Annotated in this window: 55 protein-coding genes, 1 tRNA gene and 2 pseudogenes (2 of these 58 only partly in view); 32 read left to right on the plus strand and 26 right to left on the minus strand. The window is 64.9% G+C overall.

All coding sequences use genetic code 11. The features are described from left to right. Positions 1-336: the 3' portion of a hypothetical protein gene (locus tag ACTTAI_RS19685; RefSeq protein WP_444453270.1), read on the plus strand. 159 nt of this gene lie to the left of the window's left edge; the window shows 336 of its 495 coding nt (coding positions 160-495); its start codon lies beyond the left edge, outside the window; its stop codon occupies positions 334-336. Between the two features lie 36 nt (positions 337-372). Here ACTTAI_RS19685 and ACTTAI_RS19690 read toward each other — a convergent pair whose 3' ends face one another. Continuing rightward, entirely contained in the window at positions 373-813 is a 441-nt protein-coding gene (locus ACTTAI_RS19690; RefSeq protein WP_444453272.1) for an ion channel, read from the minus strand. A 104-nt stretch (positions 814-917) separates the two neighbouring features. Here ACTTAI_RS19690 and smpB point away from each other — a divergent pair, with 104 nt between their 5' ends. From smpB to ACTTAI_RS19720, 6 genes are all read left to right on the plus strand, one after another. Continuing rightward, the gene (gene smpB, locus ACTTAI_RS19695) at positions 918-1,391 is read left to right on the plus strand and encodes an SsrA-binding protein SmpB (protein ID WP_444453274.1); all 474 of its coding nucleotides are present in this window, start codon (positions 918-920) and stop codon (positions 1,389-1,391) included. Between the two features lie 65 nt (positions 1,392-1,456). Continuing rightward, on the plus strand, positions 1,457-2,314 hold the full coding sequence (sseA, locus tag ACTTAI_RS19700) for a 3-mercaptopyruvate sulfurtransferase (protein ID WP_444453275.1): 858 nt from the start codon (positions 1,457-1,459) through the stop codon (positions 2,312-2,314). After that, on the plus strand, positions 2,314-3,495 hold the full coding sequence (locus ACTTAI_RS19705) for an amino acid aminotransferase (RefSeq protein WP_444453277.1): 1,182 nt from the start codon (positions 2,314-2,316) through the stop codon (positions 3,493-3,495). Before sseA ends, ACTTAI_RS19705 begins: the two co-directional genes overlap by 1 nt. Positions 3,496-3,610: 115 nt before the next feature. Next, positions 3,611-4,063, plus strand: coding sequence for a MarR family winged helix-turn-helix transcriptional regulator (locus ACTTAI_RS19710; RefSeq protein WP_444453278.1), 453 nt, complete (start codon positions 3,611-3,613; stop codon positions 4,061-4,063). Further along, positions 4,060-5,142, plus strand: coding sequence for an HlyD family secretion protein (locus ACTTAI_RS19715; RefSeq protein WP_444453279.1), 1,083 nt, complete (start codon positions 4,060-4,062; stop codon positions 5,140-5,142). Before ACTTAI_RS19710 ends, ACTTAI_RS19715 begins: the two co-directional genes overlap by 4 nt. A 3-nt stretch (positions 5,143-5,145) precedes the next feature. Next, on the plus strand, positions 5,146-6,705 hold the full coding sequence (locus ACTTAI_RS19720; RefSeq protein ID WP_444453280.1) for a DHA2 family efflux MFS transporter permease subunit: 1,560 nt from the start codon (positions 5,146-5,148) through the stop codon (positions 6,703-6,705). Between the two features lie 55 nt (positions 6,706-6,760). Here the strand turns inward: ACTTAI_RS19720 and ACTTAI_RS19725 are convergent, their stop codons facing one another. Together ACTTAI_RS19725 and ACTTAI_RS19730 are read right to left on the minus strand one after the other, a co-directional pair. Further along, positions 6,761-8,122, minus strand: coding sequence for an ammonium transporter (locus ACTTAI_RS19725; RefSeq protein ID WP_444453282.1), 1,362 nt, complete (start codon positions 8,120-8,122; stop codon positions 6,761-6,763). 23 nt (positions 8,123-8,145) lie between these two features. Beyond that, positions 8,146-8,484: a P-II family nitrogen regulator gene (locus tag ACTTAI_RS19730; RefSeq protein ID WP_110804686.1), complete on the minus strand. Its 339-nt coding sequence runs from the start codon at positions 8,482-8,484 to the stop codon at positions 8,146-8,148. Between the two features lie 258 nt (positions 8,485-8,742). On the opposite strand from ACTTAI_RS19730, the gene ACTTAI_RS19735 reads away from it, so the two are divergent. Continuing rightward, positions 8,743-11,055 carry a transglycosylase domain-containing protein gene (locus ACTTAI_RS19735; protein ID WP_444453284.1) on the plus strand — a complete coding sequence of 771 codons (2,313 nt, stop codon included), beginning with the start codon at positions 8,743-8,745 and terminating at the stop codon, positions 11,053-11,055. A gap of 65 nt (positions 11,056-11,120) precedes the next feature. Here ACTTAI_RS19735 and ACTTAI_RS19740 read toward each other — a convergent pair whose 3' ends face one another. Together ACTTAI_RS19740 and ACTTAI_RS19745 are read right to left on the minus strand one after the other, a co-directional pair. After that, positions 11,121-11,726 carry an MlaC/ttg2D family ABC transporter substrate-binding protein gene (locus tag ACTTAI_RS19740; protein ID WP_444453286.1) on the minus strand — a complete coding sequence of 202 codons (606 nt, stop codon included), beginning with the start codon at positions 11,724-11,726 and terminating at the stop codon, positions 11,121-11,123. Beyond that, positions 11,716-12,462 carry an MlaA family lipoprotein gene (locus ACTTAI_RS19745; RefSeq protein WP_444453287.1) on the minus strand — a complete coding sequence of 249 codons (747 nt, stop codon included), beginning with the start codon at positions 12,460-12,462 and terminating at the stop codon, positions 11,716-11,718. The genes ACTTAI_RS19740 and ACTTAI_RS19745 overlap by 11 nt, the downstream gene beginning before the upstream one ends. A 224-nt stretch (positions 12,463-12,686) precedes the next feature. On the opposite strand from ACTTAI_RS19745, the gene ACTTAI_RS19750 reads away from it, so the two are divergent. Then, a complete protein-coding gene (locus tag ACTTAI_RS19750) occupies positions 12,687-14,423 on the plus strand; it encodes a type I secretion system permease/ATPase (protein ID WP_444453289.1) in 1,737 nt (578 codons plus the stop codon). Then, a complete protein-coding gene (locus ACTTAI_RS19755; protein WP_444453290.1) occupies positions 14,420-15,901 on the plus strand; it encodes an HlyD family type I secretion periplasmic adaptor subunit in 1,482 nt (493 codons plus the stop codon). Before ACTTAI_RS19750 ends, ACTTAI_RS19755 begins: the two co-directional genes overlap by 4 nt. On the opposite strand, the gene ACTTAI_RS19760 is transcribed toward ACTTAI_RS19755, so the two are convergent. Continuing rightward, on the minus strand, positions 15,902-17,068 hold the full coding sequence (locus ACTTAI_RS19760; protein ID WP_444453291.1) for a lytic murein transglycosylase: 1,167 nt from the start codon (positions 17,066-17,068) through the stop codon (positions 15,902-15,904). It lies immediately after the preceding gene. Positions 17,069-17,245: 177 nt separating this feature from the next. On the opposite strand from ACTTAI_RS19760, the gene ACTTAI_RS19765 reads away from it, so the two are divergent. Beyond that, the gene (locus tag ACTTAI_RS19765) at positions 17,246-17,593 is read left to right on the plus strand and encodes a hypothetical protein (RefSeq protein WP_444453293.1); all 348 of its coding nucleotides are present in this window, start codon (positions 17,246-17,248) and stop codon (positions 17,591-17,593) included. A 3-nt stretch (positions 17,594-17,596) separates the two neighbouring features. On the opposite strand, the gene fmt is transcribed toward ACTTAI_RS19765, so the two are convergent. From fmt to def (ACTTAI_RS19780), 3 genes are read right to left on the minus strand one after another with little or no spacing between them, the layout of a single operon-like run. Beyond that, positions 17,597-18,490: a methionyl-tRNA formyltransferase gene (fmt, locus tag ACTTAI_RS19770; protein WP_444453295.1), complete on the minus strand. Its 894-nt coding sequence runs from the start codon at positions 18,488-18,490 to the stop codon at positions 17,597-17,599. Further along, a complete protein-coding gene (def, locus tag ACTTAI_RS19775) occupies positions 18,490-18,999 on the minus strand; it encodes a peptide deformylase (protein WP_444453297.1) in 510 nt (169 codons plus the stop codon). The genes fmt and def (ACTTAI_RS19775) overlap by 1 nt, the downstream gene beginning before the upstream one ends. Beyond that, positions 19,000-19,530 (minus strand): peptide deformylase, encoded by a 531-nt coding sequence (gene def / locus ACTTAI_RS19780; RefSeq protein WP_444453299.1) that lies wholly within the window; start codon positions 19,528-19,530, stop codon positions 19,000-19,002. Between the two features lie 185 nt (positions 19,531-19,715). Between def (ACTTAI_RS19780) and ACTTAI_RS19785 the strand changes: the two genes are divergently transcribed. From ACTTAI_RS19785 to ACTTAI_RS19810, 6 genes are all read left to right on the plus strand, one after another. Continuing rightward, positions 19,716-20,894 carry a MalY/PatB family protein gene (locus tag ACTTAI_RS19785; RefSeq protein ID WP_444453301.1) on the plus strand — a complete coding sequence of 393 codons (1,179 nt, stop codon included), beginning with the start codon at positions 19,716-19,718 and terminating at the stop codon, positions 20,892-20,894. Between the two features lie 89 nt (positions 20,895-20,983). Next, entirely contained in the window at positions 20,984-21,220 is a 237-nt protein-coding gene (locus ACTTAI_RS19790; RefSeq protein WP_444453302.1) for a GlsB/YeaQ/YmgE family stress response membrane protein, read from the plus strand. Then, entirely contained in the window at positions 21,221-21,376 is a 156-nt protein-coding gene (locus ACTTAI_RS19795; protein WP_444453303.1) for a hypothetical protein, read from the plus strand. A gap of 60 nt (positions 21,377-21,436) precedes the next feature. After that, positions 21,437-22,321 (plus strand): SPFH domain-containing protein, encoded by an 885-nt coding sequence (locus tag ACTTAI_RS19800; RefSeq protein WP_444453304.1) that lies wholly within the window; start codon positions 21,437-21,439, stop codon positions 22,319-22,321. Positions 22,322-22,323: 2 nt separating this feature from the next. Next, on the plus strand, positions 22,324-22,596 hold the full coding sequence (locus ACTTAI_RS19805; RefSeq protein WP_444453305.1) for an NfeD family protein: 273 nt from the start codon (positions 22,324-22,326) through the stop codon (positions 22,594-22,596). 96 nt (positions 22,597-22,692) lie between these two features. Next, complete coding sequence (locus ACTTAI_RS19810) at positions 22,693-22,848, plus strand: hypothetical protein (protein ID WP_160320033.1); 156 nt, start codon at positions 22,693-22,695, stop codon at positions 22,846-22,848. Between the two features lie 70 nt (positions 22,849-22,918). Here the strand turns inward: ACTTAI_RS19810 and pyrF are convergent, their stop codons facing one another. Together pyrF and ACTTAI_RS19820 are read right to left on the minus strand one after the other, a co-directional pair. After that, complete coding sequence (gene pyrF / locus ACTTAI_RS19815; RefSeq protein ID WP_444453306.1) at positions 22,919-23,629, minus strand: orotidine-5'-phosphate decarboxylase; 711 nt, start codon at positions 23,627-23,629, stop codon at positions 22,919-22,921. Between the two features lie 68 nt (positions 23,630-23,697). After that, on the minus strand, positions 23,698-23,901 hold the full coding sequence (locus ACTTAI_RS19820) for a hypothetical protein (protein WP_444453308.1): 204 nt from the start codon (positions 23,899-23,901) through the stop codon (positions 23,698-23,700). Positions 23,902-24,103: 202 nt separating this feature from the next. On the opposite strand from ACTTAI_RS19820, the gene clpB reads away from it, so the two are divergent. Together clpB and ACTTAI_RS19830 are read left to right on the plus strand one after the other, a co-directional pair. Further along, positions 24,104-26,719 (plus strand): ATP-dependent chaperone ClpB, encoded by a 2,616-nt coding sequence (gene clpB, locus ACTTAI_RS19825; RefSeq protein ID WP_444453309.1) that lies wholly within the window; start codon positions 24,104-24,106, stop codon positions 26,717-26,719. 175 nt (positions 26,720-26,894) lie between these two features. After that, entirely contained in the window at positions 26,895-28,157 is a 1,263-nt protein-coding gene (locus tag ACTTAI_RS19830; protein WP_444453311.1) for a DNA polymerase IV, read from the plus strand. On the opposite strand, the gene ACTTAI_RS19835 is transcribed toward ACTTAI_RS19830, so the two are convergent. Continuing rightward, on the minus strand, positions 28,158-29,021 hold the full coding sequence (locus ACTTAI_RS19835; protein WP_444453313.1) for an N-formylglutamate amidohydrolase: 864 nt from the start codon (positions 29,019-29,021) through the stop codon (positions 28,158-28,160). 157 nt (positions 29,022-29,178) lie between these two features. Between ACTTAI_RS19835 and ACTTAI_RS19840 the strand changes: the two genes are divergently transcribed. Both ACTTAI_RS19840 and ykgO read left to right on the plus strand, forming a co-directional pair. Further along, a tRNA-Val gene (locus ACTTAI_RS19840) sits at positions 29,179-29,253 on the plus strand. A gap of 63 nt (positions 29,254-29,316) precedes the next feature. Continuing rightward, entirely contained in the window at positions 29,317-29,442 is a 126-nt protein-coding gene (gene ykgO, locus ACTTAI_RS19845) for a type B 50S ribosomal protein L36 (protein ID WP_013069105.1), read from the plus strand. A 92-nt stretch (positions 29,443-29,534) separates the two neighbouring features. Here the strand turns inward: ykgO and ACTTAI_RS19850 are convergent, their stop codons facing one another. The 3 genes from ACTTAI_RS19850 to ACTTAI_RS19860 are packed head-to-tail and all read right to left on the minus strand — an operon-like array spanning position 29,535 to position 31,941. After that, positions 29,535-30,185 carry an HAD family hydrolase gene (locus ACTTAI_RS19850; protein WP_444453315.1) on the minus strand — a complete coding sequence of 217 codons (651 nt, stop codon included), beginning with the start codon at positions 30,183-30,185 and terminating at the stop codon, positions 29,535-29,537. Continuing rightward, a complete protein-coding gene (rsmD, locus tag ACTTAI_RS19855; protein ID WP_444453317.1) occupies positions 30,182-30,745 on the minus strand; it encodes a 16S rRNA (guanine(966)-N(2))-methyltransferase RsmD in 564 nt (187 codons plus the stop codon). The genes ACTTAI_RS19850 and rsmD overlap by 4 nt, the downstream gene beginning before the upstream one ends. Next, a complete protein-coding gene (locus ACTTAI_RS19860; RefSeq protein ID WP_444453319.1) occupies positions 30,742-31,941 on the minus strand; it encodes an NAD(P)/FAD-dependent oxidoreductase in 1,200 nt (399 codons plus the stop codon). The genes rsmD and ACTTAI_RS19860 overlap by 4 nt, the downstream gene beginning before the upstream one ends. Positions 31,942-32,015: 74 nt before the next feature. Between ACTTAI_RS19860 and ACTTAI_RS19865 the strand changes: the two genes are divergently transcribed. Beyond that, entirely contained in the window at positions 32,016-32,504 is a 489-nt protein-coding gene (locus ACTTAI_RS19865; protein WP_444453321.1) for a peroxiredoxin, read from the plus strand. Positions 32,505-32,572: 68 nt separating this feature from the next. On the opposite strand, the gene ACTTAI_RS19870 is transcribed toward ACTTAI_RS19865, so the two are convergent. The 5 genes from ACTTAI_RS19870 to smc are packed head-to-tail and all read right to left on the minus strand — an operon-like array spanning position 32,573 to position 38,982. Continuing rightward, entirely contained in the window at positions 32,573-33,730 is a 1,158-nt protein-coding gene (locus tag ACTTAI_RS19870; protein WP_444453323.1) for a GNAT family N-acetyltransferase, read from the minus strand. A gap of 51 nt (positions 33,731-33,781) precedes the next feature. Further along, entirely contained in the window at positions 33,782-34,540 is a 759-nt protein-coding gene (locus ACTTAI_RS19875) for a glycerophosphodiester phosphodiesterase family protein (protein WP_444453325.1), read from the minus strand. Further along, positions 34,537-34,998 (minus strand): RidA family protein, encoded by a 462-nt coding sequence (locus tag ACTTAI_RS19880; protein ID WP_110804662.1) that lies wholly within the window; start codon positions 34,996-34,998, stop codon positions 34,537-34,539. The genes ACTTAI_RS19875 and ACTTAI_RS19880 overlap by 4 nt, the downstream gene beginning before the upstream one ends. Positions 34,999-35,010: 12 nt before the next feature. Beyond that, complete coding sequence (locus ACTTAI_RS19885; RefSeq protein ID WP_444453326.1) at positions 35,011-35,469, minus strand: YbjN domain-containing protein; 459 nt, start codon at positions 35,467-35,469, stop codon at positions 35,011-35,013. A 54-nt stretch (positions 35,470-35,523) separates the two neighbouring features. Next, on the minus strand, positions 35,524-38,982 hold the full coding sequence (smc, locus tag ACTTAI_RS19890; protein ID WP_444453327.1) for a chromosome segregation protein SMC: 3,459 nt from the start codon (positions 38,980-38,982) through the stop codon (positions 35,524-35,526). 187 nt (positions 38,983-39,169) lie between these two features. Here smc and ACTTAI_RS19895 point away from each other — a divergent pair, with 187 nt between their 5' ends. Both ACTTAI_RS19895 and ACTTAI_RS19900 read left to right on the plus strand, forming a co-directional pair. Next, positions 39,170-39,526, plus strand: a complete 357-nt coding sequence (locus tag ACTTAI_RS19895) for a CidA/LrgA family protein (protein ID WP_444453329.1) — start codon at positions 39,170-39,172, stop codon at positions 39,524-39,526. After that, positions 39,519-40,231 (plus strand): annotated as a pseudogene (locus tag ACTTAI_RS19900) (LrgB family protein); the annotation flags it as partial. The gene ACTTAI_RS19895 and the pseudogene ACTTAI_RS19900, both read left to right, overlap by 8 nt. 238 nt (positions 40,232-40,469) lie before the next feature. On the opposite strand, the gene rnhA reads toward ACTTAI_RS19900, so the two are convergent. From rnhA to ACTTAI_RS19925, 5 genes and pseudogenes are all read right to left on the minus strand, one after another. Beyond that, positions 40,470-40,931, minus strand: a complete 462-nt coding sequence (gene rnhA / locus ACTTAI_RS19905; protein ID WP_444455813.1) for a ribonuclease HI — start codon at positions 40,929-40,931, stop codon at positions 40,470-40,472. Beyond that, positions 40,931-41,533, minus strand: a complete 603-nt coding sequence (locus tag ACTTAI_RS19910; protein ID WP_444453330.1) for a LysE family translocator — start codon at positions 41,531-41,533, stop codon at positions 40,931-40,933. Before ACTTAI_RS19910 ends, rnhA begins: the two co-directional genes overlap by 1 nt. A gap of 6 nt (positions 41,534-41,539) precedes the next feature. Continuing rightward, the gene (ispH, locus tag ACTTAI_RS19915; protein ID WP_444453332.1) at positions 41,540-42,487 is read right to left on the minus strand and encodes a 4-hydroxy-3-methylbut-2-enyl diphosphate reductase; all 948 of its coding nucleotides are present in this window, start codon (positions 42,485-42,487) and stop codon (positions 41,540-41,542) included. 65 nt (positions 42,488-42,552) lie between these two features. Next, entirely contained in the window at positions 42,553-43,266 is a 714-nt protein-coding gene (locus ACTTAI_RS19920; protein ID WP_444453333.1) for a response regulator transcription factor, read from the minus strand. Beyond that, positions 43,266-45,169: pseudogene (locus ACTTAI_RS19925) on the minus strand (PAS-domain containing protein). The gene ACTTAI_RS19920 and the pseudogene ACTTAI_RS19925 overlap by 1 nt, the downstream one beginning before the upstream one ends. A gap of 186 nt (positions 45,170-45,355) precedes the next feature. On the opposite strand from ACTTAI_RS19925, the gene ACTTAI_RS19930 reads away from it, so the two are divergent. The 8 genes from ACTTAI_RS19930 (at position 45,356) to ACTTAI_RS19965 (ending at position 54,311) form a co-directional block, all read left to right on the plus strand. Beyond that, positions 45,356-47,518, plus strand: a complete 2,163-nt coding sequence (locus ACTTAI_RS19930; protein WP_444453335.1) for an AMP-binding protein — start codon at positions 45,356-45,358, stop codon at positions 47,516-47,518. After that, entirely contained in the window at positions 47,515-48,333 is an 819-nt protein-coding gene (locus tag ACTTAI_RS19935; RefSeq protein ID WP_444453337.1) for an ABC transporter ATP-binding protein, read from the plus strand. The genes ACTTAI_RS19930 and ACTTAI_RS19935 overlap by 4 nt, the downstream gene beginning before the upstream one ends. After that, positions 48,326-49,312 (plus strand): branched-chain amino acid ABC transporter permease, encoded by a 987-nt coding sequence (locus ACTTAI_RS19940; RefSeq protein WP_444453339.1) that lies wholly within the window; start codon positions 48,326-48,328, stop codon positions 49,310-49,312. The genes ACTTAI_RS19935 and ACTTAI_RS19940 overlap by 8 nt, the downstream gene beginning before the upstream one ends. A gap of 157 nt (positions 49,313-49,469) precedes the next feature. After that, positions 49,470-49,661 carry a hypothetical protein gene (locus ACTTAI_RS19945; protein ID WP_444453341.1) on the plus strand — a complete coding sequence of 64 codons (192 nt, stop codon included), beginning with the start codon at positions 49,470-49,472 and terminating at the stop codon, positions 49,659-49,661. A gap of 49 nt (positions 49,662-49,710) precedes the next feature. After that, complete coding sequence (locus ACTTAI_RS19950) at positions 49,711-50,787, plus strand: branched-chain amino acid ABC transporter permease (RefSeq protein ID WP_444453343.1); 1,077 nt, start codon at positions 49,711-49,713, stop codon at positions 50,785-50,787. Between the two features lie 64 nt (positions 50,788-50,851). After that, complete coding sequence (locus tag ACTTAI_RS19955) at positions 50,852-52,138, plus strand: ABC transporter substrate-binding protein (protein ID WP_444453345.1); 1,287 nt, start codon at positions 50,852-50,854, stop codon at positions 52,136-52,138. Positions 52,139-52,188: 50 nt separating this feature from the next. Then, the gene (locus tag ACTTAI_RS19960; RefSeq protein ID WP_444453347.1) at positions 52,189-53,010 is read left to right on the plus strand and encodes an ABC transporter ATP-binding protein; all 822 of its coding nucleotides are present in this window, start codon (positions 52,189-52,191) and stop codon (positions 53,008-53,010) included. A gap of 80 nt (positions 53,011-53,090) precedes the next feature. Continuing rightward, on the plus strand, positions 53,091-54,311 hold the full coding sequence (locus ACTTAI_RS19965; protein WP_444453349.1) for a phenylacetate--CoA ligase family protein: 1,221 nt from the start codon (positions 53,091-53,093) through the stop codon (positions 54,309-54,311). Between the two features lie 23 nt (positions 54,312-54,334). On the opposite strand, the gene map is transcribed toward ACTTAI_RS19965, so the two are convergent. Next, positions 54,335-54,735, minus strand: partial view of a type I methionyl aminopeptidase gene (map, locus tag ACTTAI_RS19970; RefSeq protein WP_444453351.1) — the 3' portion only. 409 nt of this gene lie beyond the right edge of the window; only the last 401 of its 810 coding nucleotides appear in the window; its start codon lies beyond the right edge, outside the window; it ends in the stop codon at positions 54,335-54,337.

Consider the following 54,735-nt stretch of genomic DNA (forward strand, 5'->3'; position numbering starts at 1 on the left):
GAGGATGGCTCGGATGTACGCATCGGCTTCGATCCGGAGAAGGGCAACGGCTATCTGATGGCGATGAACGCCGCCTGGGGCGATATCGAGGATGACAAGACCTATCCGATCAGCTTCGATGTCGATGGCCAGACCTACAATGGCGACGCCAAGGGCGTGCATCTGGATGGCGTGCCGGGCGTCGACATCGCTTTCGACAGCTCCGACTTCCTGATGGATATCGCGCAGAAGCAGACGCTGAGCCTGTCGAACGACAGCGGAGAGGTGATGTCGATCGATCTGACCGACAGCTATGCCGCGCTGGAAGCGGCCGTGGCCTGTCAGCAGAATCAGTAAACAGCCGTGGGGCGGCAGCCTGAGCCGCCCCCGCCTTCAGTGGTGGCGATGCGCCTGCAACTGTCCCAAGCGGACATGGCGCAGCGCCTCGACCAGCATCGCGGTCATCAGGCCGAAGTTGAGAAAACCGCCCGCCCCGGTCATGCCGCCCAGGATCCGCCACTCGTTGGGCAGGATCACATCGCCATAGCCAAGGGTCGTGTAGGAGACGAGCGAGAAGTAGACCGCCGTTTCAAGGGTGGGGAAGACGCCCAGCTCGTAATAGAAGCCCGCCCAGATCCAGACCCCCATCGTCACCATCGTCAGCGCCCAGAGCGCCACCACCACGACGACCAGAAGCAGCTTCGGCCGATGCGGTTCGCGCAAAAGCCAGAAGTGCACTTTCGAGAAGGACCACTCCATCACCCAGGCGGCCAGACCCGCCAGCGTCACGGTGACCAACATGAGCACGGAACCGATGAAAATCTGCAAGAACATGGCAGGCCTCCCCGTGTTTCGCGCTACGCCTGCCCCCGGGACCGGTCAAGCGCCGTAGCGCCGCACTGGACAGCCCGCCGCCCCTCGCCTATCTGAAAGCGATCATGGCGCAGAAATCCGACCCCAATTCCAAGCTCATTGCCGAGAACCGGCAGGCCCGGTTCCATTATGCCATCGAGAGCGATCTCGAGGCCGGGATCATGCTGCTGGGTTCCGAAGTGAAATCGCTGCGTACCGGGCAGTCGAACATCGCGGAAAGCTATGCCAGCGTCGAGAATGGCGAGCTGTGGCTGATCAACTCCTATATCGCCGCCTACAAGCAGGCGGGCGTCTTCGGCCATGAAGAGCGGCGGCACCGCAAGCTTCTGGTGTCGAAAAAGGAGCTGTCGCGGCTTTGGCAGGCGGTCGGGCGCGAGGGCATGACGATCGTGCCACTGGCGATGTATTTCAATGATCGCGGCAAGGTGAAGGTGAAGCTGGGCGTCGCCAAGGGCAAGAAACTGGCCGACAAGCGCGAAACCGAGGCCAAGCGCGACTGGAATCGGCAGAAGCAGCGCCTTTTGAAGCAGAACGGATAAGGCCTCTGCCCTTGCCCCCATGGCGTCGTGAAGCTAAGCACAAAGCGACGACGGGAGGGTAAGAGATGGCTTTGGACGATCCGAAAACACTTGTTTCCACCGACTGGCTCGAGGCGCATCTGCGCGACCCCGATCTGCGGGTGCTCGATGCCTCGTGGTTCCTGCCCTCGATGGGGCGGGATGCGAAGGCGGGCTATGCAGCCGCACACATTCCGGGAGCGCGGTTCTTCGACATCGACGAGATTTCCGACACGCGGTCGGACCTGCCGCATATGGCGCCGCCGGTCGAGAAATTCATGTCGCGGATGCGGGCGATGGGCGTGGGCGATGGCCATCAGGTCGTGATCTATGACCAAATGGGCATCTTTTCCGCGCCGCGCGTGTGGTGGCTGTTCCGGCTGATGGGCAAATCCGACGTCGCCGTGCTGGATGGCGGTCTGCCGAAATGGCTGGCCGAGGGCCGCGAGACCGAGGACATGGCGCCGATCCCGCGCGACCGTCACATGACGGTGCAGCGGCAGGCTGCGCTGATCAAGGACGTGACGCAGGTCGCCCATGCGTCGAAACTCGGCGATCACGAGATCATCGACGCCCGTCCGCGTGGCCGTTTTCTGGGCACCGATCCCGAACCGCGGCCCGGCCTTCGCTCGGGCCATATTCCCGGCTCGAAGAACGTGCCGTGGAATACGGTGCTGACCGAGGCAAACACGATGAAATCGCCCGAAGATCTGCGCGCGGTCTTCACGGCGGCAGGGGTGGACCTTGCGAAACCGGCCATCGCCACCTGCGGCTCGGGGATTTCCGCGGCCGTGCTGGTGCTAGCGCTGGAACGGATCGGCCACCGCAATCACGCCCTTTACGATGGCTCCTGGGCCGAATGGGGCATGTTCAACGACCTGCGCGTCGCAACCGGAGAAGCATGATGTTCAATTCCCTCAAAGCTCAGGCGCCTGACAAGATCTTGGCGCTGATGGGTCAGTTCCGCGCCGATCCGCGCGCGGACAAGATCGACCTTGGCGTCGGTGTCTACAAGGACGCCGAAGGCCGGACCCCGGTGATGCGGGCGATCAAATCGGCCGAAAAGCAGCTTTGGGAAACAGAAACCACCAAGACCTACACGGCGCTCGCGGGCGAGCCTGCCTTCCACGCGGCGATGGCCGAAATGGTGCTGGGCGCGGGCTATCCGGCGGACCGTCTGTCCTGCCTTGCCACGGTCGGCGGCACCGGCGCCTGCCGTCAGGCGTTTGAACTCGCCCGTCTGGCGAACCCGGGCTGCACCGTCTGGGTGTCGGACCCGACCTGGCCGAACCACCTGTCGATCCTTGCTTTCATTAAGCAGGACTACAAGCTCTATCGCTATTTCGACAATGACGCCCGCGCGGTGGCTTTCGATGCGATGATGGAAGATCTGCAGGCGATCAAGGCGGGCGATGTCGTGCTGCTGCACGGCTGCTGCCACAACCCGACCGGCGCCAACCTGACGCTGGAGCAATGGGCCGCTGTCGCCGATCTGCTCGAAGCCAAGGGCGCCGTGCCGATGATCGACCTTGCCTATCAGGGCTTCGGTGACGGTCTGGAAGAAGACGCCGCGGGCACCCGTCTGATCGCCTCGCGTCTGCCCGAAGTGATGATCGCCGCGTCCTGCTCGAAGAACTTCGGCATCTACCGCGAACGCACCGGCTGCCTGATGGTCCTGTCCGACGCCGCCTCGAAAGAGGTGACGCAGGGCACCCTCGCTTACCTCAACCGTCAGAACTACTCGTTCTCGCCCGATCACGGCGCGCGGCTGGTGACGATGGTGCTGACCGACCCGACCCTGCGGGCCGAGTGGATGACCGAGCTTGAGGAAGTCCGCAAAGGCATGCTGGGCCTGCGCGAGCAGCTGGCGGCGGAACTGCGTCAGCTGTCGAACTCGGATCGCTTCGACTTCGTTGCGCGCCATCGCGGCATGTTCTCGCGTCTGGGCGCTTCGCCCGAAGCGGTCGAAAAGATGCGCGTCGACAATGCGATCTACATGGTCGGCGATTCGCGTCTGAACATCGCGGGGCTGAACGCCAAGACCGTGCCGATCCTCGCCCGCGCGATCATCGCCGCCGGCGTGTGATTTCGCACAGAGACCTGTGCAAGGGCGGCCCCTCGGGGTCGCCCTTTTGCATGTCTTGTCACTTGATATTGTAAGCACGCTTATAATATATCTGCTCATCTCCGATGGAGGGATGATGAGCGACTGTGAAATTCCCCACGAAAGCCTTGGCTTTCTGATGCATGACGCGGCGCGGCTTCTGCGCAAGCGCTTCGAGGTGCAGGCAGCAGAGCTTGGCCTGACCTCGGCGCAATGGCGGCTTCTGGTCAATCTGTTCAAGCGCGGGCCGCTGCCGCAGGCGCGACTGGCGGAGCTGCTGGAAATCGAGCCGATTTCGCTTTCGCGGCTGGTCGATCGGATGGCCGAAGCGGGCTGGGTGGAACGCCGCGCCGATCCGACCGACCGGCGCATCCGCATCGTCCACGCCACCGACAAGACCCTTTCGACGATCAGCGCCGCGCGCCACATCGCCGACAGCATTTATGCCGAGGCGCTCGCGGGCCTGCCCCCCGGCGCCACTGAAACGATGACGGCGATGCTGCGCCAGATCATCTGCAACCTTTCGCAAACGACCGAGACCGAGAAATGACCGCTGAAACGCAAGCTCCGAAGAAATCGCCGAAGAAACTCTTGATGGCGGCGCTGCCCGTGGCGCTGATCGCGGTGGGCGGCTGGGTCTGGCTTGACTCGGGCCGTTACGAATCGACCGAAAACGCCGCCGTACAACAGGCGCGGATCTCTGTCGCTTCTGATATTTCCGGCCGGGTGACCGAGGTCTTCGTCAAGGACAACGATGTGGTGAAGGCGGGGCAACCGCTGTTCCGTGTCGATCCCGCGCCCTATCAGATCGCGCTCGCGCAGGCCGATGCGGCGCTGGCGCAGGCGCGGCTGCAGGTCGATCAGCTGCGCGCCGCCTATAATCTGGCGCTGGCGCAGGAAAAGGTGGCGCAGGATACGGCCGACTACCTTGCCTCGGAACTGAAGCGCCAACAAGCGATCACCGGCCGCGGCGCGGGCACGGAATCGGCGCTGGATGCGGCGCGGCATGATGCCAGCTCGGCCGAGGAAAGCCTTGCGGCGGCGAAGCAAAGCGTGGCCGCAGCGCTGGCGGCGCTGGGGGGCGATCCGAAGGTCGAAACCGATGCGCATCCGACCGTGCAGGCCGCGCTGACCGCGCGCGACAAGGCCGCCTACAATCTGGGCCTGACCGAGGTGAAAGCCCCCGCCGATGGCGTGATCTACAAGGCCGACAGCTTCAAGCCGGGCCAGTTCGTCGCTGCGGGCGCGTCGCTGTTCTCGCTTGTCGAAACCGGCGACACTTGGATCGAGGCGAACTTCAAGGAAACCCAGATCGGCAAGATGGCTCCCGGCCAGAAAGCGACGATCGAATTCGACACTTTCCCCGGTGAAGAATTCGAGGCGACCGTCGCCGCCGTCGGCGCGGGCACCGGGGCCGAGTTTTCGCTGCTTCCGGCGCAGAACGCCACCGGCAACTGGGTCAAGGTCACGCAACGCGTCCCCGTGATGCTGCGGCTCGCGCCCGGCTCCGAGGCCCCTGCCCTGCGCACCGGGCTTTCGGCCGCTGTCACCGTCGACACCAAGGCCGCCACCAACCTCGATGCGCTTGTCAGCAACGTCGAGGGCAAGCCCGCGACTGCCGGGAACTGAGCCATGCAAGGACCGATCGAGGTCAAGCACCACGGGCTGATCACCGCCTCGCTGATGCTGGCCACCATCATGCAGGTGCTCGACACCACCATCGCCAACGTGGCTTTGCCCTCGATGCGTGCCGACCTTGGCGCGTCCTCGGACACGATCAACTGGGTGCTGACCTCCTATATCGTCGCCTCGGCCATCGTCACGCCGCTGTCGGGCTGGATGTCCGAGCGCTTCGGCCGCAAAGAGGTCTTCATCGCCTCGGTCGCGGGGTTCGTCTTCACCTCGATGCTCTGCGGGATCGCCTGGAGCCTTGAATCGATGGTGCTCTTCCGCATGGCGCAGGGCGTCTTTGGCGCCGCGATCGTGCCCTTGTCGCAAACCTTCCTGCTCGACATCAACCCGCGCGAAAAGCACGGGCAGGCGATGGCAATCTGGGGCGCGGGGATCATGGTCGGGCCGATCATCGGGCCGACCTTGGGCGGTTACCTGACCGAGACGCTGAACTGGCGCTGGGTGTTTTACATCAACGTGCCGCTGGGCGTGATCGCTCTGGCAGGCCTTGCCGCCTACCTGCCGCACATGCCGCGCCGAACCCGACGCTTCGACTTCATCGGCTTTGCCGCACTTGGCATCGGCGTCGGCTGCCTGCAGCTGATGCTTGATCGCGGCGGCGAGGTGGACTGGTTCAACTCGGTCGAAATCTGGATCGAACTTGCCATTTCGATGTGCGGCTTCTGGGTCTTTGTGATCTGGATCATGGGGGTCGAGCATCCGTTCCTTGACCCGCACATGTTCGCCGACCGCAACTTCGCCACCGGGTTGATCCTGATCTTCATCGTCGGCATCGTGCTTCTGGCCTCGTTGGCGCTTTTGCCCCCGATGCTCTCGAGCCTCTTCGGTTATCCCGTCATCACGACGGGCATGGTGATGGCGCCGCGGGGCGTGGGTACGATGATCATGATGATCGCGGCGGGCAAACTGCTCCGCGTCATCGATGCCCGCAAGCTGGTGATGACCGGCCTGATCTTCACCTCGGCTTCGCTTTACATCATGACCGGCTTTGGCCCGCAGATGAACGCAACGCCGATCATCGTCTCGGGTTTCGTGCAGGGGATCGGCCTTGGCCTTGTCTTCGTGCCGCTTTCGACCGTGGCCTTTGCCACCATCGCCCCGCAGTTCCGTGGCGATGCGACGGCCCTGTTCAGCCTCGTGCGCAACATCGGCTCGTCGATCGGGATCTCGATCGTCACACTTCTACTGACCCGCAACACCCAGATCAGCCATACCGAGCTTGTCTCGAACATCTCGGTCTTCGATCCGAATTTCTCGGGCATGATGAGCGGCCAGTGGGGCGGCATCATGCAGGCGATGACTGCACAATATGGCGAAGGCGCGTTCTGGAGCGTGATCAACCAGATTGTCACCGCACAGGCGGCGATGGTGGCCTATGTCGACGATTTCGAGGCATTGATGTGGATCACCCTTGCGGCTTTGCCGCTTGCCTTCCTGCTGCGTCGCCCGAGCCCTCCGCCGCCCGGCGCCGCGGCACCGCCCCCCGCCCACGCGGAGTGAGACATGAAAAGGCCCGGGGAAATCCCCGGGCCTTTCGTTTTCGAAGCGCGATCACTTACGAATGGTAGGCGCTTTCGCCATGGGTGCTGAGGTCAAGACCCTGACGCTCGTCATCCGTCGCAACACGCAGGCCGGTAACCGCCTTGACGATGAAAAGCAGGATCAGCGAACCGACACCCGCCCAGACGATGGTCACGACGACCGCCTTGATCTGGATGATGACCTGCGACACGATCGAGAAATCTTCCGCACCGGTGCCACCGAAGGCCGGAGCCATCAGAACGCCGGTCATCACCGCGCCGACCATCCCGCCGATGCCGTGCACGCCGAAGACATCAAGGCTGTCGTCGTATTTGAACATCGACTTCACCTTGGTGACGAAGAAGTAGCAGATCGGCGACACCAGCAGACCAAGGATGATCGAGCCGACGGGGCCCGAGGTGCCACAGGCCGGGGTGATCGCCACAAGACCGGCAACCATGCCCGAGGCGGCGCCGAGACCCGAGGCCTTGCCCCGGAACAGCGCTTCGGTGGCGGACCAGCTGACGACAGCGGCAGCGGTGGCAACGAAGGTGTTGATCATCGCAAGCGCGGCACCCGAGGTCGCTTCAAGGTTGGACCCGGCGTTGAAGCCGAACCAGCCCACCCACAGCATCATCGCGCCCACCATGGTCAGCGTCATCGAGTGCGGCGCCATGTTCTCGCGGCCAAAGCCGATGCGCGGACCCAGAACGATCGCGGCCATCAGACCGGTCACACCGGCGTTGATGTGCACGACGGTCCCGCCGGCGAAGTCGATCGCGCCCCAGCCGAAGATCATGCCGTTCGCATCCCAGACCATGTGGGCGATCGGGAAATAGACCACGGTAACCCACAGGATGGTGAACAGGATCACCGCCGAGAACTTCATCCGCTCGGCGAAGGCGCCGACATAAAGCGCGGGCGTGATCGCGGCGAAGGTCATCTGGAAGGCGATGAAGACATATTCGGGCAGCGCCACACCGGAGGTGAAGGTCGCGGCGGTCGTGTCTTTGGTCACGCCGGACAGGAACAGCTTGCCCAGGCCCCCCCAGAACGGGCTCGTGCCGCCGCCGAAGGCGAAGGAATAGCCCCAAAGCACCCAGACGATCATCACCACGGCGGTGATCATCGTGGTCTGCATCAGCACCGACAGCATGTTCTTGGTGCGCACGAGGCCGCCGTAGAACAGCGCAAGACCCGGCACGATCATGAACAGAACGAGCAGCGTGGAGGTCATCATCCACGCCACATCGCCCTTGTCGACGATCGGCGCGGCGGCTTCGGTCGCGGCAGCAGCGGCATCAGCCACCGGGGCGGCTGCTTCCTGCGCGAAGGCAGGCAGGGCCGCTACGGCAAGCGCCGTCGCAAGACCCGCATATTTCGTAAGGTTGTTCATTGTCCCTGTTTCCCCTGTGGTTCTTAGAGCGCGTCGTCGCCCGCTTCGCCGGTGCGCACGCGCACGGCCTGATTGACGTCGAGCACGAAGATCTTGCCGTCACCGATCTTGTCGGTCTTGGCCGCTTTCAGGATCGTCTCGACCACTTCGTCGGCAAGATTGTCCGCAACGACGATTTCAAGCTTCACCTTCGGCACGAAATTCACCGCATACTCGGCACCACGATAAATTTCCGTGTGGCCCGACTGAGCGCCGAAGCCCTTGATTTCCGTCACCATCATCCCGCGCACGCCGATCGCGGTCAGCGCCTCGCGGACCTCCTCCAGCTTGAACGGTTTGATCGCTGCAATGATGAGTTTCACGTGATGTCCCTTCCTATTGTCAGCCGCTCCGATGCCAGGGCACCGTTGTGAGCGTATCAAGGCGCTGACGGGCCGGTTCGCACAAGGAAAGCTGCTTAAACTGGCAGCACGAAAAAACCGATTCCGGCCAGAAAACGCACAAATTGTGCGCAGCGCCTTATTTTTATGCTTTCGAAAAACCGAATCGTGACGCGAGGCGTCTCCACATCCCCTTTCCCGCGGTGTAAGTTGCGCAAAAGAACAGGCACCGGGACGGAAATGGCAGGAACAGGCGGGCGGCGCGGGCCGCTGGTGGCGGACAGGCGCTACGCATCACGGCAGGCGACCACGACCAGCGCGAAAACACCGCCGCCGGACAAGCCAAAGACACCACGCAAGTCCCGCGGCCCACGGCGGCCGCGCGGCGGCGGCACGGTCTCGGGTTTCGTGATGGGTCTGTTCCGCTTCATGCTGCGGGTGATCTGGGGCGCGGTCTGGCGCAGTGCGGCGGTGATCGGGCTCATCCTTGGCCTTGCCACCTTCTATTTCTACAGCCAGCTGCCCGATTACACCGCGCTTCTGGATGGCCGCAACCGGGGCTCGGTCACGCTTCTCGACAATGCCGGGCAGGTCTTCGCCTGGCGTGGCGAGACTTTCGGCGGCCAGACTACGGCCGACAACGTCTCGCCCTATCTGAAGAACGCCATCGTCGCGACCGAGGACAAGCGCTTCTATCACCATTTCGGCGTCAGCCCGCGCGGCATCATCTCGGCGATCAGCATCAACCTCTCCGAGGGCCGCGGCCCACTGGAAGGCAACGGCGGCTCGACGATCACCCAGCAGGTAGCGAAGCTTCTGTGCCTTGGCACCGCCTATGACCCGAAACGCTGGAAGACCGAAGCCGATTACGAAAGCGACTGCCGTTCCGGCGGGGTGAAGCGCAAGATCAAGGAAATTCCCTATGCGCTGGCGATGGAGTTCAAATACTCCAAGGCCGAGATCCTGACGATCTACTTCAACCGCGCCTATCTGGGCGCGGGCGCGCGCGGCTTCGAAGCGGCGGCGCAGCGCTATTTCGGGATTTCCGCCACCAACGTGAACCCGCAACAGGCGGCGATGCTGGCCGGGCTGCTCAAGGCGCCCTCGACCTATGCGCCGACGACGAACCTGAAACGCTCGCAGGAGCGGGCGGGCATGGTGCTCGCGCTGATGCATGATCAGGGTTATCTGACCGACGAAGAATGGCAGAACGCCCGGGCGCATCCGGCAACGCTGTCCGAAGCCGCGCAGGCCCGCGCGGGCGGCTATTTCGCCGATTGGGTGATGGACAGCCTGCCCGATTTCCTCGCCAAGGACACGACCGAGGATGTGGTGATCCGCACCACCCTTGATCAGCGCATCCAGACCGCGGCCGAAGAGGCGCTGAAGTCGATCTTCGACACCAAGGTCAAGGATGGCTCGACCGCCGAGGCGGCGATCGTCGTGATGTCAGCCGACGGGGCCGTGCGGGCGATGGTGGGCGGGCGGCAATCAAAAGTCTCGGGCGCCTTCAACCGCGCGACGCAGGCGAAGCGGCAGACCGGCTCGACTTTCAAGCCCTTCGTCTATGCGGCGGCGCTTGATCTGGGCTGGACGCCGGATTCGATCGTCGAGGATGCGCCGTTGACGATCTATGTGCGCGGCTCCGGCCCGTGGTCACCGAAGAACTACGAAAAAGAATATCTGGGCGCGATCCCGATCTGGCGGGCGCTGGCAAAATCGATCAACACCGCGACAGTGCGGGTCAGCCAGTCCGTCGGGCTGGATGCGGTGCGCAAGGTCGCCTCGGATTTCGGCTTTGCCTCGGATCTGGCCGAGGGCCCGGCGGTGGCGCTTGGGGTGTCGGAATCGACCCTGCTGGAAATGACAGGCGCCTATGCGGGCATCCTGAACGGCGGCTCGTCGGTGCGGCCCTACGGGCTGACCGATCTGCGGCTGAAAGGCGAGGACGAGCCACTGTTCGGCGCCGAAACCGGTATCGGCGAGCGGGTGATTTCCGAAAAGGCCGCGCGCGAGCTGATCTGGATGATGCATCAGGGTGTCGAACAGGGCACCGGGATGCGGGCGCGGCTCGATGGCCGCGAGGTGGCGGGCAAGACCGGCACAACACAGGCGGCACGGGACGCGTGGTTCATCGGATTCACCGCCGATTATGTGGCGGGCGTCTGGATGGGCTATGACGACAACCGGCCATTGTCGGGCGTGACCGGCGGTGGGCTTCCCGCGCAGATCTGGCACGAGGTGATGGCCCGGGTCGAAGACGGTCAGCCGGTGACGCCGCTGCCGATGGCCAGCCCAGAGGAATGGCGCGGTCAGGCCGACCCGAACAATGGCTATCCGGGGCAGGCCTGGTCCTCGGGCGATCCGATCCCCGAGGGCGGCGTTCCGGTGGTGGACGGGCAGCTCGTGACCTCGGGCACGCCGGTACCGCCGCCAATGCGGGCGACCACGCCCACCGCCGAGGACGCGCAGCCGATGCAACCACAACCGCAGCAGCGCGGACCGCAATCCTTCGGGGACAAGATCGATTCGATGCTGCGCCAGCTCTACTGACGAGATCACCTGAAACGAAAACGCGGCCCCGAGGGGCCGCGTTTCCATTTCCGTTTCCGCTTCGATCACTCGGCCTTTTTCAGATCCGCGATCAGCGCATCAAGATCGCCGTGCCGCGCATCGATCATCGCGCCGATCTCGGTGCGCTCGGCCGCAAGCATGTTCACGCCTTCGATGACCATGTTGAAGAACAGGCTTTTGCCGGACTTGTCCGAGACATGCCACAGCACCTCGAAGGGGGCCTCTCCCGGCATGTAGGCGATCGACTTCACCTCGATGAAGCTTTTCACCTTGCGCGCGCTCACGACTTCGAAGCGGGTGGCGCTGAATTCGCGGAAGCGCTTGCCGTATTTGCGCGAGACATAGCCACGGAAGGCGAGGGTGAAGGCCTGCATCTGCGCCGGGCTGGCCGTGCGCGACGCCGTGCCCAGCACCGAACGCGCGATCGTCGGTACGTCGGCATATTGCATGTAGAGGTCTTCGAACATCGCATAAAGCGCCGGGCCGGTCTTGCCCGAGGCGATGGCGGCGTTCACATCGTTGACCGCCTTGCCGATCAGCGCCTTTGCCTGATCTTCGGTCAGCGCCAGCGCCATGCCCGGGCGCAGCACCGTCGCCGCGAACAGCGCGGCGGCCCCGCCCAGCAGGACGCGACGGCGATCACTGCGCATTGGGGTCTTCATAGGGGTCCCAGGCCTGTGCATCGTCATTCTCCTTGCCTGCAAGCTGGTGGCGGCGCATCTGCAGATAGAGCAGCCGCGATTGCGCGTAGCTGTCCGCGCTATCGTAAAGCACCGATTCGATCATGCCGCCGAAGCGTTTGCGGTCGGCGACATGGCCCGCGACACCCGTCGCGGAAGCGGCGGTCGCATCGGAGCCCTCAAGCACCTGCCCCACCGGGTTCATCGCGATATCGACGACCCGCCCGACAGCATCACGCCCGGTCGAGGGGCCGTAGAACGGCAGTTCCACATAGGCGCCCTCGCCCATGCCCCAGACCGCCAGCGTCTCGCCGAAATCGGTGTCCTGCTTGGGCAGGCCAAAATCCTTGCCCGCCGGGTCGAAGAGACCGGCCAGACCGATGGTCGAGTTGATCACGAAGCGGAAGGTATTCTTGACCGCCGGTTCCGGGCGGCCCTGCAGCAGCGAGTTGACCACCTTGCCGGGCAGCGAAAGGTTCGAGCCCGCATTCGACACCGCCCGGGTGAACCCATTGTCGATCGTGCGCGGATGCCCTGGCCGGGCCTTGAACAGGGCGCGGTCGACGCCCTTGTTGAAGCCGTGCACGTGGCGATTGAGTCCCTCGTAGGGGTCATTGATTCCGTCGGGTCCAGTCGCGGTTTGCCCACCGGCGCAACCGGCAAGCGCAAGACCTGCGACCAGGACGAGGCCAAATCTCTTTTCCATCAACCCCTCGTGTCATCTCGGGCGCGATCGACTCTCGTCTTCGGCGCGCAGCGTCAAGACAGGTGACAACCGTCTCGATTTCGGTAAAACCCCAAGAAGCAATAAGGAGACCGGGGCGCGGAAACAAGGCGCCGCACGCGATTTTGTAAGAGCGATGCGTTAACGTTTTCGCGTTTCAGACTATTTTTGGGCAGTATAACCGGTCGTGCGACAAAGAGGGCAACATGAAACGAGATGAACTTGCCCCCGGCAAGGCCGAATTGCGGGCAGCCCGGTCAGCCAGCACCCGGCTGTTTCTGAGCGTCGGGCTGTTTTCCGCTTTCGTGAACCTGCTGATGCTGACAGGCCCTCTGTTCATGCTGCAGGTCTATGACCGGGTGCTTGGCGCCAGATCGGTCGAAACGCTGACGGCGTTGTTTCTGCTCGTCGTCTTCCTTTTTACCGCGATGGGGCTTCTGGATCTTGCCCGGGCACGGCTGATGGCCCGGATCGGCGCGCGGTTTCAGGCCGATCTTGAGGCGCGCGTCTTCGATGCTGCGTTGCGCCGCAACGGGATGGTGCCGAATGACCCGGTGGCGATGGCCGGTCTGCGCGATCTCGATTCGGTCAACAAGCTGATGGCCTCGCCGGTTTTCCTGGCGCTGTTCGACATTCCCTGGGTGCCGCTTTTCCTCAGCGCGATCTTCTTCTTTCACCCCTATCTCGGGTTCCTATCGATCGGCGGCGGGGCTTTGCTGATCGGGGTGACGCTGCTCAACCAATCGGTGACCGCAAAGCCGCTGCAGACGGCGACCGGCGCGCAGATCGCCTCGGATCGCCTGGCCGATCAGCTCCGCGACGAGGCGGAACTGGTTCAGGCGCTCGGCATGCGCGGCGCCTCGTTCCTGCGCTGGCGCAAGGCACGCGAACGCGCGGTCGATGCGATGCTGCGTGCTACCGATCTGGGCGGCGGTTTTTCCACCTTCACCAAGACCTTCCGCGCCTTCCTGCAATCGGCGATCCTCGCCATGGGGGCCTTCGTCGTTCTGAAGGGCGAGATGACCGCCGGGGCGATGGTCGCGGGCTCGATCCTGATGGGGCGGGCGCTCTCGCCGGTCGAACAGGCGGTGGGTGGCTGGGCTCTGGTCGCCCGCGCCCGAGAGGGTTGGGGGCGGCTGTCGATCCTGCTGACCACGATCCCGCGCGAAATGCCCCGCACGCCGCTGCCGCGGCCGCGTGCCGTTCTGGAAGCGCAGGCACTGACCGTTGTTCCCCCGGGCACTCAGACCGCAACGCTGCGGGCGGTGTCGTTCCGGGTCGAGCCCGGGCAGGCGATGGGGATTATCGGCCCCTCGGGCGCCGGGAAATCCACCCTTGCTCGCGCGATCTGCGGCGTCTGGCGGACGGCAAACGGTTCGATCCGGCTCGATGGTGCGGCGCTCGACCAATATGATCCGGATGTTCTGGGCGGGCTGATCGGCTATCTGCCGCAACGTGTCACGCTTTTCGATGGCACGATCGCCGAGAACATCGCCCGGCTCTCGCCCAACCCCGACCCGCAGATGATCGTCGATGCCGCAAAACGGGCGGCGGCGCATCAGTTGATCCTAGATTTGCCCGAGGGCTACGACACCAAGGTGTCGCAGGCAGGCGGACGACTTTCGGGCGGACAGATCCAGCGCATCGGCCTGGCCCGGGCGCTTTACGGCAATCCGGTGCTTCTGGTGCTCGATGAACCGAATGCGAACCTCGACAACGAAGGCTCGATCGCGCTCAACACCGCCGTGCGCGGCATGAAGGCCGCAGGCGGCGCCGTGTTGATCATGGCGCACCGTCCGGCGGCGATTGCCGAATGCGATACGCTGCTGGTGCTGGAATCGGGGATGCGCCGGGCCTTCGGGCCGCGCGAAGACGTATTGAAAGCGATGGTGCAGAATGCGGCCGACCTGACCCGCAGCGCCGGACCGGGAGGAGTGGCATGACCCGCAAGCCGACATCCGGAACCGAGGGCGAAAGCGACAGCCCGGACGCCGCCGCTTTGATGCGCAAGGCGATTCCGCAGCGCACGGGTGCCGTGGCGCCCCCCGAGCCCACCGGACTGCAGGCCGCGGTGAACAGCTTCCCGAAACCGGCCGTCCCGGTCGGGCAGATCGGCGGGGCCCGGTCCGATGGCCGGATCTCGCCCCGCACGGCGCTGCTTCTGGGCTATATCACGCTCGCGGTGCTGCTTGGCGGCTTCGGCGTCTGGTCCGTCGTCTCCTCGATTGCCGGGGCGGTTGTCGCCTCGGGCCAGATCGAGGTCGATCAACACCGGCAGGTGGTGCAGCACCCCGATGGCGGGGTCGTGGCCGAAATCAATGTGCACGAGGGGGACAAGGTCGAGGCCGGACAGGTGCTGATCCGTCTTGACGGCGATCTCGACCGGTCGGAACGGTCGATCGTCGAAGGGCAGTTCTTCGAGCTTCTGGCGCGGCGCGGGCGGCTTGAAGCCGAGCGAGTCGATGCGCCGCAAATTCACTTTCACAACGAGCTGGTCGAGGCGGCGAAGACCCGGCCCGATGTCGCGGAACTCGTCGACGGGCAACAACGGCTCTTCGAGGCGCGGGCGCAGACCCTGCGCAAGTCGCTCGATCAGGTGGCCAAGCGCCGCGATCAGACTCAGTCCCAGATCGAAGGGATCGAAGCGCAGCGCGTCGCGATCCAGCGTCAGCAACAGCTGATCGAACAGGAATTGACTGACCAGCGCGGGCTGCTGGCAAAGGGTCTGGCTCAAGCCAGCCGGGTTCTGGCGCTGGAGCGCGAGGCCGCCAATCTGGCCGGTCAGGTCGGGGAGCTGCTGGCCCAGAAGGCGCAAGCCGAAGGCAAGGTGACCGAACTCGATCTGGAAGCGCTGCGGTTGACCTCGCAGCGGCGCGAGGATGCGGAAAGCGAGCTGCGCGACATCGGCTACCGCGAACTTGAACTGGCCGAGCGGCGCCGGTCGCTGACCGAAAAGATCGAGCGGCTGGATCTGCGTGCCCCCGTTGCCGGGATCGTCTATGCGATGACGGTGACGACACCGCGGTCGGTGATCCGCGCCGCGGAGCCGGTGCTTTACATCGTGCCGCAGGATCGGCCGCTGGTGATCGCCGCGAAAATCTCGCCGATCAACGTCGACGAGGTGCGGGTCGGTCAGCCGGTCGCGCTGCGCTTCCCGGCCTTCGCCAGCCGCACGACGCCCGAGCTTTTCGGTCAGGTGACGAAGATCTCGGCCGATGCGCTGGTCGATGAAGCCTCGAAAGCCTCCTACTTCCGCGCCGAGGTGATGTTGAACCCGGGCGAGGTGCAAAAGCTGGGCGATCTGCAATTGCTGCCGGGCATGCCCGCCGAGGTCTATATCCGTACCGGCGACCGCAGCCCGCTGCGCTATCTGACGAAGCCCTTCACCGATTACTTCGCGCGCGCTTTCCGCGAGAACTGATCACAGGGCCGAAAGCAGCGCCGCCGTGGGCCAGGCATCCGCCGGCAGGCCAAGGCGGCTCTGCTCGGCCTGCACCGCCTCGCGGGTCTTCTCGCCCAGAATGCCGTCGATCGGCCCGACGTCATGGCCAAGCGCCTGCAGCCGCGCCTGCAACGCCTTCATCTGCGCAGGCCCAAGCCCCGGCTCGGCGTTGCGCGGATCGATGCGCGGGGCGCCCTCCAGCCGCGTCGCGAAATAGGCGGCAGTGGTGACGTAAACAAAGCTCTGGTTCCATTCGAACAGAACCTTGAAATTCGGATAAGCGAGGAAGGCCGGTCCCTTGCGCCCCATCGGCAGCAGCACCGATCCCTCGGCCCCGGCAAACTGGCCCGAGCGCGGCACCACCCCCATCTGCGCCCAATCCCGGGTCGACAGGCTATGGTTCAGCCCGGTCTGCGCCCAGTCCATCCGATCGGGCACGATGATTTCCTGCAGCCAAGGCTCGCCCGGCCGCCAGCCCATCGACGCGATCATCCGCGCCCCGGACATCAGCGCATCGGCGCTTGATCCCTTCAGGTTCACATGCCCGTCGCCATCGCCATCGACGCCATTGCGCAGGATATCCGCAGGCAGCATCTGCACCTGCCCGATCTCGCCCGCCCAGGCGCCGATGGTGCGCTTAGGGTCGAAATCACCCCGCGCGTAAAGCTCGGCTGCGGCCATCACCTGCGGACGGAACAGCTGCGGACGGCGGCAGTCATGCGCCAGCGTCACCAGCGCATCGCGGGTGTTGAAATCGCCCTGCACCTTGCCGAAATCGGTCTCCAGCGCCCAGAACGCCAGCAGCACCCCGCGCGAGACGCCATATTGACGCTCGGCCGCGTTGAAGACCGAGGCATATTTCTGCGCCATCGCCGCACCAGTCTGCAGCCGGTTCTTCGAGATCACCGAGGCCTGAAAATCGAGAAAGCTTTTCCGGAACACCCCCTGCGCCCGGTCAGCCTTGAGCACCTTTCCGTCCTGCCGAACCCCGGCGAAAAACGAATCAGCCTGTGCCGCCGAAAGCCCGTTGCGTTGCGCCTCAGCCTTCAACCCCGCGACGAAGCTTGCGAAATCGCCGCCGCACTCGGCATGAGCGGCAAGAGGCAGCGAAAGGCTCAGACAAAGGGCAGCAAGCTGGGAACGCATCGGTTGCTCCGAAAATGATGTTGCCGCAGGGTAGTCGGCGGCAGCGCACGGAGCAACCGGGCGTTGCGTTTACGATACGTCAGCGGAGTGACATACGGTATTCACTTGATTTTTACGCATCACATCACACACTTGGCACGAGGGTTGCCCAGGGAGGGGTGCCCGCTGGAGGGTAAGATGGAGTTCCTGTCGAAAGAGATCCTGGCCGGTTTGCGAGAGGCGACCCGGCGAGAAAGCAAACGCCCCGCGCGCCTGAGCGTTCACGCCGACGGCCGCGTCTGGCCGATCCTGAAACGCTGGTCGGGCGGCTTCTCGCTTGACGCGACTCAGGTCACCAACCTGCGCGGGCATGTGCAGATCTTTGACGGCGAACGCCCGGTAGCTACTGCGCTGATCGTCGCAGCCGATGTCGATGGATTCGAACTCATCTGCTCGACGAAGCGCGAAACCCCGGTGCGCCATGGCCCCGCGCTCGATTTCGAACGCGAAGACCGCACACCACTGGGCTACATGCCCCCCGCATAAGCGTCACAGCCGCGCGGGCAGCACCAGACCTTTGAGAATTTCGGCGGAGGGCATCGGTTTCTTGCCCTCTCGCTGCGCTTGCAGCACCCGCAGCGCCCCCGTCCCGCAGGCGATGTCGAACCCCTGCAACACGGTTCCGGCGTCACCGCTGCCCTCGACCGATTCGGCGCGCAGCAGTTTCACCCGCTCGCCCGCGACCTCGCACCAGGCGCCCGGAAAGGGCGAAAGTCCGTTCACCAGCCGCACCAGTTCGGAAGCCGGGCGGGACCAGTCGATCTTGGCCTCGGCCTTGTCGATCTTGGCGGCATAGGTGACGCCCGCCTCGGGCTGCACCGCAGGGGTCAGGCTGTCGAGCCGATCAAGCGCGTCGCAGATCATCCGCGCGCCCATCGCGCTCAGCCGATCATGCAGCTCGCCCGTCGTCTCGGTCGCACCGATCGCCAGCACGTCGCGCAGCAGCACCGGGCCGGTATCGAGCCCCGCCTCCATCTGCATGATGCAGATACCGGTTTCCGCATCGCCCGCGAGGATCGCCCGGTGAATCGGCGCAGCCCCGCGCCAGCGCGGCAGAAGCGAGGCATGGATGTTCAGACAGCCGCGTTTCGGCGCATCGAGAATCGCCTGCGGCAGGATCAGCCCATAGGCGACGACGACGGCAATATCGGCATCAAGCGCGGCGAAAGCCTCGCGATCCTCAGTGGCCTTGAAGTTTAAGGGATGGCGCACGGGCAGACCCAGCGCCTCGGCCCGCGCCTGCACCGGCGAGGGCCGCAGCGCCTTGCCACGCCCGGCGGGCCGGGGCGGCTGGCTGTAAACCGCCACAACCTCGTGCTGCGCGGCCAAAGCCTCCAGCACCGGCACCGAAAACTCGGGCGTTCCCATGAAGATGACGCGCATCAGGGTTTCTTCGCGAATTTGGCCGATTTCGCCACCAGCATCTTGCGTTTGAGCATGCTGAGGTGATCGACATAGGTCTTGCCGTTCAGATGGTCGATCTGGTGTTGCACCGAGGTCGCCCAGAGGTGCACGAAGTCACGCTCCTCGATCTCGCCCGCAGCGTTCAGGAACCGCACCGTCACGGCGCGGGGCCGCGAAATCGTCGCCCAGACGCCGGGCAGGTTCGGGCTTGCCTCGTCATGCTCGCGCATCTGGCCCGAGGCATGCAGCACCTCGGGATTGGCCATCAGGATCGCCTGCCCCCGTGCTTCGGAAGCATCGACGACGGCCAGCCGCAGCATCACCCCGATCTGCGGCGCCGCCAGACCGACACCCTGACCGGGCATCGCTTCCATCGTGTCGACCATGTCAGCCCAGATCGCGCGGATCTCGTCGGTGATCGCCTCGACCGGCGCGGCCGCGGTGTGCAACCGCTTGTCGTCAAAGCGGATAAAGGGACGGACGGCCACTTACGCCCGACCCTCACGCGCCCATTCCCGCTTCAGCTTTTCCAGCTTGCGGGTGACCATCTGCCGCTTCAGCGGGCCCAGATGATCGATGAAGAGCTTGCCGTTGAGGTGATCAAGTTCATGCTGCGCGCAGGTCGCCCAGAGCCCGTCGAACTGTTCCTCATGCGTTTGGCCATCCAGCCCCAGCCAGCGCATCCGCACCTCTTTCGGGCGGGTCACGTCGGCATATTGCTCGGGAAGCGACAGGCAGCCTTCCTCGTGCACATTCTTTTCTTCGGAGACCCAGGTGATTTCCGGATTGATCATCACCATCGGCTCGGGGAAGCCGCTTTTTTCCTTGGCGCAATCCATCACGAAGACGCGGGACATAACGCCGATCTGCGGCGCGGCCATGCCGACACCGGGGGCGTCATACATGGTTTCCAGCATGTCGTCGGCCAGCTGGCGAATGGTGTCATCAAGCGCTGCGACCGGGTCGCAAAGCTTCTTGAGCCGGGGATCGGGATGGATCAGGATGGGTCGCGTTGTCATGCGCATTTTTTATTGGATGCGGGCCAGTCACGCAATGGCGACCTTTGCGCGCAGGGTCGTTCTGCTAAATGGCAAATTTTCAGGAGGATGTTCCAGTTTTTTCATCTTCCATGGAACGTTGGACCGGAATATCAATCGCATCAAGAACGATACCCCAAAACCTGCGATACGCTCAGGAGCCTGCCATGACCCGCCTTCCCGACTTCGACGAAGTCATCGACCGCATCGGCACCCATTCGGTGAAATGGGACTGCATGGAAAGCCTGTACGGCGTTTCCCCGCAGGAAGGTATCGCGATGTGGGTGGCGGACATGGATTTCCGCCCGCCGCAAGCGGTGCAGGACGCGCTGTCGACGCTGATGAGCCAAGGCGTCTATGGCTATTGGGGCGATGAACGCGCCTATCAAGCAGCCATTCAATGGTGGATGGCGACCCGGCACGGCTGGACGGTCGAGCCCGAGTGGATCTTCACCACGCATGGGCTGGTGAACGGCACGGCGCTGTGCCTGCAGGCCTTCACCCAACCCGGCGATGGCGTCGTTCTGATGAGCCCGGTCTATCACGCCTTCGCCCGCGTCATCCGCGCCTCGGGGCGCAAGGTCGTCGAATGCCCGCTGAAGACGGTCGCGGGCCGCTATGAAATGGACTTCGACGCCTGGGACGCACAGATGGACGGGACGGCGAAGATGCTGATCCTGTGCTCGCCGCACAATCCGGGCGGGCGCGTCTGGACGGCCGAAGAGCTGAAAGCCACCGCCGAATTTGCCAAGCGCCACAACCTGATCCTCGTCTCGGACGATATCCACCATGATCTGGTGATGCCCGGCCACTCGCATATCCCGATGGCCGTCGCCGCCCCCGATCAGCCGGTGGTGATGATGACGGCGACGACCAAGACCTTCAACATCGCGGGCGCGCATTCGGGCAATGTCATCATCGCCGATCCGGCGCTGCGGGCGCGGTTCGGGGCCACCATGGCCGCGATGGGCATTTCGCCGAACAGCTTCGGCATCGCGATGGCCACCGCCGCCTATTCGCCCGAGGGCGCGGCCTGGGTCGATGCGCTGAACACCTATCTGGACGGCAACCGGCAGGCCTTCGATGCGATCGTCAACACCATCCCCGGGGTGAAATCGATGCCGCTGGAGGCGACCTATCTCGCCTGGGTCGATTTCTCGGGCACCGGCATGGCCACGCCCGAATTCATCGCCCGCGTCGAGAAGACCGCGAAGATCGCCGCCAACCACGGCGCCACCTTCGGGCTCGGCGGTGACGGTTGCCTGCGCTTCAACCTTGCGACGCCGCGGGCGCGGGTGGTCGAGGCCGCCAACCGGCTGAAACAGGCCTTTGCCGACCTGCAATAAACCGCGACATTGTTCTGAAGGCGCGGGAGGGGGCCTTTCCAACCGCCCGCCCCGCACCCATATTGCGCGGGCGTGAACGGGAGGCTCCCATGCCCATCATCACCTTTCTGATCATCGGCACCGCCGCCGGCTACCTGGCGACGCGGCTGATGAAGATCAACACCGACATTCCCACGACGATCGCGCTTGGCATCTTCGGCGCGCTGATCGGCGGCTTCATCCTGCGCTTCCTGATCTCGATCATGGGGCTGATGGCGGGCTTCGTCGGCGCCGTCCTTGGCGCGATGGCACTGATCTGGGTGTGGCAGAACTGGGGGCGCCGCTAGATGTGGGGCCCCTTTCTCGGCTTTGCGGGCACCGCCTCGCTGCGGCTGATCTGGTCGCTTCTGGCGATCGGCATCTGGCTGATGAGCCGCCCGGGTGGCTGGGCCGTCGTCGTCGTCGCCGTTCTGGTCGGGTTGAAACTCGTTCCCGAGCACTGAGCCCTTCCCAGCCCGGCTTCGCACCCCCATATTGGAGCCAGTTTCAAACCGGAGGCTCCCATGGACCCCTTCACGCCTGCTGATTTCATCGGTGGTAACGCGATCATGCTCGCGGTCGCTTTTTTCCTGATTCTGTCGATCTTTCTGGGTGTTCGGATCGTTCCGCAATCCGAGAAACACGTGGTCGAACGTTTCGGCCGGTTGCGCGCCGTGCTCGGACCCGGCATCAACTTCATCATCCCCTTCCTTGACCGCGTGGCGCACAAGGTCTCGGTGCTGGAACGCCAGCTGCCGACGACGCGGCAGGATGCGATCACCGCCGACAACGTGCTGGTGCAGGTCGATACCTCGGTCTTTTACCGCGTGATCGAGCCGGAAAAGACCGTCTACCGCATCCGCGATATCGACGCCGCCATCGCCACCACCGTTGCCGGGATCGTGCGCTCGCAGATCGGGCAGATGGAACTCGATACGGTGCAGTCGAACCGCTCGCAACTGATTACCCATATTCGCGACAACGTGGCGAATGTGGTCGATGACTGGGGGATCGAGGTGACGCGGACCGAGATTCTGGATGTGAACCTCGACGAGGCCACCCGGGCGGCGATGCTGCAGCAGCTGAACGCCGAACGTGCCCGGCGCGCGCAGGTGATGGAGGCCGAGGGGCGCAAGCGCGCGGTCGAACTCGCGGCCGATGCCGATCTTTACGCCGCCGAACAGGCCGCCAAGGCGATCCGCATCACCGCCGAGGCCGAGGCTTTTGCGACGTCGGTGATTGCCGAAGCGATCGCCAAGAACGGCATCGAGGCGGCACAATATCAGGTGGCGCTGAAACAGGTCGAAGCCGTGGCCAAGGTCGCGGCGGGCAACGGCAAGCAAACGGTGCTTCTGCCCACTTCGGCGCTCGAGGCCTTTGGCGAAGCCTTCAAGATGTGGAAGAAATGATCATGTGGTGGCAGGAACCCTGGGTCTGGGTGGTGGCGGCAGCGGTGATGGGCGGGGCAGAGATGCTGTTGCCCGGCTTTTTCCTGCTGGGCTTTGCGGTCGGGGCGCTTCTGGTGGCCGGGTTGCTCTGGCTCGGGTTTCTGGGCGGGTCGCTGCCTGCGCTGATTCTCGTGATGACGGTCGCGGCCGTCGCGGTCTGGTTGATCGCCCGAAAGCTGGCCGGAGTGCGCTCGGGCCAGACCCGGATCTGGGACCGCGACATCAACGAAAACTGAGAAAATCATTACATTCAGGATCTGGAATTGATCTAGGTTATGGACGACTCACCTGCTGCGGCGTAGAGACGCAGGTGGCAAATCAGGAGAGATGAAATGTATGATGATTTCCCGCAAGAAGCGAAAAGCTTCAAATACTTCCTTGTTAGCGTAACCGTTTGTCTTGTCGGGCTTGTTGCCTGGCTCTCCTTCGCCCAGCCGATGGGTCTTGGACACGGGGCTGGGGCGGCGGAAGCCTCCACTCATCAGTGACATGCGTCACATCATGCACGAAAACGGCGGCCCGGTCGGAGCCGCCGTTTTCGTTTCTGCGCCTGCGACATCAGACTTTGGCGATCTCGCGCAGGATCGCCTGCGCCGCCGCCTGCGGATCGGCGGCCTGCCAGATCGGACGGCCTACGACCAGATGATCGGCCCCGGCCTTCAGAGCCGAAGCAGGGGTTTCGACCCGTTTTTGATCGCCAAGCGCGGCACCCGCCGGACGCACGCCCGGGGTAACGATGAGCTTGCCCGCCGCCTCGGGCAGCGCCCGGATCAGCGCCGCTTCCTGAGGGCTAGCGATGACGCCATCCGCGCCCGCCAAGAAGGCCCGCCCGGCACGCTCGACCACCAGATCGGCCACGGCGCCGTCACGGATCAGCGCGGCATCAAGGTCGGCGCGATCAAGCGAGGTCAGGATGGTGACGGCGAGAATTTTAAGATCCTTACCCGCGGCCCCCTGTTTCGCCGCACGCACCACATGGGGGTCGCCATGCACGGTCAGAAAATCAAGATCAAATTGCGCAAGGCCCCTCACCGCGGCTTCGACCGTCGCCCCGATATCGAACAGCTTCATGTCGAGAAAGATCTTCTTGCCGTGTTCGTCCTTGAGTTCGTTCGCCAGCGCAAGGCCACCGCCGGTCAGCATGCCAAGGCCGATCTTGTAGAAGCTGACGCTGTCGCCCAGCTTTTGGGCGAGTTCCAGCCCCGCAAGGGCATTCGGCACATCCATCGCAACGATCAGGCGATCATCGGCGGGAAGAAGATCGGTCATGGCAGCCCTCCAGCGGTGCAAACGCCGGGGTTTTGCCCCTGATGCCGGAAGCGGTCAAGCGAATTGGATCAATAGATCCCGCCGCGCCGCCGCGCTTCATGGGTCAGCGCCCGGACCAGACGTCGGTGCCCCATGTCGGGGGCGGCCTGAACCCGGACCGGCACCCGCATCGGCTGCGGCAGTCCGGGAGAGAAGAACTCCACCACCGCTTCGAACTGGCGAAGCGCGGCGTTGTAGATCAGATGCGCGATGCGGACGGCAACTTGGTGCATGGGGTGACCTCGCCTATGGAGCCTTCAGGATGAACGTGAAGTCTTGGCGAATGGTTTCCAAGATCGCGCCAGCGAAATTTTTTTCATCGCCCCGGGCCCCTCTTGAACCGGCCAAAACGCTCGACCACCTTTGCATCAAGACCCGGGAACGGCGTGCCATGGTGGGCGCCAAGGCCTCGGGGGCTTGATGAGGAGAAACCCGATGAACATGGAAAAGTTCACGGAACGGTCGCGCGGCTTCCTGCAGGCGGCGCAGACGATTGCGATGCGCGAGGGCCATCAGCGGGTGGTGCCCGAGCATCTTCTGAAGGCGCTGATGGATGACGATCAGGGGCTCTCGGCCAATCTGATCAAGCGCGCCGGGGGCGAGCCCGCCCGGGTGCAGGAAACCGTCGATCTTTACGTCTCGAAACTGCCGAAAGTCTCGGGCGGCGACGGGCAGGTCTATGTCGAACAGGCGCTGGTGCGCGTGCTCGACGAGGCCGAGAAACTGGCGACGAAAGCGGGCGACAGCTTCGTTCCCGTCGAGCGGATGCTGATGGCGCTGGCGATGGTGAACACGAAGGCCAAGGATGCGCTGGATGCGGGCGCGGTGACGGCGCAAAAGCTGAACACTGCGATCAACGACATCCGCAAGGGCCGCACCGCCGACAGCGCCAATGCTGAACAAGGCTATGATGCGCTGAAGAAATATGCCCGCGACCTGACCGCGGCGGCCGAGGAAGGCAAGATCGACCCCATCATCGGGCGCGATGATGAAATCCGCCGCACGATGCAGGTGCTGTCGCGGCGCACCAAGAACAACCCGGTGCTGATCGGCGAACCCGGCGTCGGGAAAACCGCCATCGCCGAGGGGCTGGCGCTGCGCATCATCAATGGTGACGTGCCTGAGAGCCTGCGCAACAAGAAGCTCCTGGCACTCGACATGGGCGCGCTGATTGCCGGGGCGAAATACCGCGGTGAATTCGAAGAACGGCTGAAGGCGATCTTGAAGGAAATCGAAGCGGCGGCGGGCGAGATCATCCTTTTCATCGACGAGATGCACACGCTGGTCGGCGCGGGCAAATCCGAAGGCGCGATGGATGCGGCGAACCTGATCAAACCGGCCTTGGCGCGGGGCGAGTTGCATTGCGTCGGCGCCACCACGCTCGACGAATACCGCAAATATGTGGAAAAGGACGCGGCTCTCGCGCGGCGGTTCCAGCCGGTGATGGTGAGCGAACCGACGGTCGAGGACACGATCTCGATCCTGCGCGGCATCAAGGAGAAATACGAACTCCACCACGGCGTGAAGATCTCCGATTCGGCGCTCGTCGCGGCGGCGACGCTGTCGCACCGTTACATCACGGACCGCTTCCTGCCCGACAAGGCGATCGACCTTGTGGACGAGGCGGCGTCGCGTCTGCGGATGGAAGTCGACAGCAAGCCCGAGGAACTGGACGCGCTGGATCGTCAGATCTTGCAGATGCAGATCGAGGCCGAGGCGCTGAAACGCGAGGAAGATGCAGCGTCGAAAGACCGGCTCGAGAAGCTGGAAAAGGATCTGGCCGAGGTGATGGAGCGTTCCGCCGTGATGACCGCCAAATGGCAGTCGGAACGCGACATGCTCGAAGCCTCGCGCTCGGTCAAGGAACAGCTGGAACAGGCCCGGGCGGCGCTTGAACAGGCAAAACGCGAGGGGAACTTCGCGAAGGCGGGCGAGCTGCAATACGGCAAGATCCCGGAACTGGAAAAGGTGCTGACCGAGGCCGAGACGGTGGCCGAGGGCAAGATGGTCGAAGAGGCCGTCCGCCCCGAGCAGATCGCCGAGGTGGTGGAACGCTGGACCGGCATCCCGACCTCGAAGATGCTCGAAGGCGAGCGCGAGAAGCTCTTGAAGATGGAGGACGAGCTCCACAACCGGGTGATCGGGCAGGATGCGGCGATCACCGCAGTGGCCAATGCCGTGCGCCGTGCCCGCGCCGGGCTGAACGACGAGGGGCGGCCCTTGGGCTCGTTCCTCTTCCTTGGCCCGACCGGGGTGGGCAAGACCGAACTGACGAAGGCGGTCGCCAACTATCTTTTCGACGACGATGCCGCGATGGTGCGGATCGACATGTCGGAATTCATGGAGAAACACTCCGTGGCCCGGCTGATCGGCGCCCCGCCCGGCTATGTCGGCTACGATGAGGGCGGCGTGCTGACCGAAGCCGTGCGGCGCCGCCCCTATCAGGTGGTTCTGTTCGACGAGGTGGAAAAGGCGCACCCGGACGTCTTCAACGTGCTGTTGCAAGTGCTCGACGACGGCGTGCTGACCGATGGTCAGGGCCGCACCGTCGATTTCAAGCAGACGCTGATCGTGCTGACTTCGAACCTCGGGTCGCAGGCGCTCAGCCGCCTGCCCGAGGGCTCGGATGCGGCCGAGGCCAAGGCCGAGGTGATGGAGGCGGTGCGGATGCATTTCCGCCCCGAATTCCTGAACCGTCTGGACGAGATGGTGATCTTCGACCGGCTGACGCGCGACAACATGGACGGGATCGTGACGATCCAGCTCAAGCGGCTCGAAAAACGTCTTGCGGCGCGGAAGATCAGCCTCGCGCTCGACGAGGCAGCGCTGAAATGGCTCGCCGACGAGGGCTACGATCCGGTCTTCGGCGCCCGGCCGCTGAAACGGGTGATCCAGCGCGCGTTGCAAGACCCGCTGGCCGAGCTGATCCTCGCGGGCGAGGTGAAGGACGGCGACGAGGTCAAGGTGACCGCCGGTCTCGATGGACTGGTGGTGGGCGGCAAGGTCTCGGCCAGCCAGCGCGCCCAGACCGAAACCCGGGTGCTGAACTGATACGGGAGTGGGGGGGCTCTGCCCCCCGCTTCGCTCCCCCCGAGATATTTGCGGCAAGGTAAGAGCATGGCCCTTTATCTTGCCTCAAATATCTCGGGGGTGAATTTTGGCGCAGCCAAAAGAGGGGGCGGCGCCCCCTCCCCCACGGCCGGGTCCTGCGTTAGGATCGATCATCATGCCCGCGCTCTGCCGTGATTGCCTTGCGACCTTCGACACCTCTCCCGCACGCTGCCCGCGCTGCGGCCGTCCACGCATGCTGCGTCATGCCGAACTTTTCAGCCTCTCCGTCGCCCATATCGATTGCGACAGCTTCTATGCTTCCGTGGAAAAGCTTGATGACCCGAGCCTGGCCGACAAGCCGCTGATCGTCGGCGGCGGCACGCGCGGGGTCGTCACCACCTGCTGCTATATCGCCCGCATCGCCGGGGTCCGCTCTGCCATGCCGATGTTTCAGGCGATGAAGCTTTGCCCCGAGGCAGTCGTGCTGCGCCCGCGCAAGGACCGCTATGCCGAGGTCTCGGCGCTGATCCGGGCGAAATTCGCCGCCCTCACGCCGCTCGTCGAACCGCTTTCGCTCGATGAAGCCTTCCTCGATCTGACCGGCACCGCCCGTCTGCACCATGCGCCCCCGGCGGTCAGCCTGGCCCGGGTGATCCGCGAGATCGAGACCGAGATCGGCGTCACCGCCTCGGTCGGGCTGTCGCACAACAAGTTTCTGGCGAAGATCGCCTCGGACCTCGACAAGCCGCGCGGCTTTTCGGTGATCGGGCAGGCCGAGACCGAGGAGTTCCTGCGCGACAAGCCCGCTTCGATCCTCTGGGGCGTGGGCGAGGCGACGCGGGCGGCGCTCGCCCGGGCCGGGTTGCGCAGTCTGGCCGATATCCGCCGCGTCGGCCCGGGCGCGCTCGAAAGCCGCTTCGGCGCGACGGGCTTGCGGCTTTACGACCTGGCACAGGGCCTCGACCAGCGCCGCGTCGTGCCCGATGCCGAAATCAAGTCGGTCTCGCACGAAACCACCTTCGACACCGACATCGCCGACCGCGACCGGTTGCAGGACATCTTGTGGACGATGTGCGAAAAGGCCGCCGCGCGGATGAAGGCGAAGGGGCTTGAAGGGCGCACGGCCGTGCTGAAGCTGCGGCGGGCGGATTTTTCCGCGCTGAGCCGTCAGGTGAAGCTCGAGGAACCCTCGCAGCTGGCCGATACGCTCTTTCGCGCGACGCAGGCGCTGCTGATGGCCCTGCCCGAGCCGGGGCCGTTCCGGCTGATCGGCGCAGGCTATTCCGACCTTGGCCCGGCAGGCGGCCGCGATCCGGTGGGCGATCTGCTCGATCCGCAGGCCACGACGCGCGCGGCAGCCGAACGGGCGGCCGATGCGATCCGGGCGAAATTCGGGTCCGATGCGATCCGGCTTGGCCGCGGCCTGACCAAGGGCTGATTATTCCGCCGCCATCCGCGCGTCGCCGCGCACAAGATCGGCCAGCTCGGCAAAGACCGCCCCGATCCGGCGCGCGAATCGCTCGAACTGGGAAAGCGGCTCAATGAAGTCCTCGTCCATGTAAAGCGCCCGGGCGATTTCAACCTGCACCACCTCAAGCCCTTCGGCGGGGCGGCCGTAGCGCTGCACGACATAGGCGCCCGCAAAGGGGCTGTTGCGCGCCACACGCAGCCCGGCGCGGCGGAAGGCATGTTCAACGGCCAGAATCGTCTCTGGCCGGGCCGAGGCGCCGAAGCGGTCGCCCAGCACGATATCGGGCCCCTGACCGCGCAGGCTGGCGGCCTCGCTTGGCATCGAATGGACGTCGAAGAGAATCGCGCGACCGAATCGGGCACGTCGTTCCTGCAGGAGCGCGGTCAACTGACTGTGATAGGGCCGCCAGATTCGCGCCAGCCGGTCCTCGGCCTCGGCGCGGGTGATCTTGCCGCGGAAAATCTCACGCCCACCGGCGACGACTCGGGGAATCACCCCCAGCCCCGTCGCCACCCGCGCCCCCCCCGACCCACGGGCCACGCCCTCGATCAGAGCCGGATCCAGCTCGTCTTCGGCGCGGTTCAGATCGACATAGGCGCGGGGATAAACCGCCTCAAGAAGGGTCGCCCCCGCCAGCGGAACTTGCGTCAGAAGCCTTTCCACAAAGGCATCCTCGGAGGAGCGCAGCCGCAAAAGGTCCAGCTGGGCCCGACGTGTAAAGTCGGCCGGATAGAACCGGCCCGAATGCGGGGAGGCAAAGACCACCCCCGAGGTCACGATCTCGGGCAGGTGCAGCCGGTAGGGCTGGATCGATGCGGGACGCTCGGGCATGGGGGCTCCTTCTGAAGAAAGATTACACCGATTTCTTTTCGTGCCAAAAGGGCCTTGAAAGCCGGAACGACTCCTTTTATAGACCCCCAGACCGACGCGGTTGCGGCCACGTTCTTTGCTTCGGGAAAGAAGGCAGCGGCAAACGGCGAAAGTTTCCGGGCGGTTAGCTCAGCGGTAGAGCACTACGTTGACATCGTAGGGGTCACTGGTTCGATCCCAGTACCGCCCACCATTCACCGCCCCTTCGGGGGCATTCGTTTTCAAGGCGCACGTCGCCGCGAACAGGAGAAGACCGATGAAGGTCCGCAACTCGCTCCGCTCGCTCAAGCAGCGTCATCGCGATTGCCAGATCGTGCGCCGTAAAGGCCGCGTCTACGTGATCAACAAGACGCAGAAGCGCTTCAAGGCCCGTCAGGGCTGAAGCCGCCTTCGAGCAGTTCAAAAGGCCGCTGAGGAAACTCGGCGGTCTTTTTCTTTGCGTCCTGCGATTCCTTTGATGCTGTGCGATCGGCCTCAGGCAAGGCCGATCAGCTTCGGAATGTCATTCAGATCGGTGAAGATCTCGGCCCCGGCGGCTATGAGCGCGTCAGCATGGCCCTGCGGCGCATAGCCAAGGCAGCGCATCCCGGCCGATTTCGCCGCCATCGCGCCCGGGCCGCTGTCCTCGACCACCACACAATGCTCGGGCTTCACCCCAAGGAACGCTGCCGCATGCAGGTAAAGATCGGGGGCCGGTTTCGGGCAGCCCAGATCCTGCCCGGAAAAGAGCCGATCCTGCAGGCGCGCCCAAAGCGCCGGATGACGGCCAAGGCTCGCCTCCATTTTCGCGCGCCGCCCGTTCGAGCCGACGGCATAGGGAATCCCCGCCGCGTCAAGCTGATCCAGCAGCGCCTCGACCCCCGGCATCAGTTCCGCCCGGTCGCGCAGCATCGCGTAAAGCCGGGCGTAGAAGCTGTCGCACCAGTCCGGCGCCAGCCCCGCGCCCATGTCATTGGCCACCTGCCGCACGCGTTCAAGCGTGCCGCCCAGAAACATCGTTTCCATCTGCGGAATCGTCAGAGGCAATCCATGCGCAGCCAAGTCTTCCTGCAGCGCCAGAAAGGTCATCGGCTCGCTGTCGACAAGCACGCCGTCGCAGTCGAACAGAACGGCTTTCACGCTCATGCCGGCATCCGCGCCAGGGTCACGATCGTGTCGCCATAGCGGCGCTGGTCGATCTGTTCGAGCGGTGCGGGAACGATGGGGGCCGTGTTTTCCTCCCACACCACCATCGCACCCGGGGCGATCCATCCATGCGCCAGACAGGAGGCAAGCGCCTTTTCCCCGAGCCCCATGCCATAGGGCGGATCAAGGAAGATCAGCCCATACCCCGCACCGCGGCAAGGCCCCATGTTCGTCGCATCGCGGCGCCAGATGTCGGTCACGCCCATCGCTCGCATCAACTCGACATTCTTGCGCAACAGCACCCGCGCTGCCGTGCCGTCATCGACAAAGGCCACCCGGGCCGCGCCGCGGGAAAGCGCTTCAAGCCCCAGCGCGCCGGTGCCCGCAAACAGATCCAGCACCCGCGCCCCCGGGATCGGGTTGCCATGGGTGCCGTTGATCAAGAGGTTGAAGATGCTCTCGCGCACCCGGTCGGTGGTGGGGCGCAGATGCGCGCCGATGTCGCCCTCGCCCACCTCGGTCAGTTTCAGCCCACGCCGCTCGCCGCCGATGATTCTCATGCCATCAACGCCTTCAGATCCGTCGCCTCGGCCACCTGCTCGGGCGTCACCGACTTGCCGCCCTCGATCAGCCGCTTGCCGATCATATAGGCGCGCGGCGCATCCAGCGCATCGACCGCGATCAGACGGCCGTCGCGGAAATACCAGAACGATTGCCCCTCGGTCGTGCGAGTCACCACCCGGTCATGCCCGGTGCAAAGCCCCGCGATCTGCAGTTTCGAGGCGAACTGATCCGACCAGAACCAGGGTTTCGGCGCATAGGCCTTGCCCGCCCCCAGCATGTTCTCCGCCACCAACTCACCCATGTCGATGGCATTGCCGACCGATTCGATCCGCATCCGCCCTTCCGGCCCCGGCAGCGCGGCGCAATCGCCCGCCGCCCAGATGCTCGGGTCAGAGGTGCGGCCCTGGTCATCGACCGCGATCCCCTCGTCGATCACAAGCCCCGCGGCTTCGGCCAGATCGGTGCGCGGATCGACCCCGATGCCGACAACGATGAAATCGGCGGGCAGGATGCGACCATTGGCCAGTTCGACGCCACTCACCCGGCCTTCGCCCAAGACCCGCGTGATGCCGATGTCTTCCAGAATTTCGACCCCATGCGCGCGGTGCATCTCGCGGATCGCGTTCGCGGTCTCCACCCCCGCAACGCGGCGCAGGATGCGGGCGCGGGTATGCACGAGCTTCGCCGTCAGCCCGCGCTTGCTGGCCACCGCCGCCGCCTCAAGCCCGATGTAGCCGCCGCCCACGACGACCAGATTGCGCCCGGCCACGAATTCACCGGCCATCGCGTCGGTATCGGCCAGATCGCGCAGGGTGTAGATGCCCGCAAGCCCCTCGGCCCCCAACTTGGGGGGAAGCCGCCGCGGCACCGCCCCGGTGCACAGCGCCAGATGATCGTAGGGCAACCGCTCGTCGCCGATCAGCACTGCTTTCGCGGCGCGGTCGATGCCGGTGACCTTGGTGCCCACCCGAAGTGTCACCCGGTTCGCCGCATACCAGTCGTCGCCGCGGAGCGTCAGCCGTTCGAGCGGCATCTCGCCCAGAAGATAGGCCTTGGACAGCGGCGGGCGCTGATAGGGGGCCACCGGCTCCTCGCCCAGAATGGTGACGTCGCCCGCATATCCCAGCGCCCGCGCCTTCGCCGCCAAGGAGGCCGCCGCCTGCCCGCCACCCACAATCACGATGCCGCTCATGATCTTCCTCTGGTCATGTCCCTTTCCGCCCCTATATCCCTGATGCAACGCCGTGCAAAGCAAGGGAGAACGCAATGACACTGACGGTTGGGGAGAAACTTCCCGCGGCAACGCTTCTGAGGATCGGCGCCAATGGCCCCGAGGCGGTCGATCTTGCAGCACTGACAGCTGGCCGCAAGGTGGTGATCTTTGCCGTTCCGGGCGCCTATACCGGGGTCTGCACCACCGCCCACGTCCCGAGCTTCATCCGCACCAAGCCGAAATTCGATGCCAAGGGCGTGGACGAGATCCTGTGCGTCTCGGTCAACGACCCCTTCGTGATGGCCGCCTGGGGCGAAGCGACCGGCGCCACAGCGGCCGGGATCACCATGCTGGCCGACGCCGAGGCGAGCTTCACCAAGGCGATCGGCATGTCGTTTTCGGCGCCGCCCGTCGGCCTGATCGACCGCTCGGCCCGTTATGCGATGCTCGTTGAAGATGGCGTCGTCAAGGTTCTGAACCGCGAAGAAAGCCCGGGCGTCTGCGAACTCTCGGCAGGCGAAGGCCTGCTCTCGGCGCTCTGACTCCAAACTCGCAAGGGCGTATTTGGACCAGGAAAAGCCCGCTGCTTTTTCTTGGACTAAATACGCCCTTATTCCCGATAAGGGCCAAGCTCCGCCAGCGCCTCAGCTTCCTCGGCCACCGCCGCGCGCTCCTGTTCCAGATAATCGGCGACAGCCCGGCGGAAGCCGGGATGCGGGATGTGATGCACCGAATGCGTCACCACGGGCAGATACCCGCGCGCCAGCTTGTGCTCGCCCTGCGCCCCCGCCTCGACCCGGGCGAAGCCTTGGGCAATCGCCCAGTCGACCGCCTGATGATAGCACAGCTCGAAATGCAGGAAGGCGTGATCCTCAAGGCAGCCCCAATAGCGGCCATAGAGCGTGTCCCGCCCGATGAAATTGAGCGCCCCGGCCACGGCGCGGCCATCCCGCTCGGCCACGATCAACAGCACCTCGTCGCGCATCGCATGCACCGCATCGAAGAAGGCGCGGGTCAGATAGGGGCGGCCCCATTTCCGCGCCCCGGTATCCTGATAAAAGGCCCACATCGCTTCCCAGTGATGCTCCTCGATCGCCGCGCCGGTCAGCGCCCGGATCGTGCCGCCAAAAGCCTGCGCCCGGTCGCGTTCCTTGCGCAGCGCTTTCCGCTTGCGCGAGGCAAGCGTGGCGAGGAAGTCCTCGTAACACCCGTAGCCGCGGTTTTCCCAATGGAACTGCACACCCATGCGATGCAGCCAGCCCTCGGAGGTTGCCGCCTCGGCCTCGGCCTCGGTGCAGAAGGTCAGATGCGCCGAGGAATGGCCGCCCCGCCGCGTCAGCTCTGCCATCGCCTGCAACAGCGCGGCCTGCCCGATGTCCTCCTGCCCCGGACGGCACAGAAGCCGCCGCCCGGTGACGGGGGTGAAGGGCACGGCGCCCTGAAGCTTCGGATAATAACTGCCGCCCGCCCGATGCCAGGCCTCGGCCCAGGCATGGTCGAAGACATATTCGCCCTGCGAATGGCTCTTGCGGTAAAAGGGGGCGACGGCGATCACCGCGCCCGCATGCCGCGCCACCAGATGATGCGGCGTCCAGCCGGTGCCCGGCCCGACCGAGCCCGAGTCTTCAAGCGCGCTCAGGAACCGATGCGTGGTGAACGGATCGAAGGGGCGACCGCCCTCGGCGGTTTCCGGGCAGGCGCAGGCGTCCCAGTCTGCCGCCGGGATCGCTGAAAGCGATGCAAGAACAGAAACTTCAACGCTTTCCAAAAAGGGCCCCCCGCACCATTTCCCAAAAGGATGGGGCGCGGGGGAAAAGGGTCAAGCGGTGTAGCCCTCGAAGGTGATGTTTTGCGCGATCTTCCGCGCCTCCGCCTCGGCCTCGGGCGAGCGGATCGTCCAGCACAGGATCGTTGCCCCCTTGGCTTTCAGCTCGGCCACCCGGGGGGCGCCCAGATCGGCCGCCTCATGCGAGATGAACGAGGCCCCCACCCGGTCGAAATCGGGAATGCCCGCCAGGTGCGTGCGCACACTCGCGGGCAGAAGCGGCCAGTCGGCGGCAGTATAGGCCGAGGTCGTCAAACCGACCGGCACCCCGGGCGCCTCCAGATGAAAGGCGAGAACCGCATTCGGGTTGAAGGACATCACCGCCACCGGCCCGGCATAGCCCGCCAGCACCCGCGCGGTCGCGGTTTCGAGCGGGCCGACATCCGGCCCCATCGCCCCGTCCTGATCCTTGATCTCGATCAGGAGCGGCACCCGGCCATCGACGATTGCCAGCACCTCGGCCAGCGTCGGAATGCCCTCGTCGCCGCCCAAAAGCGGGATCTCGGACAGCTCCGCCGCCGTCAGGCCGCGCAGCCGACCGGGAACCCCGGTCAGCCGCCGCAGATCGTAATCGTGAAACACCATCGGCACGCCATCGGCCGAGGGTTGCAGGTCGATCTCGATGGCGTAGCCCGCGGCTACCGCCGCCCGCACCGCGGCGCGGCTGTTCTCGGGCCGCCCGGCGGCACGGTCATGCAACGCGCGATGCGCGATCGGACGGGTCAGGAAGGCCGCAGGCAGGGGATGCATCATTCCACCTCGAAGATCGCCTCGATCTCGACCGCGACACCGAAGGGCAGCGAAGCGGCAGACACGGCCGAGCGGGCATGACGGCCGGCCTCGCCGAAGACCTCGACCATGAGATCCGAGCAGCCATTCACCACCTTGGGCTGGTCGGTGAAATCAACAGTCGAGTTGACGAAGCCCACAAGCTTCACCACCCGCTTCACCTTGTCGAGATCGCCCACCGCGGCGCGGGCCTGCGCGATCAGCGCGAGGCCACAGCGACGCGCGGCGGCGGCGCCCTCTTCGACGCTCATGTCGGCGCCCAGCTTGCCTTTGATAAAGCCGTCCGGCCCCGAGGAGACCTGCCCCGAGACGAAGATCTGATTGCCCGTGCGCACGAAGGGCACGTAGTTCGCCGCCGGGGCGGGAGCGTCGGGAAGCGTAATGTTGAGCGCGCTCAGACGGGCTTCGATTGCGGATGCCATGGGATCTTTGCCTTACCAGTTGATGTGATTGCGGAAGTCATCCAGCAAGCTGCGCCAGATGTCGATGGTGTCGGTGAAATTCTTTCCGCCCACGCCATCCTTGTCGAGGTTCACGTCATATTCGATCACCGCATTGCCGTCCCCATCGACATAGGCGCGGCCAAAGCGGGCGTTCTTGTTCCAGCCGTTCAGCATCGCGTATTTCAGCGGCTCTTCGGTCAGGAACACCGCCGAAAACGCGACCGAGGTGCAATCACGCGTCTGCGTGCAGCCGTAGAAATAGACGTCGAATTTCGTGTCATCGACCTCGCTCGAGAGCATCGGATCGCCCTGATCGTCCCTGCCCGGATCAACCTTCAGACCGTAGTCCTGCAGGAAGGCGGCGACCACATCCGGATCGGCCATCACCTGCGCCTGCGCGGGCAGGGCAGCCAGCATCGCGACAAGAACGGCAACGAACGGACGGATCATCTTGGCCTCCTTTCGGCAAGGATTGTCCGATTGCCGGGTCCGCATCAAGCCCCGTCAGGCCACCAGCTGCTCGGCCTTCTTCAGATCGACCGAGACCAGCTGGCTGACGCCCTGTTCCTGCATCGTCACGCCGAAAAGCCGGTCCATCCGGCTCATCGTCACCGCATGGTGGGTGATGATCAGAAACCGCGTATCGGTGCGGCGGGTCATTTCATCGAGCAGGTCGCAGAAGCGGGTGACGTTGGCATCGTCCAAGGGCGCGTCCACCTCGTCGAGCACGCAGATCGGTGCCGGGTTGGCAAGGAAAACGGCAAAGATCAGCGCCATTGCGGTCAGCGTCTGTTCCCCACCGGACAGCAGGCTGAGGGTGGAGAGCTTCTTGCCCGGCGGTTGGCACATGATCTCGAGCCCGGCTTCCAGCGGGTCATCGCTTTCGACCAGTTGCAGACTGGCCGAGCCACCGCCGAAAAGGTGGGTGAACAAGGTGCGGAAGCTTTCGTTGACCTGCTCGTAAGCCGTCAGAAGCCGCTCGCGCCCCTCGCGGTTCAGCCCGGCGATGCCCGAGCGCAGCTTGCGGATCGCTTCCTCGAGATCGGTCTTTTCCTGCGCCAGCCCGTCATGTTCGGCCTGCACCTCGCGCAGGTCTTCCTCGGCGCGCAGGTTCACCGCGCCCAAAGCCTCGCGGGCACGTTTGAGCCGCGCGACCTCGATTTCCAGCGCCTCGGCGGCAGGCATCTTGTCCGGATCTGCGTCGAGCGTGTCGAACAAAGCCTGCGGCGTCAGATCCATCGCCTCCTCGATCCGCTCGGCGGCATGGGCTTGCGTTTCGCGGGCGGCATCAAGCCGCGCCTCGGCCCGGGCCTTGCCCTCGCGCGCCTCACCCGCGGCGCGTTCGGCATCGCGTTCGGCCATCTGCGCCTGACGCAGGGCACCCTCGGCCTCAGCCAGCCGATCCGAGGCTTTCGCCCGGCGTTCCTCGGCGGTCTCGATCGCGGAATTCAACTCGTCGCGCTTCGCCGCCAGTTCCTCGGGCGCGGCGGCGGCATCTTCGAGCTCCCCCACCGCTTCTTCACGACGCGACGCGAGTTCGGCCGAGCGTTTCTCGGCCGTCTCCAGCCGGTGCCGCCAGCCCGAGATTTCCTTGGTGATCTCTTGCCGCCGCCGCAACCTTGCCTCGCCCTCGCGGCGGATCTCGTCATGGCTCGCGCGGCGGGTCAGCATCGTCACCCGCGCGGCTTCCACCGTCAGCTTGATCGCCTCGACCGCGCCGCGCGCGGCGTCCAGATCGGGCAGCGCGGCCAGTTGCGCCTCGGCCTCGGCCAGCGCCAGCCGCGCCGATCCGGCCTCATCGCCGTAACGCTTCACCGCCATCCGCGCCGCTTCCAGCTTGCCCGCGGAAATCGAGCGATCCGCTTCGGCACGGCTCAAGCTGCGCCCCGCCTCAGCCAGCCGCGTATCGGCCGCGCGGCGCGCATCGCGGGCGCGGGCGTCGGCAGCACTTGCTTCGGCCAAGGTCCGGCTCAAAGCCTCATGCGCCTGCCGCGCGCCATCAGCCCGGGCCGCAACCTCTTCCAGATCGCGCTTGAGTTCCACCAGACGGTTGAGCTGGCGCAGCCGCAGCGCCGCCGCCGTCGGCGCATCCTCGGCCCCGGCGCGAAAGCCGTCCCAGCGCCACAGATCCCCGGCGAGCGACACCAGCCGCTGCCCCGGCGCAAGGGCGGGTTGCAGCCGCGCCCCCTCGGCCGCATCGGCCACGAGCCCGATCTGCGCGATGCGACGGCGCAGCACGGCGGGGACTTCGACATGGGTCGAGAGCGGCTCGACGCCCGCAGGCAACGGCTGCACCGCCGCGTAATCGGGCAGCACGCTCCAGCCGGACCGGGCCTCGGCCTCCACCTCCGGCGCGCGCAGATCATCGGCCAAGGCCGCGCCCAAGGCCGCCTCGTAGCCGCTTTTTACCCGGACCCGATCAAGGAGCTGATGCCCACTCGCCGCTTCGCGTTCGACAAGCCGGGCCAAAGCCGCCACCTCGGCCCGCAGCGCCCCCGCCTCGCCCTCGGCCTCGGACCGCGCGGCACGGGCGGCACTTTCGCGCGCCTGCACGACGCCGCGCGCCTCATCCGCCGCAATCAGCGCTTCCTCGGCGGCTTCGGCCTGATCCTGCGCTTCTTCCTGCGCGGTCTGCGCGGCCTCGAACGCCTCCTCGGCCCGCTCCAACGCTTCGGCGGCGGCCTCGGCGGCCTCTGACGCCCGTTCCGCCTCGGCCTCGGCCTTGGCCACCGTCGCGCGGTTATCCGACACCAGCCGCGTCACCGAGCCATGCCGCGCCGCCAGACGCGCCACATCCTCGGTGCCCTCGGACAGGTTCGCTTCCCGCTCGGCCAGAACCGCCGCCGCTTCGGCCGACGCCTCGGAGGCCGCTTCCAGCTTGTCCTCGTGCCCCTCGGTCGCCTTGAGCAACTGCCCCATTTCCCAGTCGAGCCGGGCAATGGTTTCGCCAGCGTCGCGGTTCAGCCCGGCCTCGCGCTCCATGTCGCGATCGAGCTGCGCGATGCGCGATTTCAGACTGTCGATCCGCGCCGCCGCCTGCGCCTCGGCATCCGAGAGCGCATCGCGTTGCAAGACCAGCCGTTGCAGGATCGCCCCGGCAATCGCCTCTTCTTCACGCAAGGGCGGCAGCGCGTCTTCCTGCGCCGCCCGGGCCTTCGCCGCCGCGCGGGAGGCCAGTTCCGCTTGCGCGGCGCCCATCATCGCCGAACGCAGGGCGTTTTCCGCCTCGGCCCGGGCCAGATCGGCCTCGCGCCAGCGCCGATAAAGCAGCATCCCCTCGGCACGGCGCAGCTCATTGCCGATCTCGCGATAGCGCACCGCCTGCCGCACCTGCCGCGACAGCGAAGCCAGTTGCGTGCCGAGTTGTTCCAGCACGTCATCGACCCGGGCCAAATTCTGCTCGGCGCCCGACAGTTTCAATTCCGCCTCGTGCCGCCGCTGATAAAGGCCCGAGATCCCCGCAGCCTCTTCCAGAATCCGGCGGCGGGCCTTGGGTTTCGCATTGATCAGTTCCGAAATCTGCCCCTGCCGCACCAGCGCCGGGCTGTGCGCCCCGGTCGAGGCATCGGCGAACAGCATCTGCACGTCGCGGGCGCGGACATCCTTGGTGTTGACCTTGTAGGCGGACCCGGCATCACGGGTGATCCGCCGCACGATTTCCAGCGTATCGGCGTCGTTGAAGCCCGAAGGCGCCAGCCGCTCGCTGTTGTCGATGGAGAGCGAGACTTCCGCGAAATGCCGCGCGCCGCGGGTGGCGGCCCCGGCAAAGATTACATCCTCCATCCCGCCGCCGCGCATCGCACTGGCGCGGGTTTCGCCCATCACCCAGCGCAGCGCTTCGAGCAGGTTCGACTTGCCGCAGCCGTTCGGACCCACGACGCCGGTCAGGCCGTCGTGGATCACAAGGTCGGTCGGATCGACGAAGCTCTTGAAGCCGTTCAGTCGCAGGCGGGTGAAACGCACGAAGGGCACCTATTTCCGGTCGCAGGCCCGCCAGTTTCGGGGCTGCAAGACCCCGAGTCAACGTGCCCCCCTCACGTTGCAGCGATCCCCCCGAGCTTATCCACAGAATCGAAGGCTTTTCGCTTGCATGATGGCGCAACCGACATAAACTGGTTCTAAATTATTACCAATATCAGGAAAACACCTCATGGTTCCGGCTCTGGCGATCATTCTGGCGTTCCAATTGGCGGGCGAGGTGATCTCGCGCGCGATGCATCTGCCGCTTCCGGGGCCGGTTCTGGGGATGTTGGGCATGGTCGCGGCACTCGCGGCCAGCGCGCGGTTGCGCGAGATGATCCGCCCCGTGGCGCAGGGGCTTCTGAACCATCTGTCGCTGCTTTTTGTGCCTGCGGGCGTGGGGGTGGTGGCGCATCTGCCGACGCTTGCCGCGCATGGCCCGGCGCTGGCAGTGGCGCTGGTGGCCTCGACGCTGCTGGCCATCGTCGTCGGCGCGGTGACCTTTACCCTTGTCGCGAAACTGGTGCGGAGCCTGCCCGATGAATGACGCGGCGCTGATCTGGTCCTATCTCGCTTCGCAACCGCTTCTGTGGCTGACGGCGACGCTCTTTGCCTATTGGGCGGGCGACAGTCTTTATCGTCTTGCCCGGCGCAATCCGGCGGCGAACCCGGTGATGCTGGCGGTGATCTTGCTCGCCGTGCTGCTGGGGATCACCGGCACGCCCTACAAGGATTATTTCGAGGGCGCGCAATTCGTCCATTTCATGCTGGGTCCGGCGACGGTCTGCCTTGCCGTGCCGTTGCAGGCGAATCTGAAGGCGATCCGCAAGGCGCTGATCCCGATTGCCGCGGCACTGCTGGCGGGGTCGTTCACCGCCATCGTCTCGGCGCTCGCGATTGCGAAGGCCCTAGGGGCCGAGGCGGGGCTTCTGGCGACGCTCGCGCCGAAATCGGCGACCGCGCCCGTGGCGATCGGCATTTCCGAGGCGCTCGGCGGGCAGCCGACGCTGACCGCGGTTCTGGTGCTGCTGACCGGGATGATCGGGGCGATTTTCGTGACGCCGATGATGAACGGGCTGGGGCTGACCGACTGGCGCGCGCGCGCGGCTTCGCAACCGGCGTCGCCGCGCATGGGATCGGCACGGCGCGGGCGTTTCAGGTGCATGACACGGCGGGGGCTTTCGCCTCGATCGGGATGGGGCTGAATGCGGTGCTGACAGCGTTTCTGGCGCCGCTGGTGCTGCCGTGGTTTTTTGTGACCCGATCCCGTCGGGCGGAAAAGGAAACGCGATCCGCGTTTCCCGCCCGGTGCGCGGCAGGCGTCGCAAGACCGTTTCCGCAAGCGTGACAGAGGCCTGCGCTCCGCCCCGGCGGCGCTAATGCGCCCGCCATGGGCGGGGCGGGCGCAGGCCGAGTGCCTTTGGGCCCTCGGCGGTCACGGGGCGACTGTATCGCGTGACCTCGGCGATGGCCTCGGTCAGACTTTGGCCTCAGCCCTTGCTTGGCTTGTAAGGCGCCATGCCCGCCCGGGCCAGCTCATCGGCGCGTTCGTTTTCCGCGTGCCCGGCGTGGCCCTTGATCCATTTCCAGACCACCTGATGGCGCGCCTGTGCCGCATCAAGCCGTTGCCACAGATCGACGTTCTTCACCGGCTTCTTGTCGGCGGTCTTCCAGCCGTTGCGCTTCCAGCCATGCATCCAGGACTGGATGCCGTTCTTCACATAGGCCGAGTCGGTGGTGATCGTCAGCGCGGTCGGGCGCGTCAGGGCCTCGAGCGCCGAGATTGCTGCCATCAACTCCATGCGGTTGTTGGTCGTGTCGGCCTCGCCGCCGCAGAGTTCCTTTTCCTTGACGATCATGGCGCCGTCCATCGCGCGCATCAACACGCCCCAGCCCCCCGGCCCCGGGTTGCCGCTGCAGGCCCCGTCGGTCCATGCGTAAAGATCCGCCATCATGCGCGCTCGAACGCCAGTCGCAGGCCCAGCGCCGCAAAGGACGCCGCGAAAGCCCGCCGCATCCAGGCCATCACCGCGGGACGGCTCAGGATTGCCTGACGTCCGGAAGCCGCCAGCGCGGTATAGCCAAGGAAGGTGAGGAAGGTGAGGACGGCAAAGACGACGCCCAGTTCCGCCATGACGTAAGGCCCGTCATTCACTGCCATAAATTGCGGCAGGAAGGCCACGAAGAACAAGGGCAGCTTCGGGTTCAGCAGGTTCAGCAGGATGCCGCGCCAGACGAGACGCCCGACCGACTGCGGTGCAGCGGCTTCAAGCGCCAGCCCGCCCGTGCCCTTCAGCGTGCCCCAGGCCATGTAAAGCAGATAGGCCACGCCTGCATATTTGATCGACTGAAACAGCACGGCCGAGGTGTGCAGCACCGCGGCGAGGCCGCCAAGCGCGACAGCCAGATGCACCAGCGTCGCGATGGTGCAGCCAAGCGAGGCCCAGAACCCCGCCCGGAACCCCTGCCCCAGCGTCGAGGAGAGCGTGTAGACGACCCCGATTCCCGGAACCAGACAGACGATGAAAGCGGTCAGCAGGAACTCGGGCGTCATGTTACCTCAGGTGTCGTGGCGGAAGATCCGCGGGGTCTTGAACTCTATCCGCTCTTTCGCGGTCTCGACAAGCTCCACCGTCAGATCGTAGCGATCACGGAAGGCCTCGATCACCTCGTCGACCAGCACCTCGGGGGCCGAGGCGCCTGCGGTCAGACCCACGCGGGTGATGCCGTCCAGCGCCTCCCATTTGATCTCGGAGGCGCGTTCGACCAGATGCGAGACGGCACAGCCCGCGTTACGGCCCACCTCCACCAGTCGCTTCGAGTTCGAGGAATTCGGCGCACCGATGACCAGCAAAGCCTCGATCTTTTCGGCCAGCACCTTCACCGCCGCCTGCCGGTTCGTCGTCGCATAGCAGATGTCATCCTTGCCCGGACCGACAAGCGAGGGGAACCGCGCCTGCAGCGCCGCCACCACCTCGGCCGTGTCATCGACGGACAGCGTCGTCTGAGTGATCCAGGCGAGTTTTTCCGGGTCGCGCACCTCAAGCGTCGCCACATCGGCGGCGGTCTCGATCAGAAGCACCTCGCCCTCGGGCAGCTGGCCCATGGTGCCGATCACCTCGGGGTGGCCCTTGTGGCCGATCATCACGATCTGCAGGCCTTCCTCGGCGTGGCGTTCGGCTTCCAGATGCACCTTGGACACCAGCGGGCAGGTCGCATCGACATAGATCATGTTGCGCCGCTCGGCCTCTGCCGGGACGGTCTTCGGCACGCCATGCGCCGAGAAGATCACCGGCCGATCGACCGGGCATTCGTCCAGTTCTTCCACGAAAACCGCGCCCTTGGCCGCGAGCGTGTCCACGACGAATTTGTTGTGGACGATCTCGTGGCGCACATAGACCGGCGCCCCCCATTTCTCGAGCGACATCTCGACGATCTTCACGGCCCGGTCGACGCCCGCGCAAAAGCCACGGGGGGCGGCAAGGTAAAGGGTAAGGGCAGGTTTCATGATGCGCTCCGTATTCACGGGTCCAGAGGTAATGCCGCCGCGCCCCGCCGTAAAGTGCGACCCGTTTACGCCCAGCGCACCTCGCCCAGAAAGATGTAGCCCGCGCCGTAGATCGTCTTGATCAGACGCGGGTTCTTCGGATCTTCGCCAAGCTTCGTGCGCAGCCGCGAAATCCGCACATCCATCGCCCGATCGAAGCTTTCGCCCGCGGCGCCGCCCAGCGTCTCCTGCATTTGCGCCCGCGAAATCAGCCGGTTGGGGCTTTCAAGGAAGAGCCGCAGCACTTCGCCCTCGGCATGGGAAAAGGGCGTCTCGGCGCCGCTGTCGTCGATCAGCACATACCGGTCGAAAGCGGCCTTCCACCCGGCAAAGACCGCGACCTGCGCCGCCGGTGCGGTGTCGGGACGCGGGCGGCGCAGACGGGCACGGATGCGGGCCACCACCTCGGCCGGATCGAAGGGCTTGATGATGTAGTCATCGGCGCCAAGTTCGAGGCCCGTCACCCGGTCCTGCACCTGCGCCCGCCCCGAGATGATGATGATCGCCGCCCCCGATTCGAGCGCCAGCCGATGCACCAGCGCAAGACCGTCACGATCTGGCAGGCCGAGATCCACCAGACAGACATCGGGCTGGCAGCGCTTCAGCCCGGCCTCGAATTCCGTGGCGCGGGCGTAAGCCGTCGTGCGGAACCCGGTTTCCTCCAGCGCATCGACCAGCATGCGGCGGATTTCGGGTTCGTCATCGAGCACGGCGACAAGGGGGGCTTGCGAAACGGTCATCAGCGCACTCCGGCGATCAGCGCGGCCAGTTCCGCCGCAACGAAGGGTTTTTGCAGGACGGGGCACGGCGCTGCAGCCCGCAGCCGACTGCCCGGCGGCAACGAGGTCATCAGAAGCATCGGCACCCGACCGGCGAGATGATGGGCAAGGTCGATCCCGGTGCCCTCGCCCGCGAGCTGGATATCGGAGAGCACCAGCCCGATTTCGGGCAGCGCCGACAGCGCCTCGGCCTCTTCGACCGAACCCGCCTCCAGCACCGAATGGCCCAGACCGCGCAGCATCTCGCGCACCGAAAGCCGAATATCCGGGTCATCCTCGACCAGAAGCACCAGCATCGGCGTCGCATCGGTTTCGGCCAGCCGCAGGGGCAGGCGCAGGGTCACGCAGGCGCCCGGTTCGCAATTCTCGATCCGCACCGTGCCGCCCGCGAGTTTCGTCTGGTCATAGACCATCGACAGCCCAAGGCCCGAGCCCTGCCCGCCCTTCGTGGTAAAGAAAGGATCGAGCGCATGGGTCAGCGCCTCGGGCGAGAAGCCGGGGCCGGTGTCGCTGACATGCACCTCGACCCAGGTGTCCTGCACCGGATGCGCGGCAATGCGGATCGCCCCGCCGCGCGGCCCCATCGCATCGCGGGCATTCAAGAGCAGATTGAGCAGGCTGTCCTGCAGCGGCCCGGGGTCAAGGACCAAGGGCGCGTGCAGCCCGTCAATGTCGATATCGACCAGCACCGCGGGGCCAAGCGTCGGCGCCGCCATCGTCACCAGATCGGCAATCAACGCGGGCAAGTTCACCGCCTGCGGCCGCAACTCGCGCTTGCCGGAAATCGCGGCGATGCGGTCCAGAAGCGTCCCCCCCCGCCGCGCCGCCGAAAGCGTCGCCCGCACGACATCGCGCCCTTCGGAAGGCAGCCCGTCAATCCGCATCATTCGCCCCTGCAGCCCCAGAATGATCGTCAGCAGATTGGCGAAATCATGCGCCATGCCCGAGGTGATCTGCGCCGCCAGTTCGCGCTTGGACGCCTGCGCCAGCGCCGTGCGGGCCTGCGTTTCCTCGGTCACGTCGGTCGACAGGATATAGACCCCCTGCACCCCGTTCGCCGCACCGCGATCGGGCGTCAGCGCGATGCGGATACGCCGCCCCGAGGGTTCGTGGGTGATCTCGATCACATTCGCCTCACCGGCGAAGGCGCGTTCAAACCCGGGCAGGATGCGGCGAAAGGTTTCGTCGCCCAGAACCTCGGCAGCGGTATGGCCCACCGGATCATCAAGCGAGCCGGGCATCACCGAGGTGACGCGGCGGTTCGAGAAGGTGTAGACGAAATCCACCCCCCATATGCGCGATATGGGGCCGGCATCATCTCGGTCACCTGCCGGATGCGGGCGGCAGTGCGGCGCAGCTCGCGCTGTGCTTCTTCCAGCGCGGCATTCGTCGCGGCCAGCTGCCGGTTCGCCGCCGCCAGCTGCTCGGCATGGTCGAGAACCTGCTCTGAAAGTTCTTCCGAACGCGCGTGCAGCAGGGCCTCCTGCCGCTTCGTCTCGGTGATGTCGGTGTAGACGGTGATCCAGCCGCCCTCGGCCAAGGGGGCGCCTTCGACCGCGATGGTCCGGCCATTCGCGCGGGTGCGCTCCATGTAATGCGGCGCGAAATCCCGCGCCTGCTCGACCCGGGCGGCCACCCAGGTCTCGATCTCGTCCACCTCGCCGTAATCGCCACGCTCGGCCAGCCAGCGGATCGTATCGGCGAAGGTCGTGCCCGGCTGCGTCAGATGCTCGGGCAGGTCGAACATCAGCTGATACTGCCGGTTCGAGACCGCCAGCCGCAGATCGCTGTCAAAGATCGACAGTGCCTGACCGATCAGATTCAGCCCCGCCTGCGTCAGCCGTGCCCGCGTGTCCTCGGTCATCGCGTCCTCCCCCACCCCATCGCTAGCACCTTCTGCGCGCTTCGCAAACTTCGGATTCAACCGGAAAGGATTCGCAAGATTTGGGCAAAAGTCCCGAAACTATTAACGGCAAGTTTCCAACCCAGAGGCCGCGCAGGGAGAGAGTCGCGGCTTTCGACGCCGGAAAACCGGCGCAGGGGAGGACGCATGACAGATCAGGATCAGGGAACGGCCGCGCAGTCGATCCCGGCGCTCTTGGCGCTGAACGTCGAAAGGTATGGCAACCGTCCCGCCTATCGCGAGAAGGAATTCGGCATCTGGCAGGTCTGGACCTGGGCCGAAGCCGCTACGGAAATCCGGGCGATGGCGATGGGGTTCCTCAGCCTCGGCGTGGAACGGGGCGATCACGTCGCGATCATCGGCCGCAACCGTCCGGCGCATTACTGGGCGATGGTGGCAGCGCAGATGGTGGGCGCGGTGCCGGTGCCGCTTTATCAGGACGCCGTGGCCGAAGAGATGGCCTATGTGCTTGATCACTGCGGTGCCCGTTTCGTGGTCTGCGGTGATCAGGAACAGGTCGACAAGGTGGTGGAGGTCGAGGACCGCATCCACCACATCCAGCATGTGATGTACACCGACAAGCGCGGCATGCGGAAATACGACCATTCCCGCATGAACCATCTGGCCGACATCGTGGCCGAGGGGAAAGCCGGGCATTTCCGTTACGAAGGCGAGCTGGACAAGCGCATCGCCGAGCTGAAAACTGACAGCACCTGCGTGATGCTCTATACTTCGGGCACGACCGGCAAGCCGAAGGGCGTGGTGCTGTCGAACCGCAACATCATCGAAACCGCCCGCGCCTCGGTCGCCTTTGATCATCTGGGCTGTGACGAGGACGTGCTGGCCTATCTGCCGATGGCTTGGGTCGGCGATTTCATCTTTTCCATCGGTCAGGCGATGGTCGCGGGCTTCTGCGTGAACTGCCCCGAAAGCCCGGCGACGATGATGACCGACCTGCGCGAGATCGGGCCGACCTATTTCTTTGCGCCGCCGCGGATCTTTGAAACCATGCTGACCAACGTGATGATCCGGATGGAGGACGCGGGCGATCTGAAGCATGGGATGTTCAAGCATTTCATGGAGTTCGCCAAGACCACCGGGGAAACCTACGGGATGCCGCGGTATCGGGTGAAGCGCTCGAAACCGACCTTGCGGCGGCGCTGGCGCTGGGCCTGGCGTTACGCGATGGGCATCGGCTTTTCGGTCGAGACGATCGTGGAAAACGCGGTGCGGCTGGCGATCGTGCGGCTGCGTCACCCGATGGAGCATCGCAAGCATTTCCACGCCCGTGGGCCTTTGCTGAACCTCTATCCGCAGCCCCTGCGCGATTACTTCGATTATCGCACCGGCGAGGTGACGATCTTTTCGCCGCTGAAAAACACGCTCGGCCTCAGCCGCGTGCGGGTGGCCTATACCGCAGGCGAGGCGATCGGTCCCGAGATCTTCGAATTCTACCGCTCGATGGGCATCAACCTGAAACAGCTTTACGGCCAGACCGAGGCCTCGGTTTTCATCACCCAGCAGCCCGACGGACAGGTGCGGGCCGATACGGTGGGCGTGCCCAGCCCCGGTGTCGAGGTGAAGATCGGCGAGAATGGCGAGGTCTTCTATCGCTCGCCCGGAACCTTTGTCGAATATTTCAAGAATCCCGAAAGCACCGCCTCGACCAAGGATGCCGAGGGCTGGGTGGCGACGGGCGACGCCGGTTTCTTTGAACCGGGCACCGGGCATCTGCGCATCATCGACCGCGCGAAAGACGTGGGCAAAATGGCGGACGGGCGGCTTTTTGCGCCGAAATACGTTGAAAACAAACTGAAGTTCTACCCTTCGATCCTCGAGGCGGTGGTCTTCGGCGGGGGCCGCGATCGCTGCACCGCCTTCATCAACATCGACCTGACCGCGGTCGGCAACTGGGCCGAGCGCAACAACATCGCCTATGCCTCCTATCAGGAATTGGCGGGCCACCCGCAGGTCTATCAGATGATCCGCGAGCACATCGACGCGGTGAACCGCTCGGTCGCGCAAGATCCGATGCTCTCGGGCTGCCAGATCCACCGCTTCCTGATCCTGCACAAGGAACTTGATGCCGATGACGGCGAGATGACCCGCACCCGCAAGGTCCGCCGCAATGTCATCGCCGAGAAATACGCCGATCTGATCGCCGCCCTCTATGACGGGCGCACCAGCATCTACACCGAAACCGAGGTGACCTACGAAGACGGACGCAAGGGCGCGATCAAGGCCACGCTCCGCATCGAGGATGCCACCGTCGCGCCCGAGGCGCGCATCCACAAGGAGGCCGCGGAATGAAGGACACCGGCGAAGGCATCACCACGGCAGACGGCCGCAGCATCGGCCCGACGCTGATGGAGTTGCGCAACATCACCCTGCGCTTCGGTGGGGTGGTGGCGATCAAGGACATTTCCTTTGATATCCGCGAGGGCGAGATCCGCGCGATCATCGGCCCGAACGGCGCGGGCAAAAGCTCGATGCTGAACGTGATCTCGGGCTTTTACGTGCCGACCGAGGGCGAAGTCTGGTTCCGCGGCGAAAAGCGCGGCCCGATGAAGCCCTATCAGGTGGCGCGTCTGGGCATTGCCCGCACCTTCCAGAACATCGCGCTGTTCGACGGCATGTCGGTTCTGGACAACATCATGACCGGGCGGCTGACCTTGATGCATTCGGGACTGCTCAGCCAGGCGATGTGGTGGGGCAAGGCCGCGGCCGAGGAAGATAAACATCGCGAAAAAGTCGAAAAGATCATCGACTTCCTTGAAATCCAGAATATTCGGAAAACTCCGGTTGGGCGTTTGCCCTATGGGTTGAAGAAGCGGGTAGAACTGGCGCGCGCCCTTGCCGCGGAACCGAAGATCCTGCTTCTGGATGAGCCGATGGCCGGGATGAACGTCGAGGAAAAAGAGGACATGTGCCGCTTCATCCTCGATGTGAACGACGAATTCGGCACCACCACGGTTCTGATCGAACATGACATGGGCGTGGTGATGGATCTGTCCGACCGCGTCGTGGTGATGGATTACGGCCGCAAGATCGGCGACGGCCCGCCCGACGAGGTGCGCAACAATCAGGATGTGATCGACGCTTATCTGGGGGTGGCCCATGCTTGACCAGCTGACCTATGCCTCGGAGGCCGCGCTGAACGGTCTGATGGCCGGGGTGATGTATTCGCTCGTCGCCCTTGGCTTCGTCTTGATCTACAAATCCTCGGGCGTCTTCAACTATGCCCAAGGCGTGATGGCGCTTTTCGCGGCGCTGACGCTTGTGGGCATCCAGAAGGGCCAGGTGCCCTTTGCCCATCTGATCAACGCCGTGACCGGCGGCCATCTGGAGACCTTCGGCTGGCAGGTGCCCGCCGTGCTGGCGATCCTTTTGACCATCGGCGTGATGATCGGCATGGCGATCGTGATCGAGACGCTGGTGCTGAAGCATCTGGTCAATCAGCCGCCGATCATCCTCTTCATGGCGACGATCGGCCTGGCCTATTTCCTTGAGGGTTTCGGCGACGTGATGTGGGGCGCCGACATCAAGACGCTCGATGTCGGGCTGCCGCAGGGCATCAATGAAACGATCGAAAGCGTGACCGACAGCTGGTTCGGCTATGGCTTCTTCATCGACAATCTCGACATCGTGGCGGCTGTCGTTTCGGTCGCGCTGGTGACGGCGCTGACACTGTTCAGCCAGTATTCGAAACAGGGCCGCGCGCTGCGCGCCGTCGCCGACGACCATCAGGCGGCGCTCTCGGTCGGCATCTCGCTGCGCTTCATCTGGGTGCTGGTCTGGTCGATCGCGGGTTTCGTGGCGCTGGTCGCCGGGATCATGTGGGGCTCGAAATCCGGCGTGCAATTCTCGCTGTCGATGATTGCGCTGAAGGCCCTGCCGGTTCTGATGCTGGGCGGCTTCACCTCGATCCCCGGCGCCATCGTCGGCGGGCTGATCATCGGCATGGGCGAGAAGCTGTTCGAATTCTTCATCGGGCCCCTGATCGGCGGCGCCACCGAAAACTGGTTCGCCTATGTGCTGGCGCTCTTTTTCCTCGTGTTCCGGCCGCAGGGCCTGTTCGGCGAGCGGATCATCGAGAGAGTGTAAACCAAAATGGACACTTTGACGCAGAAAACGGTTGAACAGGGGGACAAGGTGCGACATTCTGTCAGCGATCCGGCGAGCTGGAATGATTCCTGCCGGGGACAAGCACTGCATCAGGCGCTCCTTGTGGTTGAGGAGGCGCCCGGGGATGGGGGGCCCCTTGAAGATGACCAGAAAAGCCTGTTCCGTCGCCTTTACCATCGGTTGGGCCTCTGCGCTGACCTTCGGATGGATCGCGCTGGCGGCACCGCCGGACGAGCCTGCGGGTCTGCGCACCATCAACATGATCCTCGCGGCCTTCGGGGCCGGGGCTGGCCTCTGGTCCTGGATGCGCGTGCGCCGCGACATCTGACGGGTGCGGAACGCACCCTTCCCCGCCGCAGCACGGGGGGGAGGGGCTGATGTTCTACCGCGAAGCAGGCGATTTCAAGACAAGTTACCGGGCCGACAGCCAGACCTTTCCGATCCGTCTGGACCGGATGGGCTATATCGCGGCGCTGGTCGTGGCCTATGGCATCGTGCCTTTCGTCATTGACGATTATTGGGCCAATGCGGTCTTCGTGCCCTTCCTGATCTACGCGATCGCGGCGATCGGGCTGAACATTCTGGTCGGCTATGCCGGTCAGGTGAGCCTTGGCACCGGCGGCTTCATGGCCGTGGGCGCCTATGCGGTCTACAAGCTGATGACCGCCTTTCCCGACGTGCCGATCCTGATCCACGTGCTTCTCGCAGGCGGCATCACCGCTGCGGTGGGCGTGCTTTTCGGTCTGCCCTCGCTGCGGATCAAGGGGTTCTACCTCGCCGTCGCGACGCTCGCCGCGCAGTTCTTCCTTGTCTGGCTCTTCAACAAGGTGCCGTGGTTTTACAACTATTCCGCGTCCGGGCAGATCACCGCCCCCGAGCGCACGATGTTCGGCATCTTCATCACCGGGGCGCAGACCACGGCGGCGGCGAAATACCTCTTCTGTCTGGTCATCCTGACACTTGTGGCGCTGATGGCCCGCAACCTGACGCGCGGCACGGTCGGGCGGAAGTGGATGGCGATCCGTGACATGGACATCGCGGCCGAGATCATCGGGGTCAACCCGCTCTCGGCCAAGGTCACCGCCTTTGCCGTCTCGTCCTTCTTCATCGGCATCGCCGGCGCGCTGTTGTTCTCGGTCTACCTTGGCGCAGCCGAGGTCGGCGAGGCCTTCGGGATCAACAAGTCGTTCCTGATCCTCTTCATGGTGATCATCGGCGGGCTGGGCTCGATCTTCGGCTCCTTCGCCGGGGCGGCCTTCCTCGTGCTGCTGCCGGTATTTCTGAAAAACGTGCTGGTGGGCGGCTTCGGCTGGCCAACCGATGTGGCGGCGCATCTGGAGCTGATGATCGTCGGCGCACTGATCGTGGTGTTCCTGATCGTCGAGCCGCACGGGCTGGCGCAGCTGTGGCGCATTGCCAAGGAAAAACTGAGACTTTGGCCCTTCCCGCATTGAGGGGCGAAGCAAGACCCGGGCAACCGGCCATACATAATCAATACGTACCTGGGAGGAAACACGTATGAAAAAGAGCTTTGCAGCCCTTGCGGCGGCGGCCATGCTGGCCACGACCGTTCCCGCGATGGCCGATCTGACGGTGCCGAACCTGAGCTATCGCACCGGCTCCTATGCCGCGAACGGCATCCCCTATGCCGATGGCTTCGCCGATTACTTCACGCTGCTGAACGAGCGTGATGGCGGCATCGGTGGCGAAAAGGTCGCCGTTCCGGAATGCGAGACTGCCTACAACACCGAAAAGGGCGTCGAGTGCTATGAAAGCACCAAGGGGCAGGCGGCGCTCGCCTATAACCCGCTCTCGACGGGGATCACTTATCAGTTGATCCCGAAGGTCACGGCGGACAAGCACGTGCTTTACACGCCCGGCTATGGCCGCACCTCGGCCGCCAATGGCGCGGTGTTCGAATGGGTGTTCAACTACCCGGCCAACTACTGGGACGGCGCCTCGGTCGCGGTGAAATACATGCTGTCGCAGAATGGCGACGACCTGAAGGGCAAGAAGGTCGCGCTGGTCTATCACAACTCGGCCTATGGCAAGGAACCGATCCGCACGCTGGAGGAACTGGCGAAGAAGCACGGCTTCGAGCTGGTGACGATCCCGGTCGACCCGCCCGGGCAGGAGCAGAAATCGCAATGGCTGCAGATCCGCCGCGAGAAGCCGGATTACGTGCTGATGTGGGGCTGGGGCGTGATGAACCAGGTCGCGATTCAGGAAGCGGTGAACATCAAGTTCCCGATGGATCACATGATCGGCGTCTGGTGGTCGGGCTCTGAAAACGATGTCGGCCCGGCTGGCGAGGGCGCGAACGGCTACAAGTCGATCAGCTTCCACGGCGTCGGCTCGGATTACCCGATCTATGCCGATCTGAAGAAATACGTCTTCGACGCGGGCAAGGCGGCGGGCGCGGGCGACAACCTTGGCAACGTGCTGTACTCGCGCGGCATGTATGCGGCGATGATCATTTCCGAAGCGATCAAGACCGCGCAGGAAAAGACCGGCCATGCCGCGGTCACGCCCGAAGAGGTGCGCGACGGCTTCGAAAACCTGAACCTGACCGAAGCGCGTCTGACCGAGCTGGGTCTGCCGGGCTTTGCGCAGGAAATCCATGCGACCTGCGCCGATCACGGCGGCCCGGGCACGGCGATGATCCTGCAATGGGACGCCGCGGCGAAGAAATGGTCGGCGGTCTCGGACTGGATCGAAGCCGACAAGGACGTGCTTGACCCGCTCATCGCCGAAGATTCGGCGGCCTTCGCCAAAGAAGGCGGCATCGCCGAGCGTTGCAAGTAAGCCCCTGCCCCCGGCCTTCGGGCCGGGGGATTTCGCCCCGGAGGATGACCATGTTTGATGCCGCCAAGACCGAGACGCTGCTGGAAGTGAACAACATCGAGGTGATCTACAATCACGTCATCCTTGTGCTGAAGGGCGTCAGCCTGTCGGTGCCGAAGGGCGGGATCACCGCACTTTTAGGCGGAAACGGCGCGGGCAAGACGACGACGCTGAAGGCGATCTCGAACCTGCTGCATTCCGAACGCGGCGAGGTGACCAAGGGCTCTATCCTTTACCGCGGCGAGCGGGTGCAGGACATGTCCCCCGCCGATCTGGTGCGCAAGGGCGTCATTCAGGTGATGGAAGGGCGGCACTGCTTCGAGCACCTCACGGTCGAGGAAAACCTGCTCACCGGCGCCTATACCCGCAGCGATGGCCGGGCCGCGATCGCGCAGGACCTCGAGATGGTCTACACCTATTTTCCGCGCCTGAAGGAGCGCCGCAAATCGCAGGCGGGCTACACCTCGGGCGGCGAGCAGCAGATGGTGGCGATGGGACGGGCGCTGATGTCCCGGCCCGAGACGATCCTGCTTGATGAACCCTCGATGGGGCTCGCGCCGCAGCTGGTCGAGCAGATCTTCGAGATCGTGAAAGCGGTGAACGAGGGCGAAGGCGTCACCTTCCTTCTGGCCGAGCAGAACACCAACGTCGCGCTGCGCTACGCGCATTATGGCTACATCCTTGAAAGCGGCCGCGTGGTGATGGACGGCCCGGCGGCGCAGCTGCGCGAAAACCCGGATGTGAAGGAATTCTATCTGGGCATGTCGGACGACGGCCGCAAAAGCTTCCGCGATGTCCGTTCCTACCGCCGCCGCAAGCGCTGGCTGGCCTGACAAGCCTCTGATTTTCAATATTTGCTGCGCAGCATTCTGCATTGCAGCATTACCCGGACAAGCCGCAGAAAGGCGCCGCGATGAGCCGTTATTACGATGTTCTGGAAACCCGTTCCGCCGACGAACGCGCCGCAGCGCTGGTGCGGGATCTGCCGCAAGCGGTGGCGCGCGCGCTGATGGCCCCCGGGTTGGCAGCGCATCTGGGGGGCGTCGAGGCGGCGGCGATCACCTCGCTCGAGGCGTTGGCGAAACTGCCGGTGCTGCGCAAATCAGACCTGAGCACGGCGCAGAAGAAATCGCCCCCCTTCGGCGGCATGACCCCGCGCACGGCGCGCGGCTTCGCGCATATCTTCCAAAGCCCCGGCCCGATCTATGAACCCGGCGAAACCTCGGCCGACTGGTGGCGGATGGGGCGCTTCCTGCATGCGGCAGGCGTCGGCCCCGGCGACATCGTGCAGAACTGCTTTGGCTACCACCTGACGCCCGCCGGGATGATCTTTGAATCAGGGGCGCGGGCCGTGGGCGCCGCGGTCCTGCCCGCGGGCACCGGGCAAACCGAATTGCAGGTCCGCGCCGCCGTCGATATCGGCACGACGGTTTATGCGGGCACCCCCGACTATCTGAAGGTGATCCTCGACAAGGCGGCCGAGATGAACGAGCCGCTGACGATCAGCCGCGCCGTTGTCGGTGGCGGGGCGCTCTTCCCCAGTTTGCGCAAGGAATATGCCGACCGCGGCATCGTCTGCCTGCAATGCTATGCGACGGCCGATCTGGGCAACATCGCCTATGAAAGCCCGGCGATGGAGGGGATGATCGTCGATGAAGGCGTGATCGTCGAAATCGTGCGCCCCGGCACCGGCGATCCGGTCGCCCCGGGCGAGGTGGGCGAGGTCGTCGTCACCACGCTCAACCCCGATTACCCGCTGATCCGCTTTGCAACGGGCGATCTCAGCGCCGTTCTGCCGGGGGTGTCCCCTTGCGGGCGCACCAATCTGCGCATCAAGGGCTGGATGGGCCGCGCCGATCAGACGACGAAGATCAAGGGCATGTTCGTGCGCCCGGAACAGGTCGCAGCCTTCGTCTCAGCATATCCCGAGGTGAAACGCGCCCGCGTCATCGCCACCCGCGAGGGCGAGATGGACGCGATGACGGTGCGGATCGAAACAGAGCTCTGCGAGCCCGACCGCTACGCCGCGGGCGTCGTCGAAGCGCTGAAACTCAAGGGCGCGATCGAGCTCGTGGCGCCGGGCAGCCTGCCCAACGACGGCAAGGTGATCGAGGATCTGCGCAAATACGACTGAGGCGGCCCGCCTTGGGCCCCGCCTCAGCCCCAGGTCGGGTGGAACTTGTTCGCCGGGCTCAGCGTGAAGATCTCGCAGCCATCGGCGGTGACGCCCACCGAATGCTCGAACTGCGCCGAAAGCGACTTGTCGCGCGTGACGGCGGTCCAATCGTCCGACAGCACCTTGGTTTCGGGGCGGCCAAGGTTCACCATCGGCTCGATGGTGAAGAGCATGCCTTCCTCCAGCACTGCGCCCGCGCCCTTGCGGCCGTAATGCAGCACGTTCGGCGGCGCGTGGAACACCCGGCCCAGCCCGTGACCGCAGAAATCGCGCACCACACTCATCCGCTGCGCCTCGACATAGGCCTGAATCGCATGACCAATGTCGCCAAAGGTATTGCCGGGCTTCACCTGCTCGATCCCCAGCATCAGCGCGTCATGGG

This window comes from Rhodobacter capsulatus, from assembly GCF_052363175.1.
In the GTDB taxonomy this organism is placed as follows: domain Bacteria; phylum Pseudomonadota; class Alphaproteobacteria; order Rhodobacterales; family Rhodobacteraceae; genus Rhodobacter; species Rhodobacter capsulatus_D.

Bases quoted from the DNA above. Each gene is read 5' to 3' on its own strand.
- ACTTAI_RS19835 (WP_444453313.1), bottom strand. From the start codon at position 29,021: ATGCCCGAGCGTCCCGCATCGATCCAGCCCTACCGGCTGCACCTGCCC.
- ACTTAI_RS19690 (WP_444453272.1), bottom strand. From the start codon at position 813: ATGTTCTTGCAGATTTTCATCGGTTCCGTGCTCATGTTGGTCACCGTG.
- rnhA (WP_444455813.1), bottom strand. From the start codon at position 40,931: ATGGCGGATCTTTACGCATGGACCGACGGGGCCTGCAGCGGCAACCCG.
- ACTTAI_RS19810 (WP_160320033.1), top strand. From the start codon at position 22,693: ATGTATGATGATTTCCCGCAAGAAGCGAAAAGCTTCAAATACTTCCTT.
- ACTTAI_RS19830 (WP_444453311.1), top strand. From the start codon at position 26,895: ATGCCCGCGCTCTGCCGTGATTGCCTTGCGACCTTCGACACCTCTCCC.
- def (WP_444453299.1), bottom strand. From the start codon at position 19,530: ATGACAACGCGACCCATCCTGATCCATCCCGATCCCCGGCTCAAGAAG.
- ACTTAI_RS19960 (WP_444453347.1), top strand. From the start codon at position 52,189: ATGTTTGATGCCGCCAAGACCGAGACGCTGCTGGAAGTGAACAACATC.
- ACTTAI_RS19955 (WP_444453345.1), top strand. From the start codon at position 50,852: ATGAAAAAGAGCTTTGCAGCCCTTGCGGCGGCGGCCATGCTGGCCACG.
- ACTTAI_RS19785 (WP_444453301.1), top strand. From the start codon at position 19,716: ATGACCCGCCTTCCCGACTTCGACGAAGTCATCGACCGCATCGGCACC.
- rsmD (WP_444453317.1), bottom strand. From the start codon at position 30,745: ATGAGAATCATCGGCGGCGAGCGGCGTGGGCTGAAACTGACCGAGGTG.
- ACTTAI_RS19930 (WP_444453335.1), top strand. From the start codon at position 45,356: ATGACAGATCAGGATCAGGGAACGGCCGCGCAGTCGATCCCGGCGCTC.
- ACTTAI_RS19795 (WP_444453303.1), top strand. From the start codon at position 21,221: ATGTGGGGCCCCTTTCTCGGCTTTGCGGGCACCGCCTCGCTGCGGCTG.
- ACTTAI_RS19820 (WP_444453308.1), bottom strand. From the start codon at position 23,901: ATGCACCAAGTTGCCGTCCGCATCGCGCATCTGATCTACAACGCCGCG.
- clpB (WP_444453309.1), top strand. From the start codon at position 24,104: ATGAACATGGAAAAGTTCACGGAACGGTCGCGCGGCTTCCTGCAGGCG.
- ACTTAI_RS19805 (WP_444453305.1), top strand. From the start codon at position 22,324: ATGTGGTGGCAGGAACCCTGGGTCTGGGTGGTGGCGGCAGCGGTGATG.
- ACTTAI_RS19745 (WP_444453287.1), bottom strand. From the start codon at position 12,462: ATGGAAAAGAGATTTGGCCTCGTCCTGGTCGCAGGTCTTGCGCTTGCC.
- ACTTAI_RS19920 (WP_444453333.1), bottom strand. From the start codon at position 43,266: ATGACCGTTTCGCAAGCCCCCCTTGTCGCCGTGCTCGATGACGAACCC.
- ACTTAI_RS19950 (WP_444453343.1), top strand. From the start codon at position 49,711: ATGTTCTACCGCGAAGCAGGCGATTTCAAGACAAGTTACCGGGCCGAC.
- ACTTAI_RS19790 (WP_444453302.1), top strand. From the start codon at position 20,984: ATGCCCATCATCACCTTTCTGATCATCGGCACCGCCGCCGGCTACCTG.
- ACTTAI_RS19865 (WP_444453321.1), top strand. From the start codon at position 32,016: ATGACACTGACGGTTGGGGAGAAACTTCCCGCGGCAACGCTTCTGAGG.
- ACTTAI_RS19710 (WP_444453278.1), top strand. From the start codon at position 3,611: ATGAGCGACTGTGAAATTCCCCACGAAAGCCTTGGCTTTCTGATGCAT.
- ACTTAI_RS19885 (WP_444453326.1), bottom strand. From the start codon at position 35,469: ATGATCCGTCCGTTCGTTGCCGTTCTTGTCGCGATGCTGGCTGCCCTG.
- ACTTAI_RS19910 (WP_444453330.1), bottom strand. From the start codon at position 41,533: ATGACGCCCGAGTTCCTGCTGACCGCTTTCATCGTCTGTCTGGTTCCG.
- ACTTAI_RS19765 (WP_444453293.1), top strand. From the start codon at position 17,246: ATGGAGTTCCTGTCGAAAGAGATCCTGGCCGGTTTGCGAGAGGCGACC.
- ACTTAI_RS19720 (WP_444453280.1), top strand. From the start codon at position 5,146: ATGCAAGGACCGATCGAGGTCAAGCACCACGGGCTGATCACCGCCTCG.
- ACTTAI_RS19760 (WP_444453291.1), bottom strand. From the start codon at position 17,068: ATGCGTTCCCAGCTTGCTGCCCTTTGTCTGAGCCTTTCGCTGCCTCTT.
- sseA (WP_444453275.1), top strand. From the start codon at position 1,457: ATGGCTTTGGACGATCCGAAAACACTTGTTTCCACCGACTGGCTCGAG.
- ACTTAI_RS19880 (WP_110804662.1), bottom strand. From the start codon at position 34,998: ATGGCATCCGCAATCGAAGCCCGTCTGAGCGCGCTCAACATTACGCTT.
- ACTTAI_RS19740 (WP_444453286.1), bottom strand. From the start codon at position 11,726: ATGCGCAGTGATCGCCGTCGCGTCCTGCTGGGCGGGGCCGCCGCGCTG.
- ACTTAI_RS19965 (WP_444453349.1), top strand. From the start codon at position 53,091: ATGAGCCGTTATTACGATGTTCTGGAAACCCGTTCCGCCGACGAACGC.
- ACTTAI_RS19705 (WP_444453277.1), top strand. From the start codon at position 2,314: ATGTTCAATTCCCTCAAAGCTCAGGCGCCTGACAAGATCTTGGCGCTG.
- ACTTAI_RS19755 (WP_444453290.1), top strand. From the start codon at position 14,420: ATGACCCGCAAGCCGACATCCGGAACCGAGGGCGAAAGCGACAGCCCG.
- ACTTAI_RS19895 (WP_444453329.1), top strand. From the start codon at position 39,170: ATGGTTCCGGCTCTGGCGATCATTCTGGCGTTCCAATTGGCGGGCGAG.
- ACTTAI_RS19715 (WP_444453279.1), top strand. From the start codon at position 4,060: ATGACCGCTGAAACGCAAGCTCCGAAGAAATCGCCGAAGAAACTCTTG.
- ACTTAI_RS19735 (WP_444453284.1), top strand. From the start codon at position 8,743: ATGGCAGGAACAGGCGGGCGGCGCGGGCCGCTGGTGGCGGACAGGCGC.
- ACTTAI_RS19725 (WP_444453282.1), bottom strand. From the start codon at position 8,122: ATGAACAACCTTACGAAATATGCGGGTCTTGCGACGGCGCTTGCCGTA.
- ispH (WP_444453332.1), bottom strand. From the start codon at position 42,487: ATGAAACCTGCCCTTACCCTTTACCTTGCCGCCCCCCGTGGCTTTTGC.
- ACTTAI_RS19935 (WP_444453337.1), top strand. From the start codon at position 47,515: ATGAAGGACACCGGCGAAGGCATCACCACGGCAGACGGCCGCAGCATC.
- ACTTAI_RS19850 (WP_444453315.1), bottom strand. From the start codon at position 30,185: ATGAGCGTGAAAGCCGTTCTGTTCGACTGCGACGGCGTGCTTGTCGAC.
- ACTTAI_RS19940 (WP_444453339.1), top strand. From the start codon at position 48,326: ATGCTTGACCAGCTGACCTATGCCTCGGAGGCCGCGCTGAACGGTCTG.
- pyrF (WP_444453306.1), bottom strand. From the start codon at position 23,629: ATGACCGATCTTCTTCCCGCCGATGATCGCCTGATCGTTGCGATGGAT.
- ACTTAI_RS19800 (WP_444453304.1), top strand. From the start codon at position 21,437: ATGGACCCCTTCACGCCTGCTGATTTCATCGGTGGTAACGCGATCATG.
- ACTTAI_RS19860 (WP_444453319.1), bottom strand. From the start codon at position 31,941: ATGAGCGGCATCGTGATTGTGGGTGGCGGGCAGGCGGCGGCCTCCTTG.
- fmt (WP_444453295.1), bottom strand. From the start codon at position 18,490: ATGCGCGTCATCTTCATGGGAACGCCCGAGTTTTCGGTGCCGGTGCTG.
- smpB (WP_444453274.1), top strand. From the start codon at position 918: ATGGCGCAGAAATCCGACCCCAATTCCAAGCTCATTGCCGAGAACCGG.
- ykgO (WP_013069105.1), top strand. From the start codon at position 29,317: ATGAAGGTCCGCAACTCGCTCCGCTCGCTCAAGCAGCGTCATCGCGAT.
- ACTTAI_RS19750 (WP_444453289.1), top strand. From the start codon at position 12,687: ATGAAACGAGATGAACTTGCCCCCGGCAAGGCCGAATTGCGGGCAGCC.
- ACTTAI_RS19875 (WP_444453325.1), bottom strand. From the start codon at position 34,540: ATGATGCATCCCCTGCCTGCGGCCTTCCTGACCCGTCCGATCGCGCAT.